Below are 46,815 nucleotides of genomic sequence, written 5' to 3'. Positions count from 1 at the left end.
CGTGCCAATCCCGCCCCGTTTCCCGGTGCGTGATTGGCACGTCCAGCTCCACGATGCGCAGGCCGCGCCGCGCCGCATCGATGGTTAGCGCGACTTCGACGCCGAAGCCGCGCCGAAGCTCCCCAAGCTCCCGCAGCCGATCCGCGCGCACAGCGCGCTGGCCGGACAAGGGAGCTTCGGTCTCATAGCCGCTGAGTCGGCGGATGCCGCGGCGGGCCAAGCCCTTCACCAAGCCGAAGCCGGCTTTGGTGCGAGGCGGCGGCAGCTTCGCGATCGCCATGTCGGCTTCGTGCCGCAGCAGCGGCTCGATGAGCACGAGCGCCCGCCCAGCCGTAGCCCGCAGGTCGGCGTCCAGAAAGAGCAGCAGATCGCCTCTGGCTTCGGCGACGCCTGACTGCATGGCCGCCCCTTTCCCGCAGCGGCGATCATGCTTAATCAGCTTGTCCGCCCACGGCCAAGCGGCTTCATAAGTTTTATCGCAGCTCCCGTCGTCCACCACGATAATTTCTATTCTCATTCCCGGATTGTACATCAGATCCACTTGATCCTGCAGGTGCCGCAGCGTATGTTCAATGCTTCCCTCCTCATTCCAAGCAGGAATGATAATGGATATGTAAGGTTTCATCCTTCACCTCCGAGTTTCCATACGACATGGGCGACCCGCTTCACGATCCAATGCAATTGGAATAGACTCAATGCGATAAAAAATAGGGAAAGCAACAAAGTTGAGCTAATCTCTTTCGTCCAACCGCGAGACTTATATAGGATGCCTATGCTCTTGATGTCCACCAATCGCGCCCCGACTTTCATTCTGACCAGGAGCGTGCTCCCCATGCCCGCTCTCCCTTTTTCCAGAAAATCAATCATATGCGTGCGCGCGCCAACCGTTACTAACACTTCGCACCCTTTCTCATAGGCAAACAACAGCGCCATATCCTCGCTTGTACCAAAACATGGAAGCACATGGGCGGACAGCCCCAAATCTTCGATTCGTGATAGTCCCGGAGCGGTTCCATCTGCATAAGCATGCACAACGATTTCAGCGCCGCAAGAGAGCGCCTTATCTGTCACGCTGTCCATATCGCCAACGATTAAATGAGGCAAATAGCCGCACTCGAGAAGAGCGTCCGCCCCGCCATCCACCCCGATCAGCACTGGCTTTACTTCAGCAATATAAGCTTTTGCGGCAAGCAAATCCTTCTTATACCCTTTTCCTCTGGAAACAATCAACACATGCTTATCTTCCAAATTCGTTTGGATAGCAATCTGCGGGAGCGGCTCCATGACCGCATGCATTTCACGCATGGCGTAAGATAACGTATTCTCAATGAAATGCTCCATCAATTGCGTCGTCCGTTCATTCGCTTGCTGCTGCATGCAAAGCCATTTTTCACGTGTAAAAGCGCTGCAAGGAATCACTTGATCCTCCATTAGGATCCGATCCTCATAAACAGAAATTTCCGAATTAGTCTTGAAAACCTCGAATACAGCGGTATCAGCTTCCCAAATCGGAATTTGTTCTTGAAGCAGCATAAGAGGACCGAGAGTCGGATACCTGCCGCTCATTGTCAGATCGCAATTAATGACAGCCTTGACTTTCTTATCGATAAGCTCTTGAGCGGCTACTTCATCGAGGTCACGATGCCGGAGCACGACAATGCGTCCAGGGGGTAAATCACGAAGCAGTACTTTCGTGATCGCTCCTGCGCTAATTTTCCCTCTGCACTGCGGCAGCGGCTTAGAAGAAAACAATGACAGCGAGGACCAATTCAAAATAGACACCGACTTTCCTTTCGTCTATAGATACGTCTATTTTGCCCTCTGCCATGAAATTCTATGTATAATATGCGCAGTTAATGGCAAGCATTGAGGTTATATTCTTCAGGAAAGGAGAATCATCCATGGAGCTAAACATGAGCGCAGAGGAAGTGCTAGGCCATATTGTGCAGCTTCACAGCACAGGCGAATCACTATCCAAGAAAAATGTGAAGAAGCTGCATCCTGATCTTATGAAAAACGCCCTGTATTACTACCCGAGCTGGGAACACGCCTTGCAAAAGACAGGAGTGGGCAATATCGTTCACTAATCATACATAGACACACATAGTAATGCTCCGAGAGGCGGAAAGAATGCCAAACTCGGAGCTATTTTTTCACCATTATTCCTCGATAACTTCCCATTCCACCTGGATCATGCGGTCGACCCAAGTCCTGATCTTGATTTCAATCGCGCTCTCTATTTCTTCCTCTGTCATTTCCCCTAGCTTATGTTCAGCGATTTCCAACACATCTTGCTTCACCATATCGCCGGCCACAGCCAATTGAATGTTGATACGCAAATCACTCACCCTCTTCGATTCACATCTATTTTTATTTTAAAAAAACTTTCCATTGCTACTGCTCCCATGAATATTTAGAATGAAGAAGTACTACGAATATTCTACAACGAAAAGAGGAAGATCCCATGTCCAAATCGCAAGCGCAAAAGCTGCGGCAGCGCCATTTACGAGAAGGTAAGCTTGATCCTGCCATCCATCGTTTACACTGGAACGGTTTGAATCCCGTATCCAAAAAGACGCCAACGCTGAAAGAATTGCAAGCCAAACAGCTGGATAAACACAAATCAAGGAATTTGAACCATCACCATGGGGACGATTCCTTTTTTCATGTAATCGTAATGCCCTGTTCAGCTGCATAACGGATGCATGCTTCTTTTTCGTCCGGACGAAATGTATACTTGCAATCAAATCCGTTAAAAAACAGCTTCCACTCCGTGACAACTCCGTCATCATCCACCGCCAACTCAGCTACATATAAAGAATCAGGCTCATCCTCGAACTGCAGTCCGATATGGAGCTGCATCTTGCCCTCCACGATTTCCTGCTCACAATAATCGATTATCACCGGCTTAAGGCCTCCTATTGAATAAAATCTTTTTTATTTATATAATATACTAACGCGCCCAAGCTAATAAAGATAAGGGCATGCTAGTAGGAGGAATTACTAATGGCTTATGATCCGCAAGTAGTAGACGCAACAATCGTTAGTGATAATAAAAAAAATGGTCTTTTCGAAGTGGTCGTTTCATTGAAAGACCGGAACAAATGCCGTTTATTCTTTGAAAGAGATTCCGAAACCGGAATCGGCAGAGTGACCGACCTGAATAGATTGATGAAAGAACCTTGCCCGATCTGCCGCAAAGATTACCTTTGCAACTGCCTAGACCGATACAAAGAATCCATCGCAGATCAAGCTTTAACTCTCATAAAATAATTGCTGCATCTAGAAAATGGTTGGTCAGGAGGATATCCTGATCAACCATTTTGCTTTTTCTCGCTTTTATATTGCTCGCAGGCGCGGATCCATTTTTCTACAATCCCCGGATTCGAAGCGAAATGTAAATGCGTGTAGCCGGCCACAAGACTCCCGCTCGCATATCCATCTGTTCGAATCCCCATACGTCCACTCGATTGAAACGCAGCCGGTATAACCGCTCCCTCCGCTGGTTCAAAAGTGGAATAGTGAAACTCATGTCCACGTGCTTTTGCCCCGGGTGAGAGTAAGAAGTTGGCTTCATTCGTACCCGTAATTTCACGGTAGCCTAATGCCGCTAACTTCTTTTGCATGGTCACCTTCCCAGGAACAATTCCTACCATATTATAAGCATTTCCTGTCGTATCTACAATTTGCTCCGTTAAATACATGTAGCCGCCGCATTCCGCCAACGTTGGAAGACCTCCCGCAATGCAATTGCGGAAAGACGCTTTTACCCGCTCATCGGCCCCCAGACGGTCAGCAAATTCTTCTGGAAACCCGCCTCCGAGATATAAGCCATCCGCATCGAACGGAACCTCCTCCCCTGCAAGTGGTGAGAAGAACACGCATTGCGCGCCTCCTTCCTCCAACAGTTCAAGGTTCTCCGGGTAATAAAAGTGAAATGCAGCATCTTTGGCTACCGCAATTCTCACACGCTTCCGCGCACCTGGATTTGCACCAGAAAAAAGCCGCGGCTGACATTCAACCGGTTTTGCCGCTGCCACTTCAAACAGTTGGTCCAAGTTTACATAAGCGGATACCTGATCGGCTAAATGATCCAAGAAGGGCTGCATTTCACCTCTTTCGATCGATGGGACAAGCCCCAGATGCCTCTCCGGCAGCTCAATGCTCACATCACGCGGCATCCAGCCAAGAACAGGAATGCCGCATTCCTGCTCGATTGCTTGCTTCACCATCTTATAATGGCTTTCACTACCCGCACGATTGGCAAGGACTCCAATGATGTTGTCACCTTGCCCAAATTGCTGAAAGCCCTTGACAATAGCCGCTGCGCTTCTGGCCATGCTCGCAATATTCACAATGAGAACGACAGGAGCACCGAGAATTCGTCCAATGTCAGCCGTACTTCCCTCATCGGTTGCCGGATCTTTTCCATCAAACATCCCCATGACGCCTTCGATAATTGAAATATCGGAGCCTTTGCTGCCGCGAACAAACAATTCCTTTACCCCTTCACGGCCTACCATCCATGAATCCAAATTGCGGGAAGGCCTGCCTGTCACGGCTTTATGATAGGTCGGATCAATATAGTCGGGACCGCATTTAAAACCTTGAACCGCCAGCCCGCGTTTTTGTAGAGCGGCCATGATTCCGATTGCTAGCGTAGTTTTGCCTACACCGCTGCCCGTTCCCGCAATAACCATTCTACGTGTCACGCCTTTATTCATAGATAGCCCGATAAAGCCCCTCTAGTAAACTTTGATAGCTGCTCGCTTCATAGGTTATTTCCGAGAAAGACACATGAGTGACTTTGTTGCTCGTTTTAACGATGAAAAAACTGTCTTCCGCCTGATCCGGGTCAATATACGTGTAGCATTCGAGCTGGCTGCTTCCTGTTTTTTTGCGCAAAAATTCAGTTGCTTCCGCACTTGCATTTGCATATTTAGGCATGGTTGGATTCCTCTCAAACTAATAAATTCATGTTTCCTAGTATAACTTATTTCTTGATCTAAAATCCAAAAAAAAAAGACTCGGTAAACGAACCCTACCCAAGTCTCTTTTGAAAACCATATTCATTTCAATGGCGCCTTTTTCCTCTTCAATGCCAGATAGCCGCCTAACAGCGAGACCGGCACGATCGCGAAGAAGCCAATCAGCTCATACCATAATGGGATACCGTTATTGCTCAGCATCGAATCGAACCCGATCGCCGCCCCAATGACACCGATACATGCCGCATTAAAATATTCCGCACGTTTCGCTACCCTGGCAGCGACATACCCGCCAAGAAACGACCAGAAAAGGCCAATGACTAAAAACAACAGCAAAAGCATGACATTTGAATAAAAAGTGCTAATATCCTGCTCGTTCACCGGGTTACTTCCAAAGTATAGGCTGCCAAATAAAACGGTTGATACCAAAGTCCCCACATTATCAACCGCTACGCCTAACAGCACGCCCAGGAAATGAAATTTTCTTTCACTTTTTTGCTCAACCATAAATTATTCTTCTCTCCTGATTACTTGTCTAGATCTACCCATCATACCATGCTGAAGACCCAGTATCCAGTTTCTTACCAACCTGGCGACTACCCCCGCATCCTCCACCAAGCAGTGTTCGGTACTTCATCTGCATGAATACGCACGGTTTGGCCGATTTTCGGCGTTGCGATTCGGACGTGATTTCCATGTGCCGCCTTCACTGCCCGCTCCACCGGATCGAACCAATCATGCAGCGCTAAAGTGAAAGCTCCCCAGTGAATGGGAATGAGCAGCTTTCCTTTCACATCCTGATGAGCTTGTACAGTCTCTTCAGGCAGCATATGAATATCAGCCCAGCGTTTATCATATTGGCCGCATTCCATTAACGTAACATCGAAAGGGCCATACTTCCGGCCAATCGCCTCAAAATGAGGGGAGTACCCGCTGTCTCCGCTGAAAAACACATTCGATTGCTCGCCTTTGATTACCCAGGAACACCAGAGCGTAGCCCCGCGGTCGGTCATGCTTCTTCCTGAAAAATGAGTCGCTGGCGTACAAGCAAATGTCAGCCCATCGTAGGTGAACTCATCCCACCAATCGTATTCCGCGATTTTTTCAGGTGGCACACCCCAGCGTTCCAAATGGCCTCCGACCCCTAGCGGGACCAAAAATTTATTTACTTTATGCTTGATTTTCAGAATAGTGCCGTAATCCAGGTGGTCATAGTGATCATGAGATAACACGATGGCGTCAATGACAGGCAGTTCCGCAACTTCAAAAGGCAACCCGCCGCTATATCTTCCCTTCCCAAACCAAGGAAAAGGGGACGGAGCCCGGCCAAACATAGGATCGAGCAAAAGAGCCTTTCCATCGATTGTGAGCAGTGACGCGGAATGGCCAAACCATGTTACTTTCGTTTCAGTATCCTTTTGGAGAAGCGGTGCATCCATAACCAAGGGAGTGGACGGTCGACGATTAGGGGCGCTTTTGGTAAAATCACGCAAAATACCCAATGTCGTTTTTAAGTTCACCTCCATCATAGCAGGAGCAGGATTTTGAAATTTCCCTTGAACAAATTGGGGAGAACGTGATAATTTCAACGCTTTTTCATTGGAAGGCCGTCGTCCAAAAACCGGGTATCCATACATAACTAGCACAATAGCAACAATAAGAACCACAACAATCACTAAAGTTAATAACAACTTCTTCGCGCCTCCAAGCTTTACCTTACGGTGGTTAGTATGTTTTGACTTAGATGTATAACGTAAATTTGCAAAGTTTGGTTCCAATTTTTTTGCAATTCGGGACAAAAGCACAATCAGTCCTCTCGCCCAAACATTCATTTGAAAGTAGTCATAAGCTATCTCGAAACACAAACCAAATCTCAGTTGGAGGTTGATTCGGATGAGTTGTGGAACTGGTGGGTATAATTCTGCAGCAGCAATCTTGGTACTTTTCATTTTACTGGTAATCATCACTAGCGCATTCGTTTGGTAATTAGACTTACGGAAAGGCTACCTACTTGATAGGTAGTCTTTCTGACCTTCCATCTGCAGATTGTCTTTTTTATTAGTTCACGGCGGACTCGCTTGTGATTAATTCATATAAATCATTTACTTCGCAACCCAAAGTAACGGCAATCGAAATGGCCGACTTGAGCGGCATAATTCGTTTATTTTCCATGAAATCAGAAAGTTTCTCCGGCTTATAATGCAAATCTTGCGCTAATTCCTCCAACGACATCCCCTTTTCTTGCAAACGCTCCCTTAGCAGACACCTGCCGAGTTCATATTTCATTGATAAAATCCTCCGCTTCATCTCGTTATAAGAAACAATAAAACAATAAAACCCAATAAACCAAATTGGTTCATTGGGTCCATATACGGTTATAAAGATTCTAACTGTCTCAAGAGACCTTATGCTCAATTCTGAGCTTATCTGCCACCATGGCGATAAATTCGCTATTCGTCGGCTTCGATTTCGAGATATTAATCGTGTAGCCAAAAATAAAGGAAATGCTGTCGATGTTGCCGCGCGTCCAAGCGACTTCAATCGCATGACGAATCGCGCGCTCGACGCAGCTAGGCGTCGTTTTGTACTTTTCAGCGATAGCTGGGTAGAGCGTTTTGGTGATCGCGCCTAGAATCTCGATGTTATTATACACCATCGTAATTGCTTCGCGAAGATATTGATATCCTTTAATATGTGCAGGAACGCCGATTTCATGTATGATGCTTGTGATATTTGCGTCCAAATTTTTTCCTTTAGGCATATGTACGACATTCGCGCGAGGTGTTGAAGCCGTGGAGGTTGTCGCATTGGTTTGCGTATTGCCGACCAGCTGGCGGATTCGATTCGTCAACGTTTCCATGTCAAAAGGCTTTAGTATGTAATAAGAGGCTCCGAGCTGTACAGCCTTTTGCGTAATGTTTTCCTGACCGAACGCAGTCAACATGATGATCTTGGGTTGTGTAGGGAGGTTCATTTCCCTCATTTTTTCGAGTACGCCCAAACCGTCCAGATGAGGCATAATAATATCTAAAATGAGTACGTCTGGTAATTCGCGTTGTTGTTCGAGAAATCGAAGAACTTCATTACCGTTGTACGCAACCCCTACAATTTCCATATCCTCTTGCTCACCAATGAACTCGGATAATAAATGGGTAAACTCACGGTTATCGTCGGCTAGTAAAACTTGAATTTTTTGCAACGTAAAATCCTCCTTTAGCTACTGGGCAGGTTTGGTTATTTCTCTCTTACAAAAGGTATTCGACACCCCAACTTAAATTCCTTCTGTCGAATATTATTTTTCTTTTCTTTTATTTCACTTTCTTATATAATAATATATTTATCTTCTGCATACTACATTTTTCGACAAATTTACAGTAAAACGGATATTCCTTTGTAGAATCCGGTTAAAATAAAACAAAGAACCAAAGGCTTTAGCTCGCCTTTGATTCTTTGAAAGTCGCTCCATTTGATGGTCTAAGAATGATCCCTGAGTCTTGCAGCATCCACTCGATAAAGCAGCCATAGCCGCTTGTAGGATCATTAACAAACACATGCGTGACGGCACCGATGAGTTTCCCATTTTGAATGATGGGGCTGCCGCTCATCCCTTGCACAATACCGCCAGTTTTATCTAACAAACGAGGATCTGTGATTTTGATGACCATGCCTTTTGTTCCTGGCGTGTCCTGTTTAGAGACGTGAACAACCTGAATATCGAATTTCTCAACCTTCTGGCCTTCGACGACGGTATAAATCTGTGCCGGACCTTCCTTCACTTCCTCAGCGAAAGCAACAGGAATAGCTTCTTTATCCAAGCTGTGATCAGGCGCCGCATACATTTTGCCGAAGATACCGAAAGCTGTGTTACGTTCGATATTGCCAATCACTTTGCTATCTTTGTAAAGCGTAGCATGTTTTTCTCCGGGATCGCCATTGTGGCTTTTGGAGATTGAGGTCACATTAGAATACACGATATCCCCGTCACCTACAATAATTGGCGTCTGGGTATCCATATCCGTGATGACATGTCCCAGAGCTCCATACACACCCTGATCAGGCGCATAGAAGGTCAGCGTGCCAACACCTGCAGCTGAGTCGCGGATATATAATCCCAAACGATAAGACTTGTCTACAACATCATAAACGGGTTGAAGCTTAACCGAGATCTCTTCATTGTTGCGCAGGATTTTGAGATCCAGAGGCGTTTTGCTCTCTCCGGATTTGGCAACCAGGTCCGCAACCTTACTGACATCCTTCGAATCCTTGCCATTGATTTTGGTAATCAAATCACCGACTTGAATTTTCGCTTCTTCTCCAGGTGAAACTTTTTGGTCTGGGGCAACAGTGACCAAGTGATGACCTACCACCAGAATACCGGCAGACTTAATCTTCACTCCGATGGTTTGGCCACCTGGAATGACTTTCAAATCAGGTACGACATTCACTTTCACCGTTTTAATCGGTATTGCGCCGAACAGCTTGAGCTTCATTTCGGTTTGCCCAGAGCGATCGGACTGTAATGAAATGGGTTCGTTCAGATTAACTTGAAATGAGTGCTCAGCATTGCCATTTACTTTCACAATGTCCGTGTCTTTGACCGTCACTTGAGCGCTAACGGGCATCGTTAATTGTAGCTGCTTCCCTTGACCACTAAACAAGCGGAGTTCTTGGGGGAAAGAGGCAAAACTTTGAAAAGGCGGAGACAAACTTACCATACAAACGAAGAAGACGAGCAGGAGTCCGAACAATCTTTTCCTTTTGCTGGATTGCAATATCTTCACGCTCCCTCACACATCCTTAGGCCCTGACGAACTTCGTCGTCAAATGCGTACCTATAAGTTAACCCCACTCCCCCTGTTTTATAACTGAAAATGATGACTATCTATACTTTCATGCCCTTGCTTTCTTATTTCTTGCCATGGCAAGCATTTCCCCTGCATGATGCAGCGTTGTTTCTGTCACTTCGACCCCGCCGAGCATCCGCGCCAACTCTTCAATTCGTCCGGAATCCGGCATATCTTGCACCCGGGTAAACGTTCTGTCCTGATCAACTTCTTTGCGAATATAGAAATGAACATCAGCAAAGCTGGCGACTTGCGGTAAATGTGTAATCGAGAAAACTTGACAGCTGCCTGACAAATTAGACATTTTCTCAGCAATCGCTTGCGCCGCGCGTCCACTTACCCCTGTGTCAACTTCGTCGAAGACGAGTACAGGAATCTGATCGATTCGCGCAAAAATAGTTTTCATGGCTAGCATGATTCGCGACAATTCCCCACCTGAAGCGATTTTGCTAAGGCCACGAAGCGGTTCCCCCGGATTAGGCGCCATCATAAATTCAATCTGATCGATCCCTTGGCGCGAAAATTTCACTTTCTTCCCTTCGACTTCGATCCCGTTGCGCTCGTCAAGCACTTGCTCGACTTGGACGCGGAACTGGGTGCGTTCCATCTGCAGATCGCGAAGCTCATGCTCAATCTGAACGGCGAGCTGCTGAGCAATTCCGCGGCGCAAATTAGAAAGATCAAGTGCAGCGACGCCTAATTGCTTTTCGAGTGCAGCAAGCTTCGCCTCAATCTTCTGAATATGCTCGTCCTTATTCTCGATCGTATCGACTTCCGTTTTTATTTTCTCCAAGTAAGTCAGGATCTCTTTAATATTCTCTCCATATTTTCGGCGAAGAGACGTGATTGTATCCAATCTTTGTTCGATAAAATCCAAACGTGACGGGTTGAACTCAATGCCTTCCCGATAATCGCGTAATTGGTAAGCGGCATCCTCCAGCTGATAATAGGCGGATTGCGCCTGTTCAAGCAATGGCGTAAGATTAGCCGGATCCAATTGAACGATATCCTGAATGCGAGAAACGGCTTTGCCGGCGGCATCCAAGCCACGGTTCGTCGCATAAAGGAAATCGTAAGCTTCGGAAGTGCTCTGATACAGCCTTTCGGCATTGGCCAGTTTGCGCTTCTCTTCCGCCAGAGCTTCATCTTCGCCAGCCTTCAGCTTCGCAGCCGATATCTCATCGATTTGGAAACGATATAAATCCAGCATCTGAAGCGCTTGTTTACTCGTTTCCTGAAGCTCGCGCAAATCCTTATGCAATTTCATATATTCATCATAAGCAGATTGATAGATTTTTTTAGCCGCAGCTATTTCCGCATCCCCGAACAAATCAAGAGAATGGATGTGCTCCTCATCGTTGAGCAGCGATTGATGCTCGTGCTGTCCATGGATATTAACGAGCCATTCCCCTGTTTGGCGCAGCATCGTAAGATTCACGAGCTGACCGTTAATCCGGCTGGAGCTCTTCCCAGTAGCCGTAATTTCCCGACGGATCAGCAGATGCTCACCGGGATCAGCTTGAATGCCAAGCTCTGTCAGCGTATCCCAAACCGGATGAGTCGGCGGAAGCTCGAACATGGCTTCAATCTCAGCTTTGTCTGCTCCATAACGGACCAAATCGGAAGAACCCCTGCCGCCAACAATGAGTGTTAACGCATCGATGATGATGGATTTCCCCGCGCCTGTTTCCCCTGTAAGGACATGAAACCCCATTTTAAAACGGATATGCACGTGTTCAATAACCGCCAAATTACGAATCGATAATTCTGTAAGCATGTATTCCTCCTGGCTTTAAGATAATAAGGACATAACTTCGTTTACAAAAGAAACGCTTTTCTCTTTGCCGCGGCAAATCACAAGAATCGTATCATCACCGCAAATGGTTCCCATGACACCTTCCCACTCCAAATTATCGATCAGTGCACAGATGGTGTTTGCAGTACCCGGCAGACATTTCATCACAACCAGATTATCGGTGCTATCAATGCTCACAAAATGATCGCTAAGCGCTCTACGCAGCCTTTGCATAGGGTTGAACCGTTGATCGGCCGGCATCGAATATTTATATCTCCCGTCATCCAGCGGGATTTTAATGAGATGAAGCTCTTTGATATCCCGGGAAACCGTCGCTTGGGTAACGTGGAAACCAGCCGCCCGCAGAGACTCCACCAATTCATCTTGCGTTTCGATTTCGTTATTCGTAATGATTTCCCTGATTTTTACATGCCTTTGACCTTTCATGCCTACACCTCTATATGGAATGTGATTTTTTTGATTTTATTCATGGCCATATCGACATAAAGCACCCCGTCAGCCTCCGGATAAATAAGACTGTAAGCCAGCAGCATATCTCGAATGGAACTGCCTGTCATTTCAAGCGGCTTCCGTTCCTTGGCTACTTTAACCAGGAAAATGCGATCATCCTTCTGGACAAAATAGTCAATAAATAGCCTGCTTTCCAGCTGCTCTTTATCGTTCAAGGTCATGGAGATTGGAATTTTGGTTTTACCTGCCAACACGTCAAAGCCAGCGCCTTCCAGCAGCTCAACAACTTCATCCTGAGGAATTTCTGAATGTTTTGGAATTCGGATTCGCTTTTTCGTTGGTCCATTCAGCCACCTTTGAAATCGAAAAAAAAGAAAACCTATACCTACAATCAGGATCAGCAAAATGACTGTGACATCGCCCTTCTCCATGTCCCTCACCTCGCCATAGTATTCGCGGATATGATCCGTAAATCCTTTTTATGAAGCAAGGAAAAACCACTTCGTCGTGCTTTTCTGGACGAGCGCGTTTGTCAAGGTAGAGCGAAGCAAATGTAAAAAACTTATACTTTCTTTATCTACTGAAAAAACCCATCTCTGGGCCGCAAAAAGGGTGCTCAAAGATGAGTTTATTTGCCATGCAATTTTTGTGCTTCTTTTACGGTAAGGGCAATGAGGTCTTTCAGCGAAGCAGCGTCAGCAAGCGTGGCATCATCATTCGAATCGCTTGACCAGTAAGCTAGAAATTCAATATTTCCTTCCCCACCCGTAATCGGTGAGTAGGTTAATCCTTTCAATCGAAAACCAAGCTCTTCTGCAAAAGTGAGCACAGTGGTCAAAACTTCAGCATGCACGTCTGGATCCCGGACAACACCTGATTTACCCACTTTCTCTCGCCCTGCTTCAAACTGCGGTTTAATGAGGGCTACAACGGCACCCTCGTTCAATAAGATTTCTTTCAGGGGAGGTAAAATAATGCGCAAGGAAATAAAAGAGACATCAATGCTGGCAAAAGTTGGCCGCGGGCCGTTCAGGTCTTCCATTGTGGTGTAACGGAAATTCGTTCTCTCCATCACTTGAACACGCTCATCATTGCGCAGCGACCAATCCAATTGATTGTAACCTACATCAACCGCGTAAACCTTGGAAGCGCCGTTCTGCAGCGCACAATCCGTAAACCCGCCTGTGGATGCGCCGATATCGACCATCACAGCGCCAGCCAGATTGATCTCAAACTGTTTTAACGCCTTTTCCAGCTTCAAGCCGCCTCTGCTTACATAAGGATGAAGCGCCCCTTTCACTTTCAGCACAGCTTTACGGCTGATCTTCATCCCTGCTTTGTCTACGGGTTCTTCATCAGCAAAAACAAGGCCTGCCATAATGGCGGCCTTTGCTTTTTCCCTGCTTTCAAAATAGCCTTGCTCCAAGAGCAATAAATCCAATCGTTCTTTATCCGATGACATTGTGTTTGTCTTTACTCCTATTCGTAGCGTTGCCGCGTTTAGGCCCGTTGTCTTTTGCGAGGCACGAGCTTCTTCACTTCGGCAATTAAATTGTGTGCAGTAAGTCCGACCTCTTCACGTTGTTCCTTCACCGATCCATGCTCAACGAAGTAATCGGGAATCCCCATCACGTTAACATGTAATCCTGTGAAATGATTAGCTGCAAAAAACTCCATGACAGCACTGCCGAACCCGCCTTGAATGGCGCCTTCTTCCATCGTGATGATCGGTATCGATTCATTCGCCAACTGGTGTAAATATACTTCATCCAGCGGTTTAATGAAGCGAGCGTTCACAACGCGAAGTTTGATTCCTTCTTTGGCTAATTGCTCAGAAGCCTCTAAGGCAACTTGAACCATTGGACCCACGGCCAAAACAGCGGCATAATCGCCATCGCGCAGCGTCTCCCAAGTTCCGATCGGGATTGCTTTCGGCGCTTCATCGAGGTTCGCCCCGACTCCGCTATTCCGAGGATAACGATAGGCAATTGGCCCTTCGTCATATTCAAGAGCAGTCTGCATCATATCCTGTAATTCTTTCTCATCCTTCGGCATCATCAGCACCATATTCGGCAACGAGCGCAGGAAGGCGATATCGTATACGCCTTGGTGAGTTTCGCCATCAGGTCCTACAAAACCGGCGCGGTCAATGGCAAAGGCCACGTTCAACTTCGGACGGCAAATATCATGAACCACTTGGTCGTAAGCTCTTTGCAGGAAGGTAGAATACACGGCAAACACCGGCTTTAATCCTTCGCTGGCTAAACCTGCGCATAACGTAGCCGCATGCTGTTCCGCAATCCCAACGTCGATCATGCGGCTTGGGAATTGCTTGGCAAACTTGAGCAAGCCTGATCCCCCTGGCATTGCAGGTGTAACCGCCACAATGCGGGAATCCTGTTCAGCCATCTGGATCAGTGTGTTGCCAAACACCTCTGTATACATGGGAGGTCCAACCGATTTCAGCACTTGGCCCGACTCAATTTTGTAAGGTCCCGGCCCATGCCAGCTATGAGAATCTTGCTCAGCAGGCGTGTAACCCTTTCCTTTTGTAGTGACGACATGCACAAGCACTGGCCCGACGACTTTCTCTGCTTGCTTCAAAGTATCCAGTAAAACAGGCAAATTATGTCCGTCTACAGGACCAATGTAAGTAAAGCCTAACTCTTCAAACCAAACTCCGTTTAACACAAAATATTTGAGACTGTCCTTGAGCTTCTCCGCTGTCTTAGCCAAAGTGCCGCCAATGGCAGGTATTTTCTTAAGTAAATGTTCAACTTCTTCTTTCGCCTTCAAATAATGGCGATCCGAACGAATCTTGCTTAAATAGTTATGAATCGCCCCAACGTTGGGCGCAATGGACATTTCGTTGTCATTCAGAATAACCATAATATTCTTCTTCTCATGACCAATATGATTCATGGCTTCTAACGCCATGCCGCCAGTAATGGCACCGTCACCGATGATGGCAACGACTTTGTTGTGTTCGCCCTTGAGATCACGCGCCATGGCCATGCCCATCGCTGCGGATAAGGAGGTACTGCTGTGTCCGGCTTCCCAGACGTCATGTTCACTTTCGGATCGCTTGATAAACCCACACAAGCCTTTGTACTTACGCAATGTATCAAACTTATCCTTGCGGCCTGTCAAAATTTTGTGCACATACGCCTGATGACCCACATCAAAAAGCAATTTATCATAGGGGCTGTGGAACAAGGTATGTAATGCGATGGTGAGCTCAACCACACCTAAGTTCGAGGACAGATGTCCACCTGTAACGGATAACTTTTCGATCAGAAATTGACGGATTTCACCAGCCAATACCTCAAGCTCCGCCATGGATAACCGTTTCAAATCCTCAGGTCGATTGATTTGTTCGAGCAGCACGCTTGTTTCCTCACTTTCAATGTGAAAATACTGTGATTCTTTTCACCATTATATCATAGTTTTGGGCAAATCGTGAAAATCCACCCAAAGTAACAACAAAATATGTAAAATAAACCTTTAATGATCTCTTTCCATTAAATAATCAGCAAGCTGAAACAGCCTCTCGGGATTGGTGAATCCGCCTTGCAGAAGCGCTTTCTTAGCCTTTTCGGTCAATTCCTTGACTTTCATTTCGGAAGCTTCGAGCCCGATAAAATACGGGTAAGTCACCTTTTGCTGTTTCTCATCGCTCTTCACCGGCTTGCCGAGCTTCTGCTCATCCCCGATAATATCCAAAATATCATCTTGAATTTGAAAAGCAAGTCCGATCGCATTTCCGAATTCACTTAACGCAGCTAGCTGCCCTTGTGTAGCTCCGGCAATATGTGCGCCCGCCCGCAGCGAAAATACGATAAGATCGCTCGTTTTATGGAGATGGATAAACTCCAACTCTTCAAGCTTCGTTAAGCCCTGTTCTCCAAGCATATCAGCGGCTTGACCGCCAACCATGCCTCTTGCACCCGCGTATGCTGCAAGCTCTTCTGTAATGGCAAGCACTCGCTCTGCTGGAATACCGTGAACTTTGTGGGCTTGCGTGATGCTGTAGAAAGCATGTGTCAACAAAGCATCCCCTGCAAGAATAGCCATGGCTTCCCCGTATACTTTGTGATTCGTCAGTTTCCCTCTACGATAATCATCATTATCCATCGCAGGGAGGTCATCATGAATCAAGGAGTACGTATGCACCATTTCAATCGCAAGTGCAGCAGGTAAAGCCGCTGCTTGAGATCCCCCAAGCGCCTCAGCTGCCGCCAGAACGAGAATAGGCCGCAGCCGTTTGCCGCCGGCCATCAGCGAATAGTTCATGGACTCACGCAGAGAGGCAGGTACGTTCCACTGCGCAGGGAGAGCTTGTATCAGTGCTGCTTCGACCAGTTCAGCATTCGAAGCAATATATTCACGAATAGTGGACATTGTCTTCAACCTAATTCCCCTTATCTTCCAAGACAGGTTGGAAAGGCTTTCTGTTTACAGTGCCTGTTTCCCCTTCAACCAGCATCTCAATTTTCTTCTCGACTTGCTCAAGCTTCACGCCGCACAAGTGAGAGAGCCGCACACCTTCTTGATAAAGCTCGATTGCTTTCTCCAGAGGCACGTCGCCGCTTTCCAATTGCGCCACAATACGCTCCAACTGCTCAATTGCGACTTCAAAACTTACTTCCGTTTCATTCGTTGACATTTTGGTTCTCCTCCATCCCCGATACTTGGCAGTCCAATCTGCCGTCCTTGAGGCGAATCTTCACATGATCCCCAACCTTCACTTGGCTAACGGAACGAATGAGGACCTGGTCCTCTTCGTCATACGCCAAGCTGTAGCCGCGCTGCATGACCTTCAGCGGGCTTAGGGCGTCCAGATGACGGACGCTGGCTTGCCACTCCTGCTTCTTCGCACGCAGGAGGGTCTGCATGGCCGTGAGCATCTGCCGCCCCGAGGTATCGAGGCGCCGCCTTGCGAACACGGCCTGCTCTTTGGGATTGAAGCTGCTGAGCGTACGCTCCAGCTTCATGTGCCGTTCCGCCAGCCGCTGAACGCGCTGGCGCATCCGGTAACCGAGCTGCTCCGCCAGCCGGTCGAGCCTTTCCGCAGGCTGCATCAGCAGCTGCCTGCGGGGGTTCGTCAAGAACGGCGAGCGCTTCGCGCGCTCCAGCCGTTCCTGCTTGCGGCGCAGCTGCTGCAGCAGCCCGTAGTGCAGGCGCTGCGCCTGCTGCGATAGCTGCTGCTTCAGCTCCAGCGTGCTGGGCACGGCGAGCTCCGCCGCCGCCGTAGGCGTCGGGGCTCTCAGATCGGCGACGAAGTCCGCGATCGTGAAGTCCGTCTCGTGGCCGACGGCCGAGATGACAGGAATCGCGGAGGCTGCAATAGCCCGCGCCACGGCTTCCTCGTTGAACGCCCACAGTTCCTCCAGTGAGCCGCCTCCACGGCCCACGATGAGCACGTCGGCTTCACCGAGGCGGTTCATCGCTTCGATCGCTTTGACGATCGAAGGAGCTGCCCCTGTCCCCTGTACCAGTACGGGGTACAGGTGGATTTGCACCGACGGAAAGCGCCGCTGCAGCGTGATGATGACATCACGGATAGCAGCCCCCGTCGGGGAGGTGATCACGCCGATCTCGCGTGGAAACCGAGGAATCGGTTTTTTGCGCTCCGCCGCGAACAGCCCTTCCGTTTCGAGCTTCTTTTTCAGCTGCTCGAAAGCTAAATACAAGCTGCCGATGCCATCAGGCTGCATCGCCGTCACATAGAACTGGTAAGCACCATCCCGTTCATACACGGAAATATTACCTCGGGCAATCACCTTGGTGCCCTCTTTGGGAATGAAGCCTAGCCTCTGGTTATGGGAGGCGAACATGATGCTCTTGAGTCGGCCATCGGCATCCTTTAACGTAAAATACATATGGCCGCTGGAATGATGCGTGAAATTGGAAATCTCCCCTCGCACCCATACATCCTGAAGACGATTGTCGCCCTCAAGCAGCAATTTAATATAGCGGTTTAAATCCTTGACAGAAAAAATCTTCGTCTCGTTTCTACCCATAAGCCCGGTTAAACACTCACATTCACTTTAGCGGCGCGGCTTGCAGCATCCACCGTATTGCGAAGCAGCATCGTAATCGTCATCGGTCCCACACAGCCCGGCACCGGTGTGATCGCGCTTGCTATTTCTTTTACCGCTTCGAAATCAACGTCGCCTGTCAGCTTACCGTCAGCAGGACGATTCATCCCCACATCGATGACTACAGCGCCTGGTTTTACGTGATTAGCTTTGATTAAATGCGCTTTACCTACGGCAACAACAAGAATATCAGCTTGCTTCGTGATTTCTTCCATATTCGGAGTACGTGAATGAACAATAGAAACCGTTGCATGCTCGCGCAGCAATAACATAGCCATTGGTTTTCCAACAATATTGCTTCTTCCAACGACAACCGCGTGTTTGCCAGCGATTTCTACGCCTGTGCGTTTCAAGATTTCGATAACCCCGTGAGGCGTACAAGGCTTCATACCGTCTTTACCGATCATTAAATTCCCAACATTCACGGGGTGAAAACAATCCACGTCCTTCAGTGGGTCGATTTCATCTACAACCGCTTCTTCATCAATATGTTTAGGCAGGGGTGATTGTACTAGAATGCCGTTAATTTTGTTGTCGCTATTAAATTTGTGAATGAGTGCGATTAATTCTTGCTGAGTCGTAGCTTCGGGCAGACGGTGTACTTCCGAATAAATGCCTACGTCGTCGCATGCTTTTGCTTTATTTCGAACATACACTTGCGAAGCCGGGTCTTCCCCTACAATCACAACGACAAGACCTGGTTGATGGCCACTCGCTGTAAGTGCTGCAGCATCCGCCCGAATTTCCTCACGAATAGAACTTACCAATTCTTTTCCATTAATAACTTGACCAGACATGTTTTTTCCCCCTAAAAATGTTGTGAACATCATCTTCGTAAGCTGTTAAGTTAAGTTGGTGTGACCTTACTTTTCAAATCCTCGACTTCCTTGATCATTTTACCAAGAACACCGTTGACGAATTTTCCGGACTCGTCTGTGCCATAATGCTTTGCCAAATCAATGGCTTCATTCACGACAACTTTCGGCGGAACATCGTCTCGGTAGAGCATTTCGTAGACAGCCAGACGCAGCACTTCACGATCAATGCGTGACAGCCTGTCCATGGCCCAGCCTTTCAAATACTCTTCAAGCAGCTCATCAATGCGAACTTTGTTGCTATATGTCCCTTCAACCAGTTCCAAAATGTAAGCTGAATTAATTTTGTCCCCCTTAATGTCCAATTGCGTTTCATTGTCATTTTCCGCTTCATGAACGGCGATTTGGACAGCTTCCTGAGGAGCAGCCTCATTCATCTGGATTTGGTATAAACTTTGTACAGCAAGCTCTCGTGCAACTCTGCGTTTCATTTTGTTCCTCCTAAGAGTTTTGCTTTAGCAAAACTGTCTTCGTAAGCGTAAACTTTGAGTTTTGCTTCAGCAAAACCGTTTTCGTCCTTTTTAAGCTCTTTTTGTTAGTATACGTCATAATGGAGCCAATCCAAACAAAAAAATCCATGGATGTACCAGGGATTTTAGCGAAACATTCTCCATTTTTGCGTGAGATAGCGCCAAATGTCTTCAAGCATGACGAAACTTTCCTTGCGATCCAGTTTGTTCCCAATATAAAATCCGACCAGAACAATGAATCCAAAGATCAGCATATCCCAGAATCCAAAAAATAAATAAATGAAGCCGAAGAAAATGCCTGCTGCCACTCCGATCACTTTGCCCCTATGGGACTCCCACAATTCGTTCCACATGAGTGGGTTCACCTCTATTCGACTCGGCTTTTAAACGTTGGGGCTGATTGCACGATATTTGCTACGAATACGGTTACGGAAGCTACGGGAATGCCGGTAATGTCCTCTATGTAACTTTTCACAGTACTTTGCATCTCTTCTGTGAGTTCAGGAATCGAGCTTTCCCCATCCACCACAGTTCTGAGCGTAATTTCAAGTCCTGATTGATTTACTCTTACACGTGCGCGCAGATCCTTGGCACCTTTCGAACGACCAGCAGCCTTCAAAGATAAATTCTCGACGGTTTCCATAGAAATGCGAATATCGCCAAAATCCGTGCGTTGATCAATCGATGGCGCTTGAGCGCGGCCGCGGCGAAGCGTTAGAATGAGAAACCGAACAGAAATTAGCAGCATAACCAAGCTGATAACGATGGCCGGATATGCGTAGTTCTTCTCGTAATAGAAATTACGTAACAGTTGACCTACTTGTTCTAATGGGATCCAGCTCGATGCTGTGAACAATACAAGGATAGATGCAACGAAAATAATTAGGCTATAGAGAAGCAGCAAGAGCCTGTCCACAATTTTACCCACGTAAGCTTGTCCCCTTCCTATAGTTAGAGGAAACCCCCTGCATGCTGTAGGGGGTTTCAATGATCCATATGGATGCAGCAATTCCGCCTTATTTCACTCGACCAGCAGCTGCTGTTTCTTCTTCAACCGGTTTCTCTGCCTGTTTAAAATGAACATCATGAATATGAACATTAACCTCAACGACGCTAAGTCCAGTCATTGATTCGATTGCGTGCTTCACATTCTGTTGAATGGCGCTGGCAACCTCAGGAATGCGATTCCCATATTCGATAATGATGGAGACGTCAATGGCAGCTTCACGTTGTCCGACTTCTACCTTTACGCCTTTGGACAAGTTCTTGCGTCCAAGCAATTCAGCAATGCCGCCAGCAAGTCCACCGCTCATCCCCGCTACTCCTTGCACTTCCACCGTTGCCAAACCGGCAATGATTTCAATAACTTCGGGGGCAATTTGGATGCTGCCCATGTCTGTTTTGACGTAATCCGGAGCGATTGTGCTCATTGTGGCACCTCCTAAGAATTTTTGGATAAGCCATCCTTAATTTATAACTATACCATTTTGCCAAAAATATGACAAATGATTATCTATGAATCTGCATCGTTCACATCGTGCTCTTCCAGGAATTTAATATCATGGTCGCCTTTGATGAACTTCTTGTGTTCAAGCAGTTTCAGATGAAAAGGAATCGTTGTGTTAACACCGTCAACGGCAAATTCCGTGAGCGCTCTTTTCATGCGGGCAATTGCTTCATCGCGCGTACTTCCCCAGACGATTAGTTTGGCGATCATAGAATCATAGTGCGGAGGAATCGTATAGCCCGAATAAACGGCACTATCTACGCGAACCCCGAATCCACCAGGAGGCAAGTAGAATTTCACTTGGCCTGCCGAAGGCATGAAGTTCCGGTTCGGATCTTCCGCGTTTACACGGCATTCGATCGCCCAGCCATTGATACGAACATCATCTTGCGAGAAGGATAACGGATTGCCTTCAGCAACGCTAATCATCTCTTGGATAATGTCGATACCGGTAATCATTTCGGTTACAGGATGCTCGACTTGAATTCTCGTATTCATTTCCATGAAGTAGAAATTACCGTCAGGTCCAAGTAGGAACTCCAATGTTCCTGCGCCTGAATAATTAACAGCCAGTGCTGCGCGAACGGCTGCTTGCCCCATCGCTGCACGCGTTTCAGGCGTCAGGATCGGACAAGGTGCTTCTTCTACGAGCTTCTGTCTACGGCGCTGTACGGAGCAATCACGCTCACCCAAGTGAACGACGTTGCCATGTTTGTCCGCTAAAATTTGAATCTCAACATGCTTCATGCCCGTCAAATATTTTTCCAAATAAATACCGGCGTTGCCGAAAGCATTTTGCGCTTCTTGCTGCGCAGCCGTAATTTGGGAGACAAGCGTCTCTTCATTTTCGGCAATACGAATCCCTTTACCGCCGCCGCCGGCTGTCGCCTTAATGATAACCGGATACCCGATATCTCTTGCGATGACGATTGCGTCTTCTACGTTTTCAACCAATCCGTCAGAACCTGGAATGATTGGTACGCGCGCGTCTTTCATCGTTTGCTTGGCAACCGCCTTGTCGCCCATACGGCTAATGGCGTCAGGTGAAGGACCGATAAACGTAATGTTGCAGCTTTCGCAAATTTCTGCGAAGTCGGCGTTTTCCGCTAAAAATCCATAACCGGGATGAATGGCATCACATTCTGTTAGTGTTGCAACACTCATCAGGTTCGTGAAGTTCAAGTAGCTGTCCTTGGACGCAGTCGGACCAATACAATAGGCTTCGTCAGCAAGTCGCACATGCAGCGCTTCACGATCTGCTTCCGAATATACAGCCACCGTATAAATGCCCAACTCACGGCAAGCTCGGATAATACGAACAGCTATTTCTCCTCGGTTCGCTATTAGGATTTTATGAAATTTCATTAATTTTCCTCCTAAGAGTTTTCCGTTAGCAAAATACTAACTTACTCCGGTCTGACCAAAAATAAAGGTTGTCCGTACTCAACAAGTTGACCGTTTTCAACGAGTACTTCAACGATTTCACCTTTGATTTCAGCTTCAATCTCATTCATCAATTTCATAGCTTCAACGATGCACACAACCGTTTTATCGCCTACTTTTTGACCAACACTTGCGAAAGGAGCAGCGCCAGGAGAAGCAGACTGATAGAAAGTTCCTACCATCGGTGAGACGATCTTATGTAAAGATGAGTCCTCTTGCTTAGCATGTCCAGTAGTCGCAGGTACAGAAGTTTCCAAAGCTGCAGCCGGTGCTGCATGAGGAACACTTGCTTGACCAATCGGAGCATATGTGTGTTGAACTGGTGCTGTTACGTATACAGGCTCTGATTTATTCGGCTTGCGAATCGACAGGCGAGCACCTTCATTTTCAATTTCAAGTTCTTGTAAAGAGGATTGATCGACGAGTTTGATTAACTCTTTGATTTCACTCAATTTGAACATTCATGTCACTCCTTCAAAGTTGGTGAACCAGTAAAAAATGCGGTTTCATAGCCGCAACGTATGTATTATACCCATAAACGCAAGAAATGGAAAGAGTCCAGTTTTACCTGGACCCTTTCCTGTACCCTCCCTTGCCGTCTTGACAGCTCTTTTAAACTATGGACGCACGTATTGAATTTTGATGTTTTCCGGAGCAGCACCAAGCTCTTTGACAACCATATCAACGATGGTAACCCCTTGGCTTTTCTCCAATTTATCACTTTGAACGGTCACTTTCCATTTGTTTCCTTCTTGATTAACGATGGCTTGAGGGAAGTCTTTCATCAGCACATCTTGCAGATTTTCAACTTTTTCTTGAACATCTGTCAATTTGGATAAATCATTCGTTGCTTTCGCTACAGCTTCAGGTGTTTTTTTCGTGTCAATGATGATTTCCATTAGATCGGAAGAAGCTTTGGCAAAATATTCACTTTGTTTCATTTGCTCATTCGTGAAGTAGTCGCTTGCCGACGTTGTTTTCGCTTGTTCTTCCATTTGTTTCAGCACTTGATCGTCCGTTTTCACATTTGCTTTTGCGTCCGTTTTCACGTCTGTTTTAGCATCTGTTTTCACATCTGTTTTTGCATCGGTTTTAACATCCGTTTTCGCGTCTGTCTTAACGTCTGTTTTTGTTGAATTTTGCGGCGTTGTTGCTTTCGTGTCGACCTTTGTATCTGTGCCAGTAGTTGCTTTTACGTCTGTTTTTGCTGCATTTGCCGTGTCAACCTGAGCCATATCAATCTTCACTTCTTGGCTCTGCTTCGTCGTATCCGTCGATGCCAGATCGAGTTTATTCACATCCTCGGTGAACAAGTAGTACGCGGAGAGCACCACCATCAAGCTAAGCATAGATACGAGCCAAATTGTTTGTCTTTTTGCGTTCATTGTATTTTCCTCCTCAATTTTGATTACGTATTGGATTTATTCACCGGTTTTCCGGGGTAAAATGGAGATGCGATTCAATGGGACATCAAGCCCGCGCTCAACGGCTTCCGAAATCATTTTCTTCACCGTCAGATTCTCAGCGCCCTTCGCGACAACGATGACCCCTCTGATCTTAGGTTTGATATATTTGAGCACAAGCGGCTTCTGGTCGCCTGACACTTGATAGATAACCACTTCCCCGCTTCGCGTGACCTGGGAAATATTCCGAGTCGCTCCGCCATTGTCGCGTTCTGTCGTCATTTGCTGGTTATCATTGTAATTTTTGTCGACGGTCAATTCCTCCGTTGACTCAATGGTGACCAGGACTTCAACATCGCCAACACCAACGATTTTTTGTAAAATATCTTTGAGCTGCGACTGATACGCCAGTTCATATTCGTGAAAGCTCGAGTTTTCCTTGGATGTATTATTGAGAAATGTTTCTTTACTGGGAGGCGGAGAGGCTCTGCCCGCAGTGATGGGATCAACCTCTTTTACAGTCATAAATGCATTCATAATCATCAGCGCCGCTCCCATAAGTCCGATCATGATGACCCATAGGAGTGTGTTCTTGCGTTTCGGCCCTCCCGGACCTCCGCCGAATTTGTTCTCCATCCATTGCAGCAATGTTCCCATCGATTCACCTCGCAATCCTTCCATTCCTTTGTTCAACTTGGATATCAATGCGTTCAGGCTCAACCAGCCAATTGCGCGTAATGCCTTGTTTCAGTCGTTCAACCTCCTGCTCGTAAGGGGCTGATGCCTGAGCCGATGCTGCCATCTCTTTCTCATTCGCTTTAATCCTTATCGGATCAATAGGCTTGACCGGTTCCATAGCAGCAATACTTTTGGACCCGGCAGTAGGACTTGATTTGCTGTTGACTTCTATATCATCAAGGGTGACCCTGACTTTCGTAATGGCAGGTTTCCCGTTATTGTCTATTTGCGCGACGACCTGAACGTCATGAACGGTTAGGTCCGTCTGTTTCTGAATGTCCTCTTTCATCAGTCCGGCAAGCTGGGTCTGGATCATCTGCTGTGATTGCTCTTGGCCCGCAGCCTGAAGCTTTTGGGCATCCTTCGTAATCACATCGAGTGATTTCATCCAGGAACTTCCTCCACTTCCGCTAGCAAGCATCGTCTTTTCGTTTTGCTGCTTTTCGGCTTGGCTTAGCAATTGATCCACATCCCAATCTTTCTGAAATAACTGCAAGACGGGCGTTAAAAGTGTTAGTAGGATGAATAAGCTCATGACGGTTTTTACATAGCGCTGCATGGTGTTGCTGGGGAGCAGAAGATCAACGAAGGTAGCCAGCATGATGACCATGATGACCGTTTTCAGCCATCCGCCTAACCAGTCCATATCGAATCTCCTTTCACCGCATCATCACCGAGACGTTACTGATCGTAATCATGATCGTTAGAGCCAGAAAGAACATTAAACTCACAGCTGCCAGGGCAGCGAAAACGTAGATCAAGCTTTTGCCTATCGTCTGCAAGCAAGCGATGATCGGGCTGTCTCCCAAGGGCTGCATAACCGCTGCGGACAAGTTGTAGATAAAAGCCAGGGTAAGAATCTTGATCGCCGGGAACGCGCAAAGCATGATCAGAATGACAACGCCGACAAGTCCGATCGCATTTTTTACGAGCAAGGATGCGCCTATGACCGTCTCCGTTGCATCGGAGAATAAACGCCCTACCACGGGAACAAAGTTGCCTGTGATGTATTTGGCTGTTCGGATGGCTACGCCATCTCGCACCGCTCCGGCAGTCCCTTGAATCGAAATCACGCCGAGGAAAACAGTGACGAAAACCCCGAGCATGCTAAGGCTGATTGTGCGAAGCAGATTGGCCAGCTGGGTGACTTTGTATTTGTCACTTAGCGAACTCACGATGTGCAGAATGGCCGAGAAGAACAATAACGGAAAAACAAAAACATAAATCGCTGTGCCCACCGAGTGAATCATGAAAACGATAAGCGGATGCAAGATGGCTACTGAGGTTACATTTCCCATAGAAGCTAGCAGTGTTAGAAGCAAAGGCATGATTGCGATCATGAATTCTATCATCGATGTGATTGCAGTTTTGGCATATCCGATTGCTACGCTGAAGGAATTGATCGCGATAATAATCAAGACCATGTAGGTAATGGAATAGCCGAGCTTACTTACCGTGTTTCTTTCGAATGAACTCTGCAGCGTTTCGAGAATCATGCTGAAAATCGTTAGAATCACAATGGAAGCGAGCAGCTTGCCGTTAATGATGATTTCATGGAAAACATAGCGTAAGAGTCCTTTGAAAATGCTTTTCATACTAATGCCCTTCGTGCCGAGGAGCAGTTCCATGAAGGTTGGCGTCTTGCTTTCGGGGAAGTAGCCGCCGTAATCTTTCATGAGCTTATCCCAATATTGCTCGACAGGCTCCGTATTCAGATGTTCCGCTTGCTCCTTGATGATGGCGTCTGTCGGTGATTCTGCGGCCGTGAAGTTCGACATGCCAAGCCATAAGGCCATTGTCATGATGAACAAGATGATCCAGCGGTTGTTCAGCTTCTGGCGCGAATAAAGCAGGTTCATTTGAGTCACTCCTAAATGGATCATCTAAGCAGGGAGCAGCTTAACGACAGTCTCGATGATGACGGTAATGATCGGAATCGCCATTACCATAATGAGCACTTTCCCAGAGAGTTCGATCTTGGAGGCGATGGATTCTTGTCCGGCATCGCGCACAATTTGTGCACCGAACTCAGCAATGTAGGCAACTCCGATGATTTTCAGGATCGTTTTAAGAAACACCATATTGATATTTGATTTTTGCGCTAAATCTTCAAGCACCTGGATGACACTGGAGATTTTGCCGATCAGAAACAAGAAAATCATGATGCCTGTAAAGGCCGCCAGCAAGAACGCAAACATGGGTTTCTGCTCCTTGATGATGAGCGTTAGTATCGTAACGATGAGCCCCAGGCCTACAATCTGGATGATTTCCATACGGCGCACCTCATTGGAATAAGAAGATCGTTTTGATTTCTTTAAACAAATGATCGAGCATGCTGACAACCATGAAGAGCACGACCACGAAGCCAATGACCGTGACCCAGTGTGCCATATCCTCTTTCCCCATCTGCTTGAGCACCGAATGGATCATCGCAATGATGATACCGATGCCGGCAATCTGGAAAATGGCATTCACATCTACGTTCATTCCAGGCACCTCACTCTGTTGACAAGGAACTTCTGCATAGGGTAAGTTCCTCGCTTCCCTTAATACATCAAAATTACGATTAGTGCTCCGATAAGGACGCCCAGGCTTTTCCACATTTTCTCGTAGCGGCGTTGATCTTCCCTAGACTCGGTCTCTTCTGCCTGAAGCTGTGAAATGGCTAGCCGCAAGTGCTTGATTTGATCACTGCGATCCGTCACGCCTAGTACAGACCCGAGCTGCAGGACAACCTCTTGCTCGGCTTGCTTCATCGATGTTCTTCCCCATACATCCTTAACGCTTCTATGCCAAATGTCACGAGTCGATGTACCGTCGCTCGCCAGCAATCGCTCCGATGTTAATCGAAACAAGGAGGACAGCGGTTCAGCAACTTGTTTGCCAAGAGAGGAGAAGGCTTCGGGCAATGGTGTAACTGCGTATGTGATTTCTGTTTCCATGCGTCCCAGCGCCGAAATCAGCATCCGGATTTGTTTAGGTCGCCTAACGTAATGAGCGGCTTGCAGAAAACCATACAAGGTGGCGGCACTGATAATGAGCACTCCGCCAACGAATTTCAGCATCTTTCATCATCCTTTACGTGCAGGATAGTGTTCCAATGGCTTACCCGACCGATCCAGTATGCGATAGGCAGCAGGCTCGCCTTTTCTTCGATGCAGGATGACATATCTCGTAAATACACCCTCTTCCAAAAGCTGCTTCAGAACAGGCCTCATTCGCACATCCTCATAATCGGCACCGTGCGCGGTTGCAACGACGCGAATCCCCGTATGGACAGCCTCGTGTATCGCTCCGGCATCTTCTGGCCGGCCGATTTCATCGACGACCAGCACATCCGGCGATAAGGATCGGATCATCATCATCATGCCTTCCGCTTTTGGGCAGCCGTCCATGACGTCTGTTCTCGGTCCCAGATCGAATCTGGGCACTCCCCTGACACAAGCCGCCAATTCCGAGCGTTCATCGACTACGCCTACCTTCTTGCCAGTCATCCCCAGGCTGTTCACGCCCCACTCTCCGCGGCTGATGAGCCTGGCCATGTCACGGACCAGGGTTGTCTTCCCTTGCTGCGGCGGCGAGATCACGAGCGTGTGATGGACACTTCTCCGAATGGGGTCGAAGAGATGCGGCAGTACTTGCCTGCCTACCCCTTGAATCTCACGAGCAATTCGGATGTTAAACGAGCTAACATCGCGAATCTGCTTAACATCCCCTTGATCTAATACCGTGCGCCCGGCTAGTCCGACGCGATGACCGCCGGCAATAGTGATATACCCTCTCCGCAGCTCTTCTTCATGGGTGTACATGGAATGGTTCGTCAGCATCTCAAGCAAGGTCAGGCAATCTTGTCGGGTTGGCTTGTACGCCCGATCTTCCCCAGTCACCAATTGGCCTCTCTCATCAACGAAAGCGTACCCGTCCCCCCAGATCAGCTCGAAGGGGCGCGATTCTCTCACCCTGATTTCCTCAACGCTAGCTTGTACGTCCGGCGGCAAAGATGAGAGTAGTATCCGAAGCGTCTGAGGAAGAATGTGCATGATTGTGTCGTGCATAACGAAACATCCCTCCAAGTTGTCCAGTCTTCTATATTCATTTCTATGCTTAATAGAAAGAAATATGACCGATTACTTTTTTAAAATACCAATGAATAGACAGCTTACTCCCGCAATCACCCAGAGCATCTTCCCATAGGAAAGCTTCTCTGCTATCCCTACCAAACCTATCGTCGTAGTAGCTAGTAGTACTAGAGGACCTACTAGAGCAAGCGTAGAGTTCACTAGCAGCGCTTTCTCCACGGTCGCCAATCTCAGCATCACGATCGCCGCTATGATCTCTATGCTCCCTGACATCAGCCTCAGCGACGCCATCGCTAGGACAATTTTGTTCATGTTTTCTTCTCCTTTCGTAAAAAGAAACAGCTTTTTTTGAACCGCACTGCACCAAAGTAGCTCGCGGAGCATTGATATAAAAGGCCGGAAGAGCGACTTTTGTAAAACTGTTCCTACCGCATAAGAACCTATCTAATAAATGGAACAGTTTTACAATGGAGCCTGGAGGTTTTTATATCAATGCGGAGCACGCCAGCCTAGTTTATTGGTCGGTGCGGTTCAACGACAGCTCACTCTTTTTACCCTACCTTATGCGGGCTCGTCTGATTTTAGGCATAGTGGGCACCACCATTTGCCCAGATGCATATGCTGTACACATAATTGAACCTTCGAAGGACAGTGAGGAGAAATACCGATGGAAGTTACCTCTTATTTGAACTGGAATCCCGTTCTGGCCGACCCCACAGGACAAAGGCAGGCCAAACCCAGAACGCTGGGTAAAACAATGGTAATGGATAAAGGCCTAGGGCCAAATGCATTTGAAGATTTGCTTACCGCGGGCAGCAATCATGTGGATTTGATCAAACTCGGCTTCGGCACATCTCCTCTATATCCGCAGCAAGTGCTGAAAAGCAAAATTAACGCCGCCAAAGAAAATGGCATTTGCATCTATCCGGGAGGAACTTTTCTCGAAGTTGCGATCACACAGCACGCAGTGGATTCCTATTTCGATATGATTGTCGCACTCGGATTTAACGGTGTTGAAATATCCAATGGCACCATTGATTTCGACCGTAAGCTTAGAAATGAGTTGATCGCGCGCGGGCTAGACGAAGGACTAGAGGTTGTTACCGAATATGGTAAAAAGGGCTGGGGTTCTGCCATCGAATTAGAGGAATTAATCGAAACCGTTATGTTAGACACCGAATTCGGAGCTTCCCTAGTAACGATTGAAGCTCGTGAATCCGGGATGGGTGTCGGAATTTTTGATTCACAGGGAAAATGTAAGGATGAGGAAGTTGGGCAAGTGCTCTCCGCCGTTCCCGGACAGCGGCTTCTATGGGAGGCTCCGCTCAAAAGTCAACAGGTGCACTTGATTAGCATGCTTGGAGCAGATATCCACTTGGGCAATATCTCGCCGGATGAGCTTATTGCTTTGGAAGCATTGCGCAGAGGACTGCGTTCCGATACGTTGTCCTTAGGTACCAGAAAGGAATAAATGATGCATATCGAGGTTGTCGCCAACATCGGCGAAGCAAGAAGTGACGATTTTCTTCATAAAACCGTCATCGTCGTTGATGTTATCCGTGCAACTAGCACGATCATCACCGCATTGATTAACGGATGCAAAGCCATCGTTCCAGTGGATACCGTTCTGAGGGCCAAAGAACTGCAGCAAGAGGGTGATCTGCTTGGAGGGGAACGCTTTTGCAAGAAAATTCCCGGTTTCGATTTCGGTAACTCACCTTTGGAATATACCAAGGAAGCTGTACAGGGCAAACGTGTGATCCTGACGACAACGAATGGCACAAGAGGCATTCAAAAAGCGATAAAAGCCGATCAAGTGCTGGCAGGTTCTTTTTTAAATAGTAAAGCTTGTGCAGCGGCCGCGATTGCTTTCAAGAGGGACACTGTTATTCTTTGCGCAGGGACACAAGACGTCTTCTCCCTAGAGGATGGACTTTGTGCTGGGCATATTCTTGAGGAACTAATCCTGGCTTTAGGCGAGAAACAGATAGCGACCAATGATTTCGGCTTAGCTATGCGAGGATGTTTTTTGCAAGCCCAAAAAACCTTATACGATACACTGCTGTCCTCCACGAATGGAAAAAAAATGTGCAAGTCCGGTTTTCAGGCGGATATTGAAGCCTGTGCCAAAACAAATATCACGGATCAAGTGCCGGTCCTTGAACGTGATCAAATGGTGCTGTTGGGGACTTCAGGGCGTCCTGCGTTCTAAATACAAGCCCCTCTCATAAACTAAGATGGAAAGTTATGAGGGTGAGGGGTTTTGATGATGAATGGCAATATAATCTTAGTTACACTCATTGTTATTGGACTCATAGGCCGTTCTCCGATTATTACAACTGCTTCTTGCATGCTGCTTGCCTTGAAACTGGTCGGATTAATGCGGTTTTTCCCTGCTATGGAGCGCAGAGGCTTGGAACTGGGTTTGCTTTTTCTGACCATTGGCGTCCTTGTGCCATTTGCGAGTGAACGAATCTCGATGAAGGACATCATGTCGGTATTTACCTCTTGGCCGGGAATCATCGCTTTGCTTGGGGGAGCGATTGCAACGTATATGAACGGAAAAGGGTTGGAGCTATTAAAAATAGACCCACAATTAATTGTGGGTCTTGTCATTGGTTCCATTTTTGGCATTATCTTTTTGCGGGGGATTCCGGTCGGCCCTTTGATGGCTGCCGGAATCACAGCTTTTTTATTAAAAGTCGCTTATTTTATATCCGATAAATTCAGTTGAGAACTGGGATTATCTGCGATCTTGCGGTCCGCCAACGAAGGCTTGCTCCGTTGTGTCCAAGCCGTAAGCCGTGTGCAGAGATTGGATCACTTCCGTCAAGTTCGAGTTCTCGATGACGCAAGAAACTTTAATCTCGGACGTGCTGACCAGCGAGATGGAGATGCCCAGGTCAGAAATCACTTTAAACATCGTAGCAGCAACCCCAGGCGTACTAACCATGCCGGCGCCAACGATGGATACTTTCACCATGTTCACTTCGGAAGTTACTTCACGGAAGCCGATTTCACCGCGGATGGATTCAATCGCATCCAAAGCTTTTTCGCGGTCAGCAAGCGTCGTTGTGAATGAGAAATCCGCTGATCCATTGAGTACACCACTTTGTACAATGATATCTACATCGACTTGAACCTCGGCAAGCGCCATGAATACTTTTGCCAGCTGACCCGGTTTCTCAGGTACACCTAGAATACTAACTCTTGCCACATTCTTGTCATAGGCGATGCCACGGACAACGATTCCTTGCTCCATCACTGCTTCCTCCTTCACGTTGGTACCTTCATTGTTAGTAAAGCTGGAACGTACCACCAAGGTAACGTTATAGTTTTTGGCATATTCCACTGCTCTTGGATGAAGTACAGCAGCTCCCAAATTCGCAAGCTCCAGCATCTCATCGTAAGAAATTTCATTCAGTTTTCTTGCTACTTTCACAATGCGCGGATCCGTTGAGTAAATACCATCTACGTCGGTATAAATCTCACAAAGATCTGCTTTGATTGCAGCAGCAAGAGCAACGGCCGTTGTATCGGAACCGCCGCGGCCAAGCGTCGTAATCTCTCCAGCTTCCGTCATACCTTGGAAACCGGCTACAATCACGACATTGCCTTGTTCGAGCGCATTCAGAACGCGCGCTGGCTGAATATCCGTGATTCTCGCTTTTCCGTGCACATCTTCCGTGAAAATCCCGCTCTGCCAACCGGTGTAAGAAACCGCTTGTTCCCCTAAATTATGTATCGCCATCGATAAGAGGGCTACAGAAACCTGCTCTCCTGTCGTTAAGAGCATATCCATTTCACGAGCCGGTGGGGCTCCATCGTAAATTTGCTTAGACAGGTCGATAAGATCGTCCGTTGTATCTCCCATCGCAGATACGACAACAACGCAGCTGTGACCTGCTTGCTTTCGCTCAACGATTCTTTTTGCAACACGTTTCATTCGCTCCGCATCACCGACAGAGCTTCCGCCAAATTTCATCACTATTAGAGACAAAGCTGACCCACTCCTAACGCATACTAGTGCATAACAATTCAATATTATAGCATAAAATGTGGTTTTGTGTGAGAATTTGCACACACAAAATAAAAAACTCTCTGACTTGTCAAAAGTCAGAGAGCCTTGTCCTAGTTGAAACTAGGCACGGGAGATATAACGGCCATCTTCGGTATCAACTGTAAGCACGTCGCCTTCGTTGATGAACAATGGAACTTGAACAACAAGGCCCGTTTCCACTTTTGCACCTTTAAGCGCGCCTTGAGCTGTATTGCCTTTAACGCCCGGCTCTGTTTCTACAACTTTCAAGTCAACGCTTTTCGGCAGATTGATCCCAAGAATTTCACCTTGGTAGCTCAAAATTTTGATGTTCATGTTCTCAAGAAGGAAGTTCAATTCCCATTTCAATTGCTCGCGGGAAAGGCTGAATTGATCAAACGTTTCCGTGTCCATGAACGTGAACTCGTCGCCGCTTGCATACAGGTACTGCATTTCGCGGTTATCAATATGTGCACGGCCTACGTTCTCGCCCGCACGGAAAGTACGCTCAACCGTGTTGCCGTTGCGCAGGTTTTTCAACTTGGAGCGCACGAAGGCAGCGCCTTTACCTGGTTTAACATGTTGGAAATCTAGAACAGTAAAAATATCGTGATCTACTTCAATGGTAAGTCCTGTTTTGAAATCATTTACTGATATCACTTGTGAATCCCTCCGCTAGTCAATAATAAGAAAATCTTTTGTAGAACTTGTAAGTATTTTAATGCCGGTGTCAGTAATTACTGCGTCATCCTCAATTCGAACTCCCCCAAAACCAGGAAGATAAATGCCAGGTTCCACTGTAACCACCATACCAGGAGTTAAAATTGTATCCTCGGTTTTCGCCAAGCGCGGAGACTCATGAACCTCCATGCCTAAACCATGTCCGGTACTGTGACCGAAGTAATCGCCATAGCCATGCTTCACAATAACATCTCGTGCATAAGCGTCGCCTTCTCTGCCCGTAATCCCCGGCTTGAGATTGGCTAAACAGTTGAGTTGAGCTTCAAACACAATATCATAAATTTCTTTATGCTTGTCCGTTGGCTTTCCTAGCATAACCGTTCTTGTGATGTCAGAGCAATACCCTTTATAATACGCTCCAAAATCCAATTTGACAAATTCGTTTATTTGGAGCACGCGATCGCTTGCTTTGCCATGTGGCAGAGCGGAGCGTTCGCCGGAAGCAACAATCGTTTCGAACGATGTCGATGTGCCGCCGTTTTTGCGGATAAACATTTCAATCTCAAGCGCTATATCGAGTTCTTTCACGCCTGGCTTGATATAGGACAAAATGTGTGAAAAGGTTTGATCAGCCAAATCTGCTGCTTCCTGCATCACTTGCAATTCAACATCGTCTTTGACCATTCGGATGCCCTCGACGAGTTTCGCCGTCGGCAAAAGCTCAATGCCTGGTAAAGCTGCTTGATAACCCAGGAAGTCACCATAGGATACATCCCCTTGCTCGAAGGCAAGCTGTGTGATCCCTTGTTGATTCAAGAGTCCTTTAACAGATTCCATCACTTTAGCCTGATGCTCAACCACTTCAAAAAGCTTCGCTTGTTGAGGGGCTTGCGTCATATAACGGAAATCTGTCAAAAGAATTGCACGATCTAACGTTATAAGAACATAGCCGGAAGAACCGGTGAAGCCAGATACATATGTACGGTTATAGGCATTCGTGATGAGTACAGCCGGTAAATTTTGCTCTTGCATAACCTTGCGAAGACGTTCAATACGTTTCTCCTGCATCGAAATCACCATTCCTTCTTTTACTGCATATGGGATAAAAGTGCTCTTAAACCCAGCTCATAGCTCTGCACGCCAAAGCCGCTAATCTGACCGATAACAACTGGCGCGGTGACAGAGTGATGACGAAACTCCTCGCGCTTATGAATGTTCGATAGATGAACTTCAACGGTAGGCAATTGAACGGAAGACAACGCATCGCGAATGGCGTAGCTATAATGCGTAAACGCACCAGGGTTAATGAGAATGCCGTCTTTCGTGCCAAAGGCTTCATGAATTTTATCAATAATATCGCCTTCATGATTCGATTGGAAGCTCTCAATCTCAACCGAAAGAACTTCAGCTAATTCAGTCAAGCCTTGAATAATGACGGGTAGGGAAACCGTTCCGTACACACCAGGTTCACGTATGCCCAGCATATTCAGGTTGGGCCCGTTAATCACCAGAACCTTTTTCAACAGGAATCACTCCCCAGGATTTTTCAGTTGCACAGACTTTATCCGCCTATTTAACCTTTGATATTTTACCATAACTTTCATGTCTTGTGTATAGGTTGTCTTGTTCTTGTATCTGTGTACTCGATCGCGATGGAATATCCAATAAACATTCCCCACACCAGGAACAAACATAGATCCGTCAGAATACTGTTGAGGTCCAGATCCGTAATCCAGTATGTCATTCCCGCCAATGGACCGATCAACAAATAGATCGCCGCCCACCAGAGCGCCCCATAACCAATTCCCCACCAGGCAGATTGCAGTTTCCACATTGTAACCATATAGATGAAGGCCGCGATGATGGAAAACACCGTAAAAAAGCCCCAGCCAACGAGTACCCCCTGCCAAGTCAGCAGAAAATCATGTTTGAAAAAAGGCTCTACAAGAAACCCCACCACAATGCTGGTAAATTTAAAATAGTGTTCAATTATTTTCATTGCTCCCCAAATGAGGCCAGCGAAAAAGCCAATATATAAGACGAAAAGCCAACGATTTGTTTTCAATTCCCCCACATTTTTCTCATTCATTAGTCGTTCTCTTCCTTTCTCTACAGAGATTGCACGTCAATCACAGGTAAGAATAGTATGTTCTACCGTTATCGGTAGCATTCAAACCGTGAATCCGTTACAATAGGAAAGTACGAAAAACCGAATTTGAGAAGGATAAGAAGGTGGATCTCATGGCAGAACAAAACAGTATATACGGAGGACAAGCCGTCATTGAGGGCGTCATGTTCGCAGGAAAAAATGTGCATGTAACCGCCGTGCGCAAGAAAGATGGCTCACTTGATTTCTTGGAAGTCCCTAGGAAAGATATCCCCTGGGTACAATCGCTCAAGAAGATCCCATTGATCAGAGGGATCGTCGGCATTATAGAATCCAGCGCTAAGGGTGCTCAGCATCTTAATTTCTCAGCGGAATCCTTCGCTGAACAAGAAGGCGAGGATAAATCCTCAGCCAATAAAGATGAGAAACCTGGCTTTTTCTCAAATATTTCGATGATCCTCGGTGTAGCGGTTGTGGGTGTGATCTCGTTCCTTTTTGGGAAATTCGTGTTCACCCTAGTCCCGGCAATCATTGAACAGTTTTTGTTTGGGAATGTATTTAGCAATCAAATTCTTCATAACCTTATAGAAGGTGTTATCAAGATTATTTTGCTTGTCGGATATATCTACTTCATATCCTTAACACCGATGATTCGCAGACTTTTCCAATATCATGGAGCTGAGCATAAAGTCATCAGCGCTTATGAAGCAGGCGTCGAGTTAACCGTCAGCAATGTACAGAAATTCAACACGCTGCATTATCGTTGCGGCAGCAGCTTCATTGTTTTTACCGTTTTGATCGGCGTCGTTATCTACTCATTTCTGCACTATGATGGATATGTAGAACGTATCTTGCAGCGTTTAGTGCTGCTACCTGTTGTAATCGGGGTTTCTTATGAAGTGCTAAGATTTACGAACTCCCTTCGTGAAGTGCCGGTTCTCCGCTACCTGGGGTATCCGGGACTATGGCTCCAACTGCTGACAACCAAAGAACCTGAAGACAGTCAGGTTGAGGTGTCCATCGCTTCTTTTAACCGGATGCGTGAAGCAGAAAAAAGAATAATGGAGGGACGGGTATGAGGAGAAGATTTTCGCCGGTCGAGATCGCTATCGGTGTTTTGATTGCGATTGGATTGTTGGTAAGTTTGCGAACTTTATTCATTCCGATTCTCGTATTAGGGCTTATATTTCTTCTATACAAATTCCCACCGTCTCGTTGGAAAAAACCTTCCTATGGCAGCCGAGGCTCATCTAAGCCAAAAAGGAAAAACGCAAAATTTCGCGTCATCAACGGAACGAAAGATTCAGACTCGGATGATTATCCAAAATTTCATTAAGCCCTGAGCTTCACTTGGATGGAATGCGAAGTACGTATTTCTCATAATTCTCTTCGTAGGTTTTGGCGGTCCATTTAGTAAAGTAATCATTGGTCGCTTGGTATCCGGAATCATACAGGGACAAACTCAATTCTTTAGACAAATTGAATTGTGTATTCCCCACACCGAGCGTTGGAATTTTGACCGTACGGAACCGGTTTTTCATCTCAATGTATCGCTCATCGTGTGCACTCAGCATCGTCCCGAACAAAGCTTCAAGCATCGTAATCGGTCCTCTAATGGTGTGTGTGGGCGTCTCACTTTTACCGACCAATTGAAACCCGATAACGGGAATGATTTCTTCCCGATCGGTATCCTGGTCGAACACCCATAAGGGATAGTTGCTCAACAACCCACCATCAACGATATAATAAAACTGCTCTGCGAATGGCGCTGCCTTCGCAGAGCTTTTTATTTGCCGGCGAATCATAACCGGATCAAAAAAATAGGGGATGCTCGTGCTCATCCGCACCGCTTTGGCGATTGAAAACTTCCGCGGATCAATCCCATACTGCGCAATATCCGCAGGCAAAATAAGCAGCTTGCCTTGCGTAATATCGGATGCGATAATTCGCAGCTGATTGGGCTTGAGATCCCCGAAATTGCGGATGCCCTTGGCAGCAAGCAGCCCCGACACCCACTGCTCCAACGCTTCGCCGGAGTATAAGCCTTTCTTGATCAGCAGCCGCGCCGCCGGCCCAATGATTTTGGTATTAAAAATCGCTGATCGCTGCATAAACGATTTAAACGGAGTCCTGAGGATGATTTCTCTCATCTCTTCTCCGGTATAACCAGCTGATAATAAAGCCGCTACAATCGATCCAGAGCTTGTACCTGCGACTTGATGGAATGCATGCCCCTGCTCCATCGCTGCAGTAACTCCTCCGGCAAGCGCGATCCCCTTAACGCCACCACCTTCGAACACGCCATTGATTAACATTCGACACCCCTCCCCGAAATCAAACAAAAGGGCTTACTTTGTTATGTATGCGGGGGCAGTTTGTTTCTATGCACAAATAAAAAGACAGAGTGCCGCGGGTTGCGGCCTCTGTCTAATTATCAGCTTCTAATTCTTTACGAACATTCAAGAGTTCATCTGTCCGACCTGGATCTCTGCGGAAGTATTCGACCAAAGTCTCGATACATGTAATGGAATCCCAGCTTAAATGATGCTCGATTCCCTCAACATCCTTATATATATTGTCCTCTTGGACGCCAATGATTGTTAAGAAATTTTCGAGCAGTTGATGACGTTCAACTAATCGTTTGCCCATTTTCTTACCTTTTGGAGTCAACATAAGTCCGCGGTATTTCTCATAGATCAGATAATTGTCTTTGTCCAGCTTTTGAATCATTTTCGTCACGGAGGAGGGATGCACTTCAAGCCCTTCAGCAATGTCGGAGACACGAGCGTAACCTTTCTCGTCTATGAGTTTATATATTCTCTCCAGATAGTCTTCCATGCTAGGCGTAGCCATTGCTTTATTTCCCCCTGCTTTCCTTTATTTCCTGCCACTTGCCTACCTATCATAATCCATCAACCTCGATGCGGTCAAATATCCCATGGTTCATCCACGCTGTTCTCTGGCAAACTAAATGTCAGGAACGAACTTCATCCCGGCTTATTGAAAGGAGAATCGCATGTCAACAGAATTGCTCAGTAGACCCGCACCTAACACAGCCGTCTTCGTACCAGAGCTTGTTTATTTTGAACCTGATGCGATGAATTATACCAAGGGCAAGATGATCTATGAGTGGGCCAAGCAGCAAGGGTTAGAGATTCATATGACAACCTCGCATAACCAAATACGCGATCTTCCGGGTGATACCGAGCTTGAAAAATACCGTATAGCCAAACGAACTTTGGTCGTCGGCATACGCAAAACCCTTAAATTCGACACTTCAAAGCCTTCTGCCGAATATGCGATTCCAATCGCCACAGGCTGTATGGGGCACTGCCACTACTGCTATCTTCAAACTACTTTAGGGGCGAAGCCCTACATTCGTGTTTATGTCAATATCGACGATATTTTAGGCGCTGCTCAAAAATATATCGATGAACGGGTACCGGAAATCACCCGTTTTGAAGCTGCCTGTACCTCGGACCCTGTAGGTTTGGAACATATTTCGGGCTCCTTAAAGCAGCTTATCGAATTCATGGGACAGCAAGAGCATGGTCGATTACGGTTTGTCACCAAATACCACCATGTAGAGCCCCTATTGGATGCCAAACATAATAAGCATACCCGTTTTCGCTTTAGTGTGAATGCCGATTATGTCATTAAAAATTTCGAACCGGGTACTTCCAAATTTCACGAAAGAATCGAAGCTGCCGGAAAAGTGGCCAAAGCCGGGTATCCCCTTGGTTTCATTATTGCCCCCATCATTTGGCACGAAGGTTGGGAAGAAGGTTATGCGACCCTTTTGGAACGGCTTCACCAAGAACTCCCAACCGAAGCCACGATAGATTTAACCTTTGAAATGATTCAACATCGCTTTACCAGAACGGCCAAAAACGTCATTGAAAAACGATATCCCAAAACAAAGCTTGAGATGGATGAAGAGAAACGAAAATACAAATGGGGTCGCTGGGGGCAAGGTAAATATGTGTATCCAGATGAACAAGCGAACGCACTGAGGGAATTTATCACAGAACAAATCTTTGATAAATTCCCTCAAGCCAAAATTGAGTATTTTACTTAAAACTTCAACCAATCCGGGGTTATGGTGTTTAACCAAAGTGTGATCTGCGTCATTTTACCTGTATAAAGTAAAACCGCAATCACCACCATTAAACCCCCTCCAATTTTCATAATGAGGTTGGAATAACGTAAAATCCATTTGGTTGAACCGATAAAAAAGGAGAGGACAAAAAACGGAATAGCGAATCCTAACGAGTAGGCGGTTGTTAGTTGAAACCACGTTCCAGGCTCTGTTGTAGCCAAAGCAAGAATGGCCGACAAGATGGGTCCTACACATGGAGACCATCCTGCAGCAAATCCCATTCCTACCAGCACTGAACCGAGATATCCCGCGGGACGGAACTTGATTTGCAGCTTGCGTTCTTTCATTAACCACTGTGGTTGGAAAACGCCAAGTAAAAACAATCCCATGATAAAAATCAATAACGCTGCAATTTGCCGAAGCAAATCTCGATAATCAATAAAAAAATTACCTAAAAATCCTGCCGTTAGGCCGAGCGCATAAAAAATGATAGAAAACCCGACGATAAAACTTAACGTATGCAGCATAGTTTGCCTGCGAACCTGGGATGATGTCTCACCCGATTTCAATTCACTTACCGAAATTCCTGTTATGTAGGAAAGATAAGAAGGATATAATGGCAAACAGCATGGCGAAATGAAGGATGCGATCCCCGCCCATAAAGCAATCCATAAATTCACAGAGTCCATGTTAAATCCTCAATCCTCTTTTTAAAATGATCCCGATCAACATTGCAATGAGTGTAAGCACAACTGTTCCACCCGGAGCGAGATCCCAAACGCCAGCAACAACCAGCCCAATGACAACCGCAATTTCTGAAAAAATAACAGCCAAAATAACGGAGTGTTTAAAGCTTCTTGCGATTAGCAAACTACATGCGACTGGAATCGTAAGCAAGGACGAAACAAGCAGTGCGCCTACAATCTTGATGGCAACCGAAATAACGAGTGCAGTAAGCATTGTAATCATCATATTATAATATTTAAGCGGAAGTCCACTTACGCTAGCGGCATCCTCATCAAAAAACATGAGAAAGAACTCTTTAAAGTGAACAGCAATGACCCCGACCACAAGCACTGATACCCCGAGAACAACCCATAGATCTTGCCGATCCAGCGTATAAATGCTTCCGAACAAATAGCTCATGACATTCATATTAAAGCCTTTGCCCAGCGTAAAAAGAATCGTAGCCAGCGCGACGCCGCCTGACATGATGATGGCGATGGAGAGCTCTGCATAGGTTTTGTAAGCTTTGCGCAGACGTTCAATCGCGAACGAAGCTAATAAGGCGAAAATAAGCCCTACGCCCAAGGGGTACACGTTAATGAGAAATCCAAGAGCAACCCCCGCAATAGAAACGTGAGCGAGCGTATCTCCTATCATCGACAATCGCCGAAGGACAAGAAAAACGCCCATTAATGGCGCTGTCAGCCCAATCAATATACCGCCAATTAAAGCGCGTTGAAAAAAATACTCCGTGAATATGTCCAAAATGCCCGCTCCTTATTGAACTCCGATCATCTCGCGAATCTGGCCGATCGAATGTGTCAAATTCGTTTCCCGGCAATCCTCGGGATCATGAGTATGCTTCACATGAAACTTGATACCGCCGCTAACTTGCTGCGGCTCCGAACCTAAATATGACTGCATCATGTCCATATCATGTGATACCATGATGAACGTCATATGATGATGCTGATGCATGTGGCGGATCATCCGGAAAAATCCGAGCTGCGATTCCGCATCGATCCCCACTGTCGGCTCATCCAATATGAGCAGCTCCGGGTTGTTCACAATCGCGCGCGCGAGGAAAGCGCGCTGTTGTTGTCCACCCGACAGCTGGCCGATTTTGCGGTCAGCCAAGTCCTCGATGCGCATGGCCAGCATCGCGTCTTCCGCTTTTTGCAGGTCAGCTTTGGACAACCTGCGGTAGATCCGCTTCTTCGAATACATCCCGGATAAAACAATTTCCCGCACAGTAGCCGGGAATAAGGGATTGAAGGCATTTTTTTGCGGAACATAGCCAATGCGTTCCCAATCTTTGAATTGGCTTAGTGGACTGTCAAACAATCTGATCTCCCCGCTCGTAGGCTTAAGAAGTCCTACGAGCATTTTGAGCAGCGTTGTTTTACCTGCACCATTGGAGCCAATGACACCAACAAAATCTCGTTCAAGCACATTAAAACGAAGATTATCAATGACCTTCTTATTTTCGTATGAGAAGGAAACATCATCAATAGACACGATACTTTGGTGGCAGAAATCTTTATGGCTTATCTCCATGTTCATAACCCCTGACTCATAATGAACTACCTTTCTATTGTAAGGCAGTCACTAAATTTTTCAAATTTTTGTCCATGATCGAGATATAATCCTCGCCAGCGTCAGCTTGTTCCTTTGTTAATCCTTCAAGTGGATTCAATACCATCGTTTCTACCTTGGCATCTTTGGCTAACGTCTTCGCCAATTTGTCGGATACAAGCTCTTCAAAGAATATATATTTCAAGTTATGCACTTTGATGTATTCATTCATATTCTTTAGATCCTGAGCGGTTGGCTCGGCATCAGGCGATAGCCCCATAATGGATAATTGCGTTAAGCCATAATCTCTGCATAAATAAGCAAACGCCTGATGAGAAACAGCAATTTCCTTTTTGGAAGTTTGCCCCAGCTCTTTTTTATAACGAGCATCAAGATCGGTTAACTTGGCAGCATAGCTCGCATAATTTTGCTCGAATGCATCCTTATGGGCCGGATCTGCACTAATTAGTGCCGTTTTAATATTATTAGCCATTTTCACAGCATTTAACGGGCTAAGCCATGCATGTGGGTCAAATTCCTCTTTATTTTCAGAAGTTCTTATCAAATTGGCCCCATTACTCGCTTCTACTACTTTTAAAGTAGAATCTGGTGATAAACTTCCCAGAAAATCTTTCACCCAACCTTCAAATCCAGCACCTTGATAGACGAAAATCTGTGCTTGCGTCATATTTTTGATATCCCTGCTCTTCGGAGACCAATCGTGGGGCTCAACTCCTGCCGGAACCAAATTAATGGCATTCACATATTCGCCGCCAATTGCCTTCGTAAACTCATATAAAGGATAAAAACTTGTTACAACATTAACCTTTCCTTCAACAAGTTTAGCTTTTGAACTTGCAGCAGTACCGCATCCAGCCAATATAACAGAGAAAATAACCATAACGGTTATGGACATAATCCATTTCGAACGTATCATAATCCTCACTCCACTCGCGTTCTAAATCGTAATAATTTTTATTAACGAATTGATTATACGAGTCCCCCTACTTGAAGTCAATACATCTTGGAGGCAAAATAAAAAGCCCTGCCGTGAAATGTCACAGCATGGACTTAATTCAATTACTGCTTCCCTTGGTCATCCTTTTGCTTTGAACTGTCAGAATCTTCTTTAGATGAGCTCTTATCTTCCTTATCGGTTCCGTCTTCAGACTTGGATTCCGTTTTTTTGTTGCTTTCTTCCTTTAATTTCTTATATCGCTCTTCCGACTGCTTAATTAGCTTATTCTCTTGCTTTACCTTATATTGAATAATCTCATTGTACATCTCATATTGTTTTTTCAACTCTTGATTAATGACACTATCATCCTCTTTTTTTGTGCTCGACGCCTTGGACTTGGATTCATTTTTTGCTTTCTCTTCTTTCTTTTTATCCGAACCTCCGCCAAAAATAGAACAAGACGTTAAAACAAGAACCATCACCGAAATACAGATCAACTTAAAGAAATTTCTCGCTCTCATCTATATCACTCCGCCGTGGTTAGTTTCCCTTAGAGTACCCCAATTATATGAACCCCCATACGACAAAAAAGCACCCTCGACCTATGAAAAAATAGGGAAAGGGTGCTGTCTTGATTATTTTACAATCGCGCCGTTAGGCATAGAATCAGGAACTGTGGCCAATGTCAGCTGGTCCCCGTGCGAAGCCGCGAGAATCATACCTTGCGACAGCTCGCCACGCAGCTTGGCCGGCTTGAGGTTGGTGACGCAAATAACTTTGCGTCCAGCCAGTTCCTCGGGCGTATAAAACTTCGCAATGCCCGAAACAACCTGACGCTGCTCGTATCCAAGATCGAGCTGCAGTTTGAGAAGCTTATCGGCGCCTTTCACAGGCTCCGCTGATAGTACCTGAGCTACGCGCAGCTCCACCTTGGCGAAATCGTCAATGCCGATTTCCTCCTTAGGCTCTGGCGCGGGTACAGTTGAAGCAGCTGCCGCAGGTGCTGCTTCTTTCACTTCATCAGCGGCGTTTGCCGCTCCTCCGCCCATAGCTTCAACGATGTACGCAACCTCAGCCGGAGCGTCCAATCTCGGGAACATTGGCTCTCCCTTTTGAACGGTTGTACCCGTTGGGAGATGCCCGAATGATTGCACGCTTTCCCATGCGGTTAAGCGCGGCAGATCCTCGGCAGCTAAGCCTAGCTGCTGCCAAATCAGTTGCGGCGTCTTCGTCATGAACGGACGCAGCAGTACAGACGAAATGCGCTGGGATTCAGCCAGCACATACATGACGGAGCCAAGAGTTTCGCGCTTGGCTTCATCCTTGACCATCGACCACGGCTGAGTCTCGTCGATGTATTTGTTCGTGCGGCTAATCAGCTGCCACACCGCGGAAAGCGCAATGGAAAACTCCATTTTTTCCATTGCTTCTTCATACTTCGCTACCGTCGTTTGAACAGTCTCCAAGAGACTGTCATCGAATTCGGTAGCCCCTGGCACATACGCGGGAATCGTGCCGGCAAAATACTTATCGATCATGACGATCGTACGGTTAAGCAGATTCCCCAAATCATTGGCGAGGTCATGATTGACCCGCTCTACAAAGCTTTCGGGCGTGAACGTTCCGTCAGCCCCGAAAGGCACTTCGCGCATCAAGTAATAACGAAGCGCGTCCAAGCCATAACGATCAATCAATGTCACAGGATCAACAACATTCCCCTTGGACTTGGACATTTTGCCATCTTTCATTAACAGCCAGCCATGAGCAAATACTTTTTTCGGCAACGGCAGGTCAAGCGCCATCAACATAATCGGCCAATAAATCGTATGGAAACGAACAATCTCTTTACTCATTAAGTGAACATCGGCAGGCCAATATTTATCAAAATTACTTGTATCATCCGAACCATATCCAAGTGCAGTAATATAGTTTGAAAGAGCATCAATCCACACGTAAATTACATGTTTAGGATCCCCAGGGACTTTAATCCCCCAATCAAACGTCGTTCGAGAAACAGCTAAATCCTCAAGTCCTGGCTTAATGAAGTTATTAAGCATCTCATTTTTGCGGGACTCCGGCTGAATAAACTCGGGATTTTCTTCATAATACTGCACCAAACGGTCAGCATATTTGCTCATCCGGAAGAAATAGGTTTGCTCCTTCATTTTCTCAACAGGACGTCCACAATCAGGACATTTTCCATCCACGAGCTTGCTCTCCGGGAAAAATGACTCATCAGGAATACAGTACCAACCTTCATATTCCCCTAAGTAAATATCCCCTTGATCAAGCAATCTTTGAAAAATCTTGCCAACCGCATCCTTATGACGAGTTTCTGTAGTACGAATGAAATCGTCATACGAAATGTCGAGTTTGCTCCATAGGTCCTTAATTCCAGCAACAATACCGTCTACAAACTCCTGTGGCGTTGTTCCTTTTTCTTGTGCTTTACGTTCAATTTTTTGTCCATGTTCGTCTGTCCCTGTTAGGTACCTTACATCAAAGCCGCGAAGCCTTTTGTAGCGAGCCATAGCGTCGCCTGCCACCGTTGAGTAAGCATGACCGATGTGAAGCTTATCACTTGGATAATAGATGGGCGTCGTGATGTAAAACGTTTTTGATTTCGTTGTCATCCAGAATTCCTCCTAGCTAAATGTAGAAAACACAAAAAACCCTCATCCATCTTGGGACGAGAGCTGAACTCACGCGGTACCACCCAGTTTCCCCCGCCTTTCACAAGCTCGGGGCTCAGTAAGTCAATAACGACTTGCCCATTAACGCTGGGACACGAAGCCAGCTTACTCCCAATCTTGCGCATTGATACTTCTCATACGCAGTCTGAGTCGCTCGAAGGCTTATTCTCCAGGACCATCTTCCAAACTTACTCCTATGCCGGCTTTCACCTTCCCCGGCTCTCTGTTCATAGGCTTCCGTCTGTACTTATCCGTTCATCGAATCCATATATAACATCTTAAGGCAAATATATCGAAAAAAAGAGCCACCTGTCAAGCCGACTGATCGTTATGAATTAATTTTTCCACCCGCGGAGGCACATGATCAATCCCGCCAGGATGAAATGGATGGCATTTACAAATCCGCTTCATAGAAAGCCATGAACCTTTTAGAGGACCATGCACTTCAATAGCTTCTAATGCATACTGCGAACATGTGGGATAGAATCGACAGGTCGGCGGCTTTAACGGCGAAATGAACTTCCGATAGAAATGAATAGGAGCTTGCAGCGTCCTTTTCATATGATGTCTCTCTCCCTCACCCAAAGTTAATTGAACATGATACTCTACCATCATGCCTCAAAAACAGTATCGGGTCAAATCGAAGAATAATACTTATTCAGGAATGTGAAAACACTTAAGAAATGTAGGATAAAAATAATTGGATATTGCCATTTTGACCCACTTAATCAAAAAACGTTCACGATCACACTTATCATTAAATTGATCTTGGATATATCTACTTAGTTGTGTATTGCTGTAGTGATTATTATAAATTGTTAATTTCGTGTTTAATCTGTTTAATTTGGATTCAAGATACGCATGCAGATCTCGAGTTGAAGATTTTTTATGAATTGGTGGAATTGGTGGAGTCTGGGCACATTGGTGAGGTTCATCCGTGGTTGAAAGATCATGAGATTTTTGTGATTCGCGGTTAGATATTTCAAGTTTATTAAGTAATTTAGTTCTATTCTGAGTATACTCAAATGCAAACTGAATTTTTTTCAATAGTAATTGCGCACTCCTATAATTAATCTCAAGAACATGAGATAGAGCGCTTGCGGTACACTCTACTCCCTCTTTAATTAAAAATTGTATGGCTTGGAACCATAGTAATAACGGGAGCTTCGATTTGTGCATGAGTGTCCCTGCAGTTAAAGAAACCTGCATTCTACACTCCTTGC

General features: G+C 46.4%; 60 protein-coding genes and 1 pseudogene (1 of these 61 running past the window's edge). 10 read left to right on the top strand and 51 right to left on the bottom strand.

The genetic code is table 11. The annotated features are described in order from the left end of the window. On the bottom strand, window positions 1-625 hold a 625-nt coding region (locus tag PCH02S_RS02525; RefSeq protein ID WP_127449697.1), incomplete at its 3' end, for a glycosyltransferase family 2 protein. Further along, window positions 622-1,782 carry a putative cytokinetic ring protein SteA gene (gene steA, locus PCH02S_RS02520; RefSeq protein ID WP_127449695.1) on the bottom strand — a complete coding sequence of 387 codons (1,161 nt, stop codon included), beginning with the start codon at window positions 1,780-1,782 and terminating at the stop codon, window positions 622-624. The genes PCH02S_RS02525 and steA, both read right to left, overlap by 4 nt. A gap of 119 nt (window positions 1,783-1,901) precedes the next feature. Here steA and PCH02S_RS02515 point away from each other — a divergent pair, with 119 nt between their 5' ends. Beyond that, entirely contained in the window at window positions 1,902-2,087 is a 186-nt protein-coding gene (locus PCH02S_RS02515) for a hypothetical protein (protein WP_127449693.1), read from the top strand. A gap of 72 nt (window positions 2,088-2,159) precedes the next feature. Here the strand turns inward: PCH02S_RS02515 and PCH02S_RS02510 are convergent, their stop codons facing one another. Continuing rightward, window positions 2,160-2,339 (bottom strand): hypothetical protein, encoded by a 180-nt coding sequence (locus PCH02S_RS02510; RefSeq protein WP_127449691.1) that lies wholly within the window; start codon window positions 2,337-2,339, stop codon window positions 2,160-2,162. A 125-nt stretch (window positions 2,340-2,464) separates the two neighbouring features. Here PCH02S_RS02510 and PCH02S_RS02505 point away from each other — a divergent pair, with 125 nt between their 5' ends. Next, window positions 2,465-2,698, top strand: coding sequence for a hypothetical protein (locus tag PCH02S_RS02505; protein WP_127449689.1), 234 nt, complete (start codon window positions 2,465-2,467; stop codon window positions 2,696-2,698). On the opposite strand, the gene PCH02S_RS02500 is transcribed toward PCH02S_RS02505, so the two are convergent. Then, a complete protein-coding gene (locus tag PCH02S_RS02500) occupies window positions 2,665-2,904 on the bottom strand; it encodes a hypothetical protein (protein ID WP_127449687.1) in 240 nt (79 codons plus the stop codon). The genes PCH02S_RS02505 and PCH02S_RS02500 overlap by 34 nt on opposite strands. Before the next feature lie 102 nt (window positions 2,905-3,006). On the opposite strand from PCH02S_RS02500, the gene PCH02S_RS02495 reads away from it, so the two are divergent. Beyond that, window positions 3,007-3,273 carry a hypothetical protein gene (locus tag PCH02S_RS02495; RefSeq protein WP_127449685.1) on the top strand — a complete coding sequence of 89 codons (267 nt, stop codon included), beginning with the start codon at window positions 3,007-3,009 and terminating at the stop codon, window positions 3,271-3,273. A gap of 41 nt (window positions 3,274-3,314) precedes the next feature. On the opposite strand, the gene PCH02S_RS02490 is transcribed toward PCH02S_RS02495, so the two are convergent. The 4 genes from PCH02S_RS02490 to PCH02S_RS02475 all read right to left on the bottom strand — a co-directional run bounded on the left by PCH02S_RS02490 (window position 3,315) and on the right by PCH02S_RS02475 (window position 6,679). Then, on the bottom strand, window positions 3,315-4,724 hold the full coding sequence (locus PCH02S_RS02490) for a cobyrinate a,c-diamide synthase (RefSeq protein WP_127449683.1): 1,410 nt from the start codon (window positions 4,722-4,724) through the stop codon (window positions 3,315-3,317). Further along, window positions 4,717-4,947 (bottom strand): hypothetical protein, encoded by a 231-nt coding sequence (locus PCH02S_RS02485; protein ID WP_127449681.1) that lies wholly within the window; start codon window positions 4,945-4,947, stop codon window positions 4,717-4,719. Before PCH02S_RS02485 ends, PCH02S_RS02490 begins: the two co-directional genes overlap by 8 nt. A gap of 122 nt (window positions 4,948-5,069) precedes the next feature. Then, window positions 5,070-5,495 (bottom strand): hypothetical protein, encoded by a 426-nt coding sequence (locus PCH02S_RS02480; RefSeq protein WP_127449678.1) that lies wholly within the window; start codon window positions 5,493-5,495, stop codon window positions 5,070-5,072. Between the two features lie 89 nt (window positions 5,496-5,584). After that, window positions 5,585-6,679, bottom strand: coding sequence for an MBL fold metallo-hydrolase (locus PCH02S_RS02475; protein WP_246068917.1), 1,095 nt, complete (start codon window positions 6,677-6,679; stop codon window positions 5,585-5,587). Between the two features lie 202 nt (window positions 6,680-6,881). On the opposite strand from PCH02S_RS02475, the gene PCH02S_RS02470 reads away from it, so the two are divergent. Next, the gene (locus PCH02S_RS02470; protein WP_127449676.1) at window positions 6,882-6,974 is read left to right on the top strand and encodes a YjcZ family sporulation protein; all 93 of its coding nucleotides are present in this window, start codon (window positions 6,882-6,884) and stop codon (window positions 6,972-6,974) included. 72 nt (window positions 6,975-7,046) lie between these two features. On the opposite strand, the gene PCH02S_RS02465 is transcribed toward PCH02S_RS02470, so the two are convergent. The 27 genes from PCH02S_RS02465 to PCH02S_RS02335 form a co-directional block, all read right to left on the bottom strand. Next, a complete protein-coding gene (locus PCH02S_RS02465) occupies window positions 7,047-7,274 on the bottom strand; it encodes a helix-turn-helix domain-containing protein (protein ID WP_127449675.1) in 228 nt (75 codons plus the stop codon). A 109-nt stretch (window positions 7,275-7,383) separates the two neighbouring features. Continuing rightward, entirely contained in the window at window positions 7,384-8,187 is an 804-nt protein-coding gene (gene spo0A, locus PCH02S_RS02460; RefSeq protein WP_127449673.1) for a sporulation transcription factor Spo0A, read from the bottom strand. A 232-nt stretch (window positions 8,188-8,419) separates the two neighbouring features. Next, entirely contained in the window at window positions 8,420-9,760 is a 1,341-nt protein-coding gene (gene spoIVB / locus PCH02S_RS02455) for a SpoIVB peptidase (RefSeq protein WP_174806719.1), read from the bottom strand. Window positions 9,761-9,878: 118 nt separating this feature from the next. Then, window positions 9,879-11,609 carry a DNA repair protein RecN gene (gene recN, locus PCH02S_RS02450; protein ID WP_127449669.1) on the bottom strand — a complete coding sequence of 577 codons (1,731 nt, stop codon included), beginning with the start codon at window positions 11,607-11,609 and terminating at the stop codon, window positions 9,879-9,881. A 15-nt stretch (window positions 11,610-11,624) separates the two neighbouring features. Continuing rightward, window positions 11,625-12,074 carry a transcriptional regulator AhrC/ArgR gene (gene ahrC, locus PCH02S_RS02445; RefSeq protein ID WP_127449667.1) on the bottom strand — a complete coding sequence of 150 codons (450 nt, stop codon included), beginning with the start codon at window positions 12,072-12,074 and terminating at the stop codon, window positions 11,625-11,627. A gap of 2 nt (window positions 12,075-12,076) precedes the next feature. Continuing rightward, window positions 12,077-12,529 carry a hypothetical protein gene (locus PCH02S_RS02440; protein ID WP_127449665.1) on the bottom strand — a complete coding sequence of 151 codons (453 nt, stop codon included), beginning with the start codon at window positions 12,527-12,529 and terminating at the stop codon, window positions 12,077-12,079. Between the two features lie 197 nt (window positions 12,530-12,726). Next, complete coding sequence (locus PCH02S_RS02435; protein WP_127449663.1) at window positions 12,727-13,560, bottom strand: TlyA family RNA methyltransferase; 834 nt, start codon at window positions 13,558-13,560, stop codon at window positions 12,727-12,729. A gap of 38 nt (window positions 13,561-13,598) precedes the next feature. Beyond that, window positions 13,599-15,485: a 1-deoxy-D-xylulose-5-phosphate synthase gene (dxs, locus tag PCH02S_RS02430; RefSeq protein ID WP_127449661.1), complete on the bottom strand. Its 1,887-nt coding sequence runs from the start codon at window positions 15,483-15,485 to the stop codon at window positions 13,599-13,601. A gap of 117 nt (window positions 15,486-15,602) precedes the next feature. Then, window positions 15,603-16,499: a polyprenyl synthetase family protein gene (locus PCH02S_RS02425; protein ID WP_127449781.1), complete on the bottom strand. Its 897-nt coding sequence runs from the start codon at window positions 16,497-16,499 to the stop codon at window positions 15,603-15,605. Between the two features lie 10 nt (window positions 16,500-16,509). Beyond that, window positions 16,510-16,764, bottom strand: a complete 255-nt coding sequence (gene xseB, locus PCH02S_RS02420) for an exodeoxyribonuclease VII small subunit (RefSeq protein ID WP_127449659.1) — start codon at window positions 16,762-16,764, stop codon at window positions 16,510-16,512. After that, on the bottom strand, window positions 16,751-18,121 hold the full coding sequence (gene xseA, locus PCH02S_RS02415) for an exodeoxyribonuclease VII large subunit (RefSeq protein ID WP_127449657.1): 1,371 nt from the start codon (window positions 18,119-18,121) through the stop codon (window positions 16,751-16,753). Before xseA ends, xseB begins: the two co-directional genes overlap by 14 nt. Window positions 18,122-18,129: 8 nt before the next feature. Next, complete coding sequence (folD, locus tag PCH02S_RS02410; RefSeq protein WP_127449655.1) at window positions 18,130-18,996, bottom strand: bifunctional methylenetetrahydrofolate dehydrogenase/methenyltetrahydrofolate cyclohydrolase FolD; 867 nt, start codon at window positions 18,994-18,996, stop codon at window positions 18,130-18,132. Between the two features lie 50 nt (window positions 18,997-19,046). Further along, window positions 19,047-19,505 carry a transcription antitermination factor NusB gene (gene nusB / locus PCH02S_RS02405; RefSeq protein ID WP_127449653.1) on the bottom strand — a complete coding sequence of 153 codons (459 nt, stop codon included), beginning with the start codon at window positions 19,503-19,505 and terminating at the stop codon, window positions 19,047-19,049. Between the two features lie 164 nt (window positions 19,506-19,669). Beyond that, the gene (locus PCH02S_RS02400; protein ID WP_127449651.1) at window positions 19,670-19,897 is read right to left on the bottom strand and encodes a DUF2273 domain-containing protein; all 228 of its coding nucleotides are present in this window, start codon (window positions 19,895-19,897) and stop codon (window positions 19,670-19,672) included. Between the two features lie 14 nt (window positions 19,898-19,911). Further along, the gene (amaP, locus tag PCH02S_RS02395) at window positions 19,912-20,472 is read right to left on the bottom strand and encodes an alkaline shock response membrane anchor protein AmaP (protein WP_127449649.1); all 561 of its coding nucleotides are present in this window, start codon (window positions 20,470-20,472) and stop codon (window positions 19,912-19,914) included. Window positions 20,473-20,560: 88 nt separating this feature from the next. Next, window positions 20,561-20,974 carry an Asp23/Gls24 family envelope stress response protein gene (locus tag PCH02S_RS02390; RefSeq protein WP_127449647.1) on the bottom strand — a complete coding sequence of 138 codons (414 nt, stop codon included), beginning with the start codon at window positions 20,972-20,974 and terminating at the stop codon, window positions 20,561-20,563. A gap of 83 nt (window positions 20,975-21,057) precedes the next feature. Then, the gene (gene accC, locus PCH02S_RS02385; RefSeq protein WP_127449645.1) at window positions 21,058-22,416 is read right to left on the bottom strand and encodes an acetyl-CoA carboxylase biotin carboxylase subunit; all 1,359 of its coding nucleotides are present in this window, start codon (window positions 22,414-22,416) and stop codon (window positions 21,058-21,060) included. A gap of 41 nt (window positions 22,417-22,457) precedes the next feature. Then, entirely contained in the window at window positions 22,458-22,955 is a 498-nt protein-coding gene (accB, locus tag PCH02S_RS02380; protein ID WP_127449643.1) for an acetyl-CoA carboxylase biotin carboxyl carrier protein, read from the bottom strand. A gap of 156 nt (window positions 22,956-23,111) precedes the next feature. Continuing rightward, window positions 23,112-23,879 (bottom strand): SpoIIIAH-like family protein, encoded by a 768-nt coding sequence (locus PCH02S_RS02375; protein WP_127449641.1) that lies wholly within the window; start codon window positions 23,877-23,879, stop codon window positions 23,112-23,114. Between the two features lie 36 nt (window positions 23,880-23,915). Next, window positions 23,916-24,554: a stage III sporulation protein AG gene (gene spoIIIAG / locus PCH02S_RS02370; RefSeq protein WP_127449639.1), complete on the bottom strand. Its 639-nt coding sequence runs from the start codon at window positions 24,552-24,554 to the stop codon at window positions 23,916-23,918. A gap of 4 nt (window positions 24,555-24,558) precedes the next feature. After that, window positions 24,559-25,281, bottom strand: a complete 723-nt coding sequence (gene spoIIIAF / locus PCH02S_RS02365) for a stage III sporulation protein AF (RefSeq protein WP_127449637.1) — start codon at window positions 25,279-25,281, stop codon at window positions 24,559-24,561. Window positions 25,282-25,294: 13 nt separating this feature from the next. Continuing rightward, window positions 25,295-26,494, bottom strand: coding sequence for a stage III sporulation protein AE (spoIIIAE, locus tag PCH02S_RS02360; protein ID WP_127449635.1), 1,200 nt, complete (start codon window positions 26,492-26,494; stop codon window positions 25,295-25,297). A gap of 24 nt (window positions 26,495-26,518) precedes the next feature. Continuing rightward, the gene (gene spoIIIAD / locus PCH02S_RS02355; protein WP_127449633.1) at window positions 26,519-26,908 is read right to left on the bottom strand and encodes a stage III sporulation protein AD; all 390 of its coding nucleotides are present in this window, start codon (window positions 26,906-26,908) and stop codon (window positions 26,519-26,521) included. A 10-nt stretch (window positions 26,909-26,918) separates the two neighbouring features. After that, window positions 26,919-27,122, bottom strand: a complete 204-nt coding sequence (spoIIIAC, locus tag PCH02S_RS02350) for a stage III sporulation protein AC (protein WP_029197158.1) — start codon at window positions 27,120-27,122, stop codon at window positions 26,919-26,921. 59 nt (window positions 27,123-27,181) lie between these two features. After that, window positions 27,182-27,700 carry a stage III sporulation protein SpoIIIAB gene (gene spoIIIAB / locus PCH02S_RS02345; RefSeq protein WP_127449631.1) on the bottom strand — a complete coding sequence of 173 codons (519 nt, stop codon included), beginning with the start codon at window positions 27,698-27,700 and terminating at the stop codon, window positions 27,182-27,184. A gap of 6 nt (window positions 27,701-27,706) precedes the next feature. Next, a complete protein-coding gene (gene spoIIIAA, locus PCH02S_RS02340) occupies window positions 27,707-28,690 on the bottom strand; it encodes a stage III sporulation protein AA (RefSeq protein ID WP_127449629.1) in 984 nt (327 codons plus the stop codon). A 72-nt stretch (window positions 28,691-28,762) separates the two neighbouring features. After that, window positions 28,763-29,026, bottom strand: a complete 264-nt coding sequence (locus PCH02S_RS02335; RefSeq protein ID WP_127449627.1) for a YqhV family protein — start codon at window positions 29,024-29,026, stop codon at window positions 28,763-28,765. A 355-nt stretch (window positions 29,027-29,381) separates the two neighbouring features. Here PCH02S_RS02335 and comA point away from each other — a divergent pair, with 355 nt between their 5' ends. Genes comA through PCH02S_RS02320 form a run of 3 tightly spaced genes read left to right on the top strand, consistent with a single transcriptional unit; the run spans window position 29,382 to window position 31,448 of the window. Continuing rightward, entirely contained in the window at window positions 29,382-30,185 is an 804-nt protein-coding gene (gene comA, locus PCH02S_RS02330) for a phosphosulfolactate synthase (protein ID WP_127449625.1), read from the top strand. Then, window positions 30,186-30,926, top strand: coding sequence for a 2-phosphosulfolactate phosphatase (locus PCH02S_RS02325; RefSeq protein WP_246068916.1), 741 nt, complete (start codon window positions 30,186-30,188; stop codon window positions 30,924-30,926). A 57-nt stretch (window positions 30,927-30,983) separates the two neighbouring features. After that, window positions 30,984-31,448 carry a DUF441 domain-containing protein gene (locus PCH02S_RS02320; protein ID WP_127449623.1) on the top strand — a complete coding sequence of 155 codons (465 nt, stop codon included), beginning with the start codon at window positions 30,984-30,986 and terminating at the stop codon, window positions 31,446-31,448. A gap of 9 nt (window positions 31,449-31,457) precedes the next feature. Here PCH02S_RS02320 and PCH02S_RS02315 read toward each other — a convergent pair whose 3' ends face one another. From PCH02S_RS02315 to PCH02S_RS02295, 5 genes are all read right to left on the bottom strand, one after another. Beyond that, complete coding sequence (locus PCH02S_RS02315) at window positions 31,458-32,714, bottom strand: aspartate kinase (RefSeq protein ID WP_127449621.1); 1,257 nt, start codon at window positions 32,712-32,714, stop codon at window positions 31,458-31,460. A gap of 141 nt (window positions 32,715-32,855) precedes the next feature. Continuing rightward, entirely contained in the window at window positions 32,856-33,413 is a 558-nt protein-coding gene (gene efp, locus PCH02S_RS02310; protein WP_127449619.1) for an elongation factor P, read from the bottom strand. Between the two features lie 15 nt (window positions 33,414-33,428). Then, entirely contained in the window at window positions 33,429-34,502 is a 1,074-nt protein-coding gene (locus PCH02S_RS02305) for a M24 family metallopeptidase (RefSeq protein ID WP_127449617.1), read from the bottom strand. Between the two features lie 20 nt (window positions 34,503-34,522). Then, window positions 34,523-34,957, bottom strand: coding sequence for a type II 3-dehydroquinate dehydratase (gene aroQ / locus PCH02S_RS02300; protein ID WP_127449615.1), 435 nt, complete (start codon window positions 34,955-34,957; stop codon window positions 34,523-34,525). Window positions 34,958-35,034: 77 nt separating this feature from the next. Beyond that, a complete protein-coding gene (locus tag PCH02S_RS02295) occupies window positions 35,035-35,523 on the bottom strand; it encodes a YqhR family membrane protein (protein WP_127449613.1) in 489 nt (162 codons plus the stop codon). A gap of 152 nt (window positions 35,524-35,675) precedes the next feature. On the opposite strand from PCH02S_RS02295, the gene PCH02S_RS02290 reads away from it, so the two are divergent. Together PCH02S_RS02290 and PCH02S_RS02285 are read left to right on the top strand one after the other, a co-directional pair. After that, window positions 35,676-36,620, top strand: coding sequence for a DUF1385 domain-containing protein (locus tag PCH02S_RS02290; RefSeq protein ID WP_127449611.1), 945 nt, complete (start codon window positions 35,676-35,678; stop codon window positions 36,618-36,620). Next, window positions 36,617-36,877, top strand: coding sequence for a hypothetical protein (locus PCH02S_RS02285; protein WP_127449610.1), 261 nt, complete (start codon window positions 36,617-36,619; stop codon window positions 36,875-36,877). Before PCH02S_RS02290 ends, PCH02S_RS02285 begins: the two co-directional genes overlap by 4 nt. A gap of 10 nt (window positions 36,878-36,887) precedes the next feature. Here PCH02S_RS02285 and PCH02S_RS02280 read toward each other — a convergent pair whose 3' ends face one another. After that, window positions 36,888-37,856 carry a patatin-like phospholipase family protein gene (locus tag PCH02S_RS02280; RefSeq protein ID WP_127449608.1) on the bottom strand — a complete coding sequence of 323 codons (969 nt, stop codon included), beginning with the start codon at window positions 37,854-37,856 and terminating at the stop codon, window positions 36,888-36,890. A 112-nt stretch (window positions 37,857-37,968) separates the two neighbouring features. After that, the gene (gene mntR / locus PCH02S_RS02275; protein WP_127449606.1) at window positions 37,969-38,394 is read right to left on the bottom strand and encodes a transcriptional regulator MntR; all 426 of its coding nucleotides are present in this window, start codon (window positions 38,392-38,394) and stop codon (window positions 37,969-37,971) included. A 163-nt stretch (window positions 38,395-38,557) separates the two neighbouring features. Between mntR and splB the strand changes: the two genes are divergently transcribed. Further along, window positions 38,558-39,619 (top strand): spore photoproduct lyase, encoded by a 1,062-nt coding sequence (splB, locus tag PCH02S_RS02270; protein WP_127449605.1) that lies wholly within the window; start codon window positions 38,558-38,560, stop codon window positions 39,617-39,619. On the opposite strand, the gene PCH02S_RS02265 is transcribed toward splB, so the two are convergent. The 9 genes and pseudogenes from PCH02S_RS02265 to PCH02S_RS36910 all read right to left on the bottom strand — a co-directional run. After that, window positions 39,616-40,329 (bottom strand): cytochrome c biogenesis CcdA family protein, encoded by a 714-nt coding sequence (locus PCH02S_RS02265; RefSeq protein WP_127449603.1) that lies wholly within the window; start codon window positions 40,327-40,329, stop codon window positions 39,616-39,618. The two genes, splB and PCH02S_RS02265, sit on opposite strands and share 4 nt — an antisense overlap. 1 nt (window position 40,330) lies before the next feature. Continuing rightward, on the bottom strand, window positions 40,331-41,131 hold the full coding sequence (locus PCH02S_RS02260; RefSeq protein ID WP_127449601.1) for a metal ABC transporter permease: 801 nt from the start codon (window positions 41,129-41,131) through the stop codon (window positions 40,331-40,333). Window positions 41,132-41,143: 12 nt separating this feature from the next. Further along, the gene (locus tag PCH02S_RS02255; protein WP_127449600.1) at window positions 41,144-41,923 is read right to left on the bottom strand and encodes a metal ABC transporter ATP-binding protein; all 780 of its coding nucleotides are present in this window, start codon (window positions 41,921-41,923) and stop codon (window positions 41,144-41,146) included. A 34-nt stretch (window positions 41,924-41,957) separates the two neighbouring features. Further along, entirely contained in the window at window positions 41,958-42,878 is a 921-nt protein-coding gene (locus tag PCH02S_RS02250) for a metal ABC transporter substrate-binding protein (protein ID WP_127449598.1), read from the bottom strand. Window positions 42,879-43,021: 143 nt separating this feature from the next. After that, on the bottom strand, window positions 43,022-43,420 hold the full coding sequence (locus tag PCH02S_RS02245; protein WP_127449597.1) for a hypothetical protein: 399 nt from the start codon (window positions 43,418-43,420) through the stop codon (window positions 43,022-43,024). A 114-nt stretch (window positions 43,421-43,534) separates the two neighbouring features. Then, window positions 43,535-45,532, bottom strand: a complete 1,998-nt coding sequence (gene metG / locus PCH02S_RS02240; protein WP_127449595.1) for a methionine--tRNA ligase — start codon at window positions 45,530-45,532, stop codon at window positions 43,535-43,537. 372 nt (window positions 45,533-45,904) lie between these two features. Continuing rightward, on the bottom strand, window positions 45,905-46,153 hold the full coding sequence (gene yidD / locus PCH02S_RS02235; RefSeq protein WP_218033136.1) for a membrane protein insertion efficiency factor YidD: 249 nt from the start codon (window positions 46,151-46,153) through the stop codon (window positions 45,905-45,907). 93 nt (window positions 46,154-46,246) lie between these two features. Then, window positions 46,247-46,801, bottom strand: coding sequence for a hypothetical protein (locus PCH02S_RS02230; RefSeq protein ID WP_246068915.1), 555 nt, complete (start codon window positions 46,799-46,801; stop codon window positions 46,247-46,249). Window positions 46,802-46,807: 6 nt separating this feature from the next. Then, a pseudogene (locus tag PCH02S_RS36910) lies at window positions 46,808-46,815 on the bottom strand (transposase) (its annotated part continues 142 nt past the right edge of the window); the annotation flags it as partial.

It is taken from the genome of Paenibacillus chondroitinus NBRC 15376, from assembly GCF_004000765.1.
GTDB lineage: Bacteria > Bacillota > Bacilli > Paenibacillales > NBRC-103111 > Paenibacillus_E > Paenibacillus_E chondroitinus.
The sequence above is the reverse complement of the archived record's forward strand: the minus strand, read 5'-3'. Positions and strand labels throughout refer to the sequence as shown.

Bases quoted from the DNA above. Each gene is read 5' to 3' on its own strand.
- PCH02S_RS02515 (WP_127449693.1), top strand. From the start codon at position 1,902: ATGGAGCTAAACATGAGCGCAGAGGAAGTGCTAGGCCATATTGTGCAG.
- PCH02S_RS02505 (WP_127449689.1), top strand. From the start codon at position 2,465: ATGTCCAAATCGCAAGCGCAAAAGCTGCGGCAGCGCCATTTACGAGAA.
- PCH02S_RS02495 (WP_127449685.1), top strand. From the start codon at position 3,007: ATGGCTTATGATCCGCAAGTAGTAGACGCAACAATCGTTAGTGATAAT.
- PCH02S_RS02490 (WP_127449683.1), bottom strand. From the start codon at position 4,724: ATGAATAAAGGCGTGACACGTAGAATGGTTATTGCGGGAACGGGCAGC.
- PCH02S_RS02485 (WP_127449681.1), bottom strand. From the start codon at position 4,947: ATGCCTAAATATGCAAATGCAAGTGCGGAAGCAACTGAATTTTTGCGC.
- PCH02S_RS02480 (WP_127449678.1), bottom strand. From the start codon at position 5,495: ATGGTTGAGCAAAAAAGTGAAAGAAAATTTCATTTCCTGGGCGTGCTG.
- PCH02S_RS02470 (WP_127449676.1), top strand. From the start codon at position 6,882: ATGAGTTGTGGAACTGGTGGGTATAATTCTGCAGCAGCAATCTTGGTA.
- PCH02S_RS02465 (WP_127449675.1), bottom strand. From the start codon at position 7,274: ATGAAATATGAACTCGGCAGGTGTCTGCTAAGGGAGCGTTTGCAAGAA.
- recN (WP_127449669.1), bottom strand. From the start codon at position 11,609: ATGCTTACAGAATTATCGATTCGTAATTTGGCGGTTATTGAACACGTG.
- ahrC (WP_127449667.1), bottom strand. From the start codon at position 12,074: ATGAAAGGTCAAAGGCATGTAAAAATCAGGGAAATCATTACGAATAAC.
- PCH02S_RS02440 (WP_127449665.1), bottom strand. From the start codon at position 12,529: ATGGAGAAGGGCGATGTCACAGTCATTTTGCTGATCCTGATTGTAGGT.
- PCH02S_RS02435 (WP_127449663.1), bottom strand. From the start codon at position 13,560: ATGTCATCGGATAAAGAACGATTGGATTTATTGCTCTTGGAGCAAGGC.
- PCH02S_RS02425 (WP_127449781.1), bottom strand. From the start codon at position 16,499: ATGTCCACTATTCGTGAATATATTGCTTCGAATGCTGAACTGGTCGAA.
- xseB (WP_127449659.1), bottom strand. From the start codon at position 16,764: ATGTCAACGAATGAAACGGAAGTAAGTTTTGAAGTCGCAATTGAGCAG.
- xseA (WP_127449657.1), bottom strand. From the start codon at position 18,121: ATGGGTAGAAACGAGACGAAGATTTTTTCTGTCAAGGATTTAAACCGC.
- folD (WP_127449655.1), bottom strand. From the start codon at position 18,996: ATGTCTGGTCAAGTTATTAATGGAAAAGAATTGGTAAGTTCTATTCGT.
- nusB (WP_127449653.1), bottom strand. From the start codon at position 19,505: ATGAAACGCAGAGTTGCACGAGAGCTTGCTGTACAAAGTTTATACCAA.
- PCH02S_RS02400 (WP_127449651.1), bottom strand. From the start codon at position 19,897: ATGTGGAACGAATTGTGGGAGTCCCATAGGGGCAAAGTGATCGGAGTG.
- PCH02S_RS02390 (WP_127449647.1), bottom strand. From the start codon at position 20,974: ATGAGCACAATCGCTCCGGATTACGTCAAAACAGACATGGGCAGCATC.
- accC (WP_127449645.1), bottom strand. From the start codon at position 22,416: ATGAAATTTCATAAAATCCTAATAGCGAACCGAGGAGAAATAGCTGTT.
- accB (WP_127449643.1), bottom strand. From the start codon at position 22,955: ATGTTCAAATTGAGTGAAATCAAAGAGTTAATCAAACTCGTCGATCAA.
- PCH02S_RS02375 (WP_127449641.1), bottom strand. From the start codon at position 23,879: ATGAACGCAAAAAGACAAACAATTTGGCTCGTATCTATGCTTAGCTTG.
- spoIIIAG (WP_127449639.1), bottom strand. From the start codon at position 24,554: ATGGGAACATTGCTGCAATGGATGGAGAACAAATTCGGCGGAGGTCCG.
- spoIIIAF (WP_127449637.1), bottom strand. From the start codon at position 25,281: ATGGACTGGTTAGGCGGATGGCTGAAAACGGTCATCATGGTCATCATG.
- spoIIIAE (WP_127449635.1), bottom strand. From the start codon at position 26,494: ATGAACCTGCTTTATTCGCGCCAGAAGCTGAACAACCGCTGGATCATC.
- spoIIIAD (WP_127449633.1), bottom strand. From the start codon at position 26,908: ATGGAAATCATCCAGATTGTAGGCCTGGGGCTCATCGTTACGATACTA.
- spoIIIAC (WP_029197158.1), bottom strand. From the start codon at position 27,122: ATGAACGTAGATGTGAATGCCATTTTCCAGATTGCCGGCATCGGTATC.
- spoIIIAB (WP_127449631.1), bottom strand. From the start codon at position 27,700: ATGCTGAAATTCGTTGGCGGAGTGCTCATTATCAGTGCCGCCACCTTG.
- spoIIIAA (WP_127449629.1), bottom strand. From the start codon at position 28,690: ATGCACGACACAATCATGCACATTCTTCCTCAGACGCTTCGGATACTA.
- PCH02S_RS02335 (WP_127449627.1), bottom strand. From the start codon at position 29,026: ATGAACAAAATTGTCCTAGCGATGGCGTCGCTGAGGCTGATGTCAGGG.
- comA (WP_127449625.1), top strand. From the start codon at position 29,382: ATGGAAGTTACCTCTTATTTGAACTGGAATCCCGTTCTGGCCGACCCC.
- PCH02S_RS02325 (WP_246068916.1), top strand. From the start codon at position 30,186: ATGATGCATATCGAGGTTGTCGCCAACATCGGCGAAGCAAGAAGTGAC.
- PCH02S_RS02320 (WP_127449623.1), top strand. From the start codon at position 30,984: ATGAATGGCAATATAATCTTAGTTACACTCATTGTTATTGGACTCATA.
- PCH02S_RS02305 (WP_127449617.1), bottom strand. From the start codon at position 34,502: ATGCAGGAGAAACGTATTGAACGTCTTCGCAAGGTTATGCAAGAGCAA.
- PCH02S_RS02295 (WP_127449613.1), bottom strand. From the start codon at position 35,523: ATGAATGAGAAAAATGTGGGGGAATTGAAAACAAATCGTTGGCTTTTC.
- PCH02S_RS02290 (WP_127449611.1), top strand. From the start codon at position 35,676: ATGGCAGAACAAAACAGTATATACGGAGGACAAGCCGTCATTGAGGGC.
- PCH02S_RS02285 (WP_127449610.1), top strand. From the start codon at position 36,617: ATGAGGAGAAGATTTTCGCCGGTCGAGATCGCTATCGGTGTTTTGATT.
- PCH02S_RS02280 (WP_127449608.1), bottom strand. From the start codon at position 37,856: ATGTTAATCAATGGCGTGTTCGAAGGTGGTGGCGTTAAGGGGATCGCG.
- mntR (WP_127449606.1), bottom strand. From the start codon at position 38,394: ATGGCTACGCCTAGCATGGAAGACTATCTGGAGAGAATATATAAACTC.
- splB (WP_127449605.1), top strand. From the start codon at position 38,558: ATGTCAACAGAATTGCTCAGTAGACCCGCACCTAACACAGCCGTCTTC.
- PCH02S_RS02265 (WP_127449603.1), bottom strand. From the start codon at position 40,329: ATGGACTCTGTGAATTTATGGATTGCTTTATGGGCGGGGATCGCATCC.
- PCH02S_RS02255 (WP_127449600.1), bottom strand. From the start codon at position 41,923: ATGGAGATAAGCCATAAAGATTTCTGCCACCAAAGTATCGTGTCTATT.
- PCH02S_RS02250 (WP_127449598.1), bottom strand. From the start codon at position 42,878: ATGATACGTTCGAAATGGATTATGTCCATAACCGTTATGGTTATTTTC.
- PCH02S_RS02245 (WP_127449597.1), bottom strand. From the start codon at position 43,420: ATGAGAGCGAGAAATTTCTTTAAGTTGATCTGTATTTCGGTGATGGTT.
- metG (WP_127449595.1), bottom strand. From the start codon at position 45,532: ATGACAACGAAATCAAAAACGTTTTACATCACGACGCCCATCTATTAT.
- yidD (WP_218033136.1), bottom strand. From the start codon at position 46,153: ATGAAAAGGACGCTGCAAGCTCCTATTCATTTCTATCGGAAGTTCATT.
- PCH02S_RS02230 (WP_246068915.1), bottom strand. From the start codon at position 46,801: ATGCAGGTTTCTTTAACTGCAGGGACACTCATGCACAAATCGAAGCTC.